Source organism: Acinetobacter sp. TG2027 (assembly GCF_000302435.1).
Classification (GTDB): domain Bacteria; phylum Pseudomonadota; class Gammaproteobacteria; order Pseudomonadales; family Moraxellaceae; genus Acinetobacter; species Acinetobacter pittii.
The window spans coordinates 230,687-278,383 of sequence record NZ_AMJN01000031.1 but is presented as its reverse complement, the minus strand read 5'-3'; the positions used below and the strand labels follow the sequence as shown (position 1 = coordinate 278,383).

The following is a 47,697-nucleotide window of genomic DNA, read 5'->3' as shown; positions in this document are numbered from 1 at the left end:
CGAGCTAGGCACAGACGGCACCTTCAATGCACAAGTGGCGTTGGGACCAGATGCGCTTGACGGCACAGTAGTGAATATCAACGGTACCAACTACACCGTGACAGCAGCTGACCTTGCAAACGGCTTCATCACTGCAGCGATTCCTGTAACAGGCGAAGGCCCTGTGACCATCCATGCAGAAGCAGTGGATGCACAAGGTAACCTTGATGTTGCTGATGCAGATATCACCGTGACTGTAGATACCTTGCCTGCAGACCTGATCGGTGCGATCACGATTCCTGAAGACTTAAATGGCGACGGTATCTTGAATGCAGACGAGCTAGGCACAGACGGCACCTTCAATGCACAAGTGGCGTTGGGACCTGATGCAATCGATGGCACGGTGGTGAATGTTAACGGTACTAACTACACCGTGACAGCAGCTGACCTTGCAAACGGCTTCATTACAGCGACTCTTGCCGCAACAGCAGCAGATCCTGTGACTGGTCAGATTGTGATTCATGCTGAGGCTGTAGATGCACAAGGTAACGTAGATGTTGCAGATGCAGATGTAACGGTAACTCTAGATGTTACTCCACCTGATATCACTACAGCTGTGTTAGCAATTGACCCAGTTACTGCTGATAACATCTTGGATGCGACAGAAGCTGGTGGAGCAGTGACCTTAACAGGTATATTGACCAACATCCCTACAGATGCAGTAACAACAGGTGTTGTGGTTACTGTAAATGGTGTTGACTATACAGCCACAGTTGATGCCGTAGCAGGTACTTGGACAGTTGATGTAGCTGGTAGTGGTCTTGCAGCAGATTCAGACTTAACTGTTGATGCTACTGCGACATTCACAGACCTCGCAGGAAACGCTAGTACACTTCAAGATACGCAAACTTATACTCTTGCAAGTTCTATCATTGCTTTCGATAACACTGATACAGCAGTACTTGCACCTCAACCATTGCTTGTACAAGATGATGCAGCACTAGGAAGCAACACTTATCTAGCACTTGTATCGCTTGCTGGACTTGATTTGCAGTTAGGGTCAGAGTCAATCGGCTTTACAGTGGGTGCTGGTCAAGAAGGCAATGCGACCTTTACTTACAGCGCTTTAATTGGAGTAGATGCATTATCTGATTACTCTCTAGTAGTTCAGAAACTTGACCCAGTAACAGGCCAATGGACTTCGGTCTATGGTGGTGGCCAAGCAGATATTCTTGATCTTACTTTACTAGGTTCAACTCCTGGTGTGGTTCTTGAAGGTCTAGAAGAAGGACAATACCGTGCATTCATGACTTACAACGGTCTTCTAGGTATCGGTTTACTGGGTACCTTAACAGGCACAATGGATGTTTATGACACAACACAAGTAGGTGGATACTATACCGAAGTTGCTGATGGGAATGTGATTACTGATATCAATACCAGTGGCGAAACAGACGTTGTAACCGCTACGACTGTAGTTACAGCAGTAAATGGTCAGCCTGTTACAGCGCTAGATACTGTGATCAACGGGTTGTACGGTACTTTGGTAATCGATCCAGACGGTACATACACTTATACCCCTACTGCAAGTGCAGCAGGTGTAGGTCAAACAGATGTATTTGTCTACACATTAACTGATCCTGTAACTGGTGATACGGCTCAAGCAAACCTCAATATTCAATTGAGCTCTGTGAAAGCAGTGGATAATGTTGTAACTGCAGAGATCAACCCAGAACCGTTGCTTGTTGCAGATGATGTTGCGTTAGGTAGTGCGAGCTATCTTGTAGCTGTATCGTTAGCTGGTCTGGATTTACAATTGCTTGGTAACGATGCAATTGAGTTTACTGTTGATCCAAACCGTGAAGGCACAGCAACGTTTACTTTCGATGCCTTAATCACAGCAGATTTACTCAGTAATTATGCGATTGTTGTTCAGAAATTTGATGAAGTAACAGGCCAATGGGTATCGATTGGTGGTACTAACCCAGAAGCATCACTCATCGATCTATCACTTATCGGTGGAACACCAACAGCTGTACTTGAAGGATTGGATGCTGGTCAGTACCGTGCATTCATTGGATATGAAGGTTTAGTCGGTGTAGGTTTAGGCGGAACATTAACTGGTACGATGGATGTCTACAATCCATACATCGTGGCTAGTTACTCTGTTGAACCGATCTCTGGCAATGTCATCAAAGATGCGAGCCTCACTGGTGAAGTTGATGCAGCAAGCAGCAGTGCTGTGATCTCTCAAGTGAATGGTGTTGCGGTTGATGCAGTTGCTGGTGCAACAATCACTGGTACATACGGTACATTGGTGATCGACCAAGATGGTAACTACACTTATACCCCAACTGTAGACGGAGCAAACCTAGGTCAGGTAGATCAATTTACCTACACCTTGCTTGATCCTGTAACAGGTAACACTTCTGAGGCAACACTTTACGTTCGTCTCGATAGTGACAGTGTAGATATGACTTGGAACGATGCAGATCCATCTCAACCAGCTGTAATTACTAGTCCGCTTCCAGTAGATGCGATGGATAACGTTGCTTCAGCTGAAATAGACATGGTTTATCCTGTAACCACTGAGGTACTTGATAACGCGATTAGCTATAACTGGTTACTCGGTGTGGGTGGTATTGTTATCGGAGCTAAAGAAGGTACAGCGACATTTACAGTTGATCCAGGTAATCTGACTGACGCCATTATTGCAGTGAACTTTGGTTCGGTTGCTACGGTTGTCGACGGTTTACATGTGGTATTAACACGATTAAATCCAGATGGCACTCGTACTGTAGTTGCGGATAGTTCTGATACTGGTGTGATTGACTTGTTAGGTATCTTTGGTTCTGAAGTTCAATTCAAGATTGATAACTTAAGTGCCGGTACTTATGAGTTATTCATGGAAAGCAACACACTTCTTACAGCTCTAGGTAGTGTTACTGCGGATATCACGTTGAATCATGGTGATATCACTCAACCACCTGTACTAGTTGTTGACCCTGTAACTGGTAATGTACTTGCTGATGATAACTCTGCGGTTTACGGTACAAACTATGTGCCGGACTACATTACAACAACTTCAGTAGTAACTGCTGTTACAGCTGAAAATGGTAATACAACTACAGTTGTAGCGGGTACTCCTGCAACGGTTGTAGGCGTATATGGAACTCTGACTATTAATGCAGATGGTACTTATAGCTATCAAGCAACTGCGGATATGGCGAATGTAGGTAAAGTTGATAGCTTCACTTACACAGTGACAGATCCAGTGACTGGCAGAACTGATACCGCTACATTACATGTTCAAGTTGGTTCGCCAGATGTTGATGTCACTTGGAATACAGCAGATCCTTCGGCAGATGCTACTCTTCCAACACCATCTGTAACAGCTGATACAGATGATGCAACAATCAGTATGGAACCAGTGGTAGATCCAGTTGTGGATGTTGCGAGCGGTAACGTGACTATCGGTAACCTAGCTGGCTTCCCACCACTACCTGTGTTAAGCAGTACAGTAACCTCTAGCCAGTTTACAATAGCTGCAAATACAGTAAGTGATGTACATGTACAGTTGAACTACACTGCATCGTTAAGCTTGTCGGCTCTTCCAACGACTGGATATACAATTCAGCAATTGGTTGGTGGAACATGGGTAAATACAGCATACTCTGGTTCTGCAACAGCATTGGCAGGTGTGTTGGGTGCTCCGGCATACTCAGCAGATGTACCTCATTTGTCAGAAGGGACTTACCGTGTAGTATTCAGCTTATCAAGTCTGATTTCTCTAGGTACTGTAACTCTAGACTCTGTAGTGACAACTACAGCGACTCATCTAGACCAATACACACCAGATGGTCAAACAGACTGGATTACTGGAAATGTCCTTACTAATGATGTCGTAGAAGGTACTCAGCTCTATGTAATGAACTCAACAACTGGCACTTATGAACTAGCTGCTGGTCAAGGAGTGAATACAGGTGAAGGTACATTGTATCTATACAATGATGGCTCTTACTTCTACAAACCATTAGACAGCGCTGCAAATGCGACAGTTGATGTGATTGATTACAAGTTAGTTTCAGTGATCGATGGTAGTGAATATGCCTCTACATTGACGATTAACTTGAGTCAAGAGTTGAATAGCCTTGCAGTAAGTACTGCAGCAAATGATACATTTGCTCTTGGTAATGGCTCTGATACCTTGATCTACAACACATTAACGGCTGCAAGCGTAACTAATGCAACTGGTGGTAACACAACAGCTGGTGGTGTAGATGTATGGACTGACTTCCATGTGGGTAATACTGCAACGGATGATCAGGCTGATAAGATTGACTTAAGTAACTTGTTAATTGGTTCTCAAACTAACTTAACAATCGGTCAATATGTGTCAGTAAGCTACGATGCTGGTACTCAAACTGCGACAATCAGCGTAGACCGTGATGGTGGATTACTTGTAGAAGGTACTTACACTGAAACACCATTGCTTCAATTGACTAACCTTACTGGTCCAGTCACATTGAATGACTTGATCAACAATGGTCAAATCATTTTCTAATCTGACAATCGAGTTATAGAAAAAAAGAGCCTTCGGGCTCTTTTTTTATGTTTAAACAATACGTTAACTTAGCTTTTTATATGTTCATGTTATGATGCATTGAAAACTTTATAGAACAACAAACAACGGATAGGGACTGATTTCGAGTGACGGCATTTTTAAACTTCCAAAGACAACTGAACCTTTGGTTAGAACATATCGCTCCCCATGTTTCAGATCTTCAAAAGAAGACGATTTTATTTATATCTTATGGGCCTAAAGACCAAAGATGTAATGTCTGGCATAGTGAAAAAACAAGCTTTTCACAAGCAAAAATACAATTATTAGCCTTCATTAATGACCAGTTTGCACATGAGTCACTTGTTGATTATATAAAAATTGATGTTGCATATAATTTAACGAAACAAGCTTGGAAAGTAGTAGAGCAGCAAGTCCATCATCAATTTCACAATAACCACTACCGTAAAGGTATTGGGTTTGATGAACAATGTTCAGTGGCTTTTCTGGAGCAAGAGATTTATGGAAAGGCAATTATTCGAGGTTTGAGCTATGACAAACCCAACTTTTTTGATGAAACAAACCTAAATTATGCAATTAAGCAAAAATATAACGCGACTAAACCACAGATTAAACTACAAGAGCTACAAGACATTTGGACTTTTGATACCTACGCAGCATTTTATGAAAATGGGCAATTCATTAATTTAGCGAGCGGTTATGATGCGAATGGTATTAGGGCGATTTCGAGCAATAAGAAACAGCATTTTCAGTCGTTAATTGAAAAAAATTCGGCATTTTTGCATGATCAAATTCAAGAAAATGGCAAATTTATCTATGGCTATTTTTCTGCCTATGATCGAGATATTCGTAACTACAATACGGTACGCCACTGTACCTCGGTGTATGCGTTGCTGGAAACATTTGAAGTGCAGAGCAAACCAGAATATTGGCCCAAGATACATGCTGCTATCCAATATTCACTGACCAACTTTTATAAAGAAAAAGACTCAGAAACTGCTTTCATGATTGATGGTAAAGAAGGGGAATTTGAAATTAAATTAGGTGCCAATGCGGCTGCTATTTTAATGTTAACTAAATATCAAGAAATTACTCAAAAAACTAATTATCAAAAATATGCAGAGAAACTTGCAAATGGTATTTTAAAATTAGTCGATTCAAATGGCTCAACAACTCATGTATTAAATTATCCAGATTATGATTTAAAAGAAAAATTCAGAATTATTTATTATGATGGTGAAGCTGCTTTAGCTTTATTAAGGTTATATCAAATCAACCAAGATTCTAGATTATTAGAAACTGTTAAATTAATGTTTGAATGTTTTATTGATAAGAGATATGAAAAATACCATGATCATTGGTTAAGTTATTGTACAAATGAGCTCACTAAAATATGCCCTGAAGATAAATATTTTATTTTTGGTTTAAATAATTATTTAAAACATTTTATTTTTATTCGTAATCGAAAAACGACTTATGCGACTTTACTAGAAATGTTAATGGCTGCTTATAAAATGGTAAGCCGCTTAAAAGAGCAGGGACGTACAGCACTTTTTGAGCAGGCGTATATGCCTGAGCTTCAAAAATTAATTGAATTTAGAGCTGATTTTCAAACGACAGGCTTTTTTTATCCGGAAATGGCGATGTATATGGCGCGACCAGATAAAATTTTACATGCATTTTATATTCGCCATGATCGTTTTCGAGTACGGATTGATGACCAAGAGCATAACTTATCAGGTTATATCGCTTACGTAAAAGATTACAAAGGTGATGAGTCATGAAGTATCAACCCGTTGAAATCAAATTATTAACTCATATCGATACTACAAATTTTGATGAAGCTATATGGCAATTCGAATTTGACGATGATATTTCAACATTACTGCTAATCGACTATGCACTAGAACAATTTCAACAAAAAAAAGTGCAGGCTCAAGATGTCTATGTTGTGCCACAAGATATGAGTAAGCACATTGGACAGCAAAATTTAGGTTTAAAAGCTTCTGAAAGCTATACATTTACCGAGTTATTGCAGTTCTTAATTTTTACTCAAGCAGTAGATGTAAAAGAAGCTTTAAGTAGTATGCTTTGCGGTACAAATGAGCAAGCTTATTTAATTTTCTCTAAAAGAGCCGCTACCTATAACTTAGCTTTAAAAAATGAAGCTACTCAAAATCAGCTAAAACATTTGTTTCTATTACTCAGAAAAATTTATAGCTATCCCAATGAAATAAAAAAACTATTCTTTATAAAAGAGCTGAATTTTCAAGGAAAGTCCTATCTTCCTCAGACCTCATTAATGGCACAGAATGTAGTAGAGGTCTTATATCTTACAAATTCTTTTAGAAAAATTTATCTGACGTTCTTTGAAGAAAACCAAACGATTGGTTTCTTTCTTTTCTTAGATGATATTCATCGTGCAGAGCACTTGATTCCTTATTATCATTGTTTTCAAGCACAAACTGTAAGACCTAAAGTTTGCTCAGCTCCAAGTGGCATTATTAACATTCTAGGCGATACCTACTTTGGGGAAATCTACACTGAAAAACGTAAGGCTAGAAGGCAAACAGATAGCCTGCAACAATATGGATATAACCATTCATTTGAAAAATTAAAAACTTTTTTAGGTGAACATGACTTAAATATTGCTAACTTTGAAGCGGTATTTTCTTTAGAAAACCAATCTCCTTTAGATCATAAAAAGCCTTTTATTCTTAAAGCTGATGCTGAACAAACATTAGCAGCATTCAAAAATATTCACCTTAATCATGTGGTGTTGGCAAACAACCATCTAAAAGATTATGGGGATCGCGGGCTGACCTATACATTACAACAATTGGATCAGGCTAACATTTCTTATATTGGTGCTGGTGTAAACCAAAAAGATGCTCATAACTACTTTGAGCTCTCTTTTGAAAATAAGCGCTATGCTATTTTTAACGGATACTGGCACAGAGATACTGCCTATCTCGATTATGATTTTTATGCTTTAGGTCATAAGAGTGGGGTCGCGTGTTTAAATGGTGTTTTGCTTGAACAAATAGGTCGCTATAGGCTGACTCATCCTGAACATAAAATTATTGTTATTTGCCATTGGGGTGTCGACTTTAAGCATATTACAAAAGAGCAGAATAAGCTTGCTACGATTCTAACCCAAGCTGGCGCTGACCTGATCATTGGTCATGGTGCTCATACTATTCAACCTGTCCAGATCATCAACCAAAAGCCAGTCGTGTTTGGTATTGGCAATGCTGTGTTTAATAGCAATGGCGAATATGAAAAACACAATGCTTTACCATTTGGTTGTATAGCAAGGTTAGATTTGTCAAAAGACTTACTTCGTCTTTATCCAATTTACACCAATAATTTGAAAACATTTTGGCAGCCGTATCCAGTCAATGTTGAAGATTTCTTAAAGGCTAGTACCTACATGACATCTTTACTAACCCCTGAAAATTACATAGCTACCCAAGATAATTTAGGAGCATATATTGAAATTAAATTTTAGGGATATTGTTTGTATGTCGATAAAATAGTTTGAAGTTGTACTGGCGTAAATCCTAAATTTCTTAAGCCACCACTTCCTAATTTACATTCGGCGCTTGCCATGATGTTGGTTGGGGTACGTTTTGTAGCTTTTGGTGCACAAACATGTTTTAGTCCAAACACATGTCCCATTTCATGTACGCTACCAGCCTGAATATTATAATTGAGTCGGTTCCAGTCTAATAAAATAAAGGGTTTGCCATTATTACGAAAAGCTCTACTTGTTACATCTTCAAATTTCCATTTCGTTGAGTAGGCATCATAAATAAAAACAATCACTTCTTTACTTGCAGTTCGTTTCGGAAAACACGTATTTACACTGGCAGGAATGGTTTCAATCGTAATTGGGTAGGGCTGATTAATCTGTTGTTTTAAATCACAATGTAATTTTGAAAACTCTTCATAAGGAATATAACGATGTAATTTAAATTTAAAAATTTTATGATTTTTATCATCTACATAGTATTTATTTAATATTTTAATTTCCTTACGCATCTGTTGATAATTATCAAACTTTGTAGCTTCTGGAGAGTTGGTTGTAAAAACAAAAGTGACTGGAATAATAGGGCGGCCATCTGTAGAGACTTTAGGTGTTTCTCCTAAAGGAAGAGGAGGGCGTGTAGTACAAGAAACGCATAGTAAAGTGCCAGTAATCACCAGTAATGTTTTTTTCATGCAGATTTCCCTCAAGCCCACCTTGGATTGCATTTAGTTTTGTTCAAAATTTTTTATATGATATGAATGATGTCAATTTTTATGGAGTCCACTTTGACAACTCAGTATGAACTACATCGGCAAATTTTAGAAGTCATTGCTTTGATTCCTTACGGAAAAGTTGCAACCTATGGACAAGTGGCTCGTATGGCAGGATTACCAAAACATGCAAGATTAGTGGGCTATGTTTTGAAACATCTTGAAGCTGATCATCAAGTTCCTTGGTATCGTGTGATTAATTCTCAAGGCAAAATTAGCCTAAGTAAGTTTAATGAAAGAGGTGAAAATATTCAGCAATTAAAATTGGAAGCTGAAGGTATTTATTTGTTAAATGGTAAAGTTGACTTAAAGCAGTTTGCTTGGCAGCCTTAATATTTATGTTAGAGAGTAAATACACATGCAAAAGAATAATAAATGGTGTAGCGGAGCAATATTACTTTTAAGTTTGATGGCGCAGGTGAGTTATGCTGAAAAGGATATTTCAACTCAACCTTTTGCAAATATAAAGGCTTCTCAGCAAGACATAGATTTGATATGCAAACAACTGAGACAGAAATGCAGTGGTGAAGCTATCCTGTGGAAGGGAAAAAATACGCAAGATTCGATTTATTACCTAATAGATGAAAGTCCACAAATTGTTCAGGTTAAGAAGCAAAATAATCAATATAAAGTAGTTGATCAATGGGACTTTAAAGATTATCAACATCATAATAAAGAGCCTCACACCGATGATTTGGCACCAGATGGATTACAAATCTTTCCAGCTTTATATCCATTAAATAAAAATGGGTATGCAATCGCAGTAGTTAATAGATGGTTTACGGGTTACTCAGGAGGAGGGCGTTTTGAAGAAAATGCTGACTTCATTAAGCTCAAACCTCATGGGGAGTATCAAGTTGCACTAAAAGATATTGCTTTTTCTTCACGAGAAATGATTCGAGCATGTTTTTCAGAACAAGATTATAAAAAATCGCCCCATTGTCATGATGAGGCATGGATGATACTAAACATTCAATTTAAAGATGTGGGACAACCATATTATTTATGGCAATTAAATTATAAAAATTATTCTTGGGAAGCTTTCAAAAGTAAAAAAACAATAACGGTTGAGCAATCGCGTGAAGAGGTTATGCCTTTTAAGAAATAGAAGCCTATCTAGCTCACTTTAGCCAGACAGGCGTCTCACTTTAGCGAACAATTAACACGGGAATATGGCTTTCCCCTAAAACTTTTTGTGCAACACTTCCCAACACGAGTTTTCGGACTCCCGTGCGGCCATGAGAACCCATGACAATCAGATCTGCATTTAAGTCTTGAGCAGCTTGAATGATTTCCTCATGTACAACAAACCCTTCTAACAGTTTGGCTTCAACAGTAATGCCTTCGTTGGCAAATTCTTGTTTTGCTTTTTCTAAAATGTCGAGCAAATAAGTTCTTGTACGTTCAATCAACTCATTAGTTTGGCCAGTTTTTACGTAGACATCAGCAATAAATGGGTCAAGTGCCATCACTTGTACAACTGTAATTTTACTATTTAACGCTTTTCCCAGCTTAATGGCCTCTTTCATGGCGACCATAGAAGTTTCAGAACCGTCAATTGGTACCAAAATATGTTGATATAACATGAGTATTTTCCTTATTGTAATGATGCTTATTTATTAATACTTTATACTTATTTTTTGACGATTTAAATTCAAGCACGTAATCATTTGTGATTTTATAACAACAAATTTTTTAGATAAATTTTTATAAATTGCGCAAATTTTCTATATGTGTAGATAAAGCATCAATATCATCAGTTTGAAGATATTCACGTATTTTCAAAATTTGCTTCTCATCTAAATCATAAAGTTTTAAAGCAAGTAGTTTGTCGATTTGTTCTTGAGGAAAGCGATATTTAATAATTTTCGCAGGCACTCCACCTATAATTGCATAGGGAGGAACATCTTTAGTTACTACGGCTCCAGTGGCGACCACTGCGCCTTCACCTAGTTTGACACCTTGCATAATCATTGCACGGCTACCAATCCAGCAGCCATCAGCAATAATAGTATCACCAGCCGCCAAAAAACTATGAGTATCAAAAGGAAAAGTTGAAATCCAGTCGGGTCTATGAAGCTGATTACCACCCATCATGATTACACACTCAGCGCCAAAACAAACAAAATTGCCAATATAAAGTTGGTCAATTGGCTTGTCTGGAGTAGAGGGCTTGTCATGTAAATAACGTACTACACAACGCTCAAAGCCTTGATCCCAATAGGCCGAATAGTAAGAATAATTTCCTTTAATATGGATATTTGGATTTCTCACAGTTTTGGAAATAAACTCAAATTCGCACCAATGACGAACAGGGGAGCCAATTAACTTTTCAGCCATAAGGGAAATATAAAAAAGAGAATACGCCATTATACCGAATTGCGATTCAAGCTGAACCCATAATCTCAGCCCAGCCAGTGAATCGAATGTTAAAGCGCGTGCTAATTTGAACTAATTATTATGAGGAATACGTGCAATAACTTTAATCTCAAAATCAAAGCCTGCTAACCAAGTTACGCCCACAGCGGTCCAATTAGGATAAGGCTTTTGTGTAAAGATCTGATTTTTAACTTTCATAATGCTTTCAAACTGCCGTTCTGGATCGGTATGAAAGGTGGTGACATCAATAATATCATCGAAAGTACAACCAGCTGCTTTCAGTGTCTCTGCTAAGTTCTTAAAAGCTTGGATCACCTGTTTTTCAAAATCAGGTACAGGTGAGCCATCTTCAAGGCTACCAACCTGTCCTGAAACAAAGAGTAAATCTTTCGATTGAATTGCGGCTGAATAACCATGCTGTTCATATAAGGCATGGCGGTCTTTAGGAAATATTGCAGTTCTCATCAGGTTTGTTCTCCTTCAGTATTTAAATACCAATCAGTAAATGTCGCTCAGGTTTCACATACGCCTCGTATGTAAACATAATTGACATACGAGGCGTATGTCAATTAAAATTTTTTGTGATGATTAGCTGGTGAAATACATGTCTGTTCGTGAACAAAAGATGGCGGAAACCCGCAAGAAACTGATTGAAGTAGCACGTCGTGCATTTGCTGAATATGGCTATACAGATACTTCAATGGATAAACTCACGGCAGAAGCAGGGTTGACCCGTGGGGCGCTGTACCATCATTTTGGTGACAAGCGTGGTTTATTTGCTGCAGTGGTCGATCAAATTGATTCACAGATGGCAGAATATGCCCAGCAGCATTTAGAGCAGCCTGATGATCTTTGGGAAGGATTGCTACTTGAAGGGCAGACCTATATTCAAAATGCTTTAAATCCTGAGTTTCAGCGTATTGTGTTACGTGACGGACCTGCAGTGCTGGGCGATCCAGCGCATTGGCCAAGTCAAAATAGATGTCTGCAGTCTACCCGTGAGTGTGTTGAACAGCTATTGACAGCAGAACAAATTAAAATTGTAGACCCAGAAGCGGCAGCAGTGCTTTTAAATGGGGCTACCATGAACGCTGCATTATGGGTGGCTTCTAGTGAATATCCTGAACAGGTACTTCCTGAAGCATTAAATGCTTTTAAAATCTTTGCATCAGGCTTTTTAAAAGATGCCTAGTGAATTTTTTTAATATTTGTCTGAAATATAAAAAACCCCTCAATTGAGGGGTTTTATAGTTTAAGTATATCTATTTATAAATTAAAGATATTCTACACTTACGATTTCATATTCCACTTCGCCTTGAGGAGTAACGATTTTTACTTCATCACCTTCACTCTTGCTCAAAAGGCCACGTGCGATTGGTGAGTTCACTGAGATTTTATTGATTTTAAAATCAGCTTCATCATCACCAACAATCTTATAAGTCTTGCGTTCTTCAGTATCAAGGTTTTCAATCGTTACCGTAACACCGAATACAACACGACCGTTTTGTTCTAAGTCCTTAACATCGATGACTTGTGAAGCACCCAATTTTCCTTCGATATCTTGGATGCGTCCTTCACAGAAACCTTGCTGTTCACGAGCAGCATGGTATTCTGCATTTTCTTTTAAGTCCCCATGTTCACGTGCTTCAGCAATTGCTTGAGTAATACGTGGACGTTCAACAGATTTCAGATGTTGTAATTCTTTCTCTAAGGCGATTTTACCTTCAGGGGTCATTGGATAACGTTGCATTTCGGTCCCTCTTAAGTTGAGAAAACACAGTTAAAAAAATGAAAAAATCCCGCCACCGATAAGGTGACGGGACTTATCGGTAAAAAAATTAACCTACAGTTAAATCTTGCAAGCGGTATACATCCATTGGCAATTTCACAGCAAAGGCTTGGCAAACAGCTTCTGCGCCATTGATAGTCGTTGTGTAATACACTTTGCCTTGTAGGGCAGCACGACGAATCATTGCAGAGTCATATTGAGCCTGTTTACCTTCAGTGGTATTGACAATAAGGTGTATTTCACCATTTTTCAAGCGGTCAACAATATGTGGACGACCTTCAGTAACTTTATTTACAGATTCGCATTCTAAACCTGCTTCTTTAAGCACTTGGTAAGTACCACCTGTTGCAACAAGCTTGAAACCATATTCAACTAATTTCTTAGCGATATCAGCGATGTATTTCTTGTCAGATTCACGTACTGATAAGAAAGCATGTTTTACTTCGCCTTCAGTTGGTAAACCAGGTAAGCGTTCATTTGAGCCTAAAACAGCTTTATAGAATGCTTCACCAAATGTTTTACCTACGCCCATCACTTCACCTGTAGATTTCATCTCAGGTCCAAGCATAGGGTCTACGCCTTGGAATTTAGCGAATGGGAAAACGGCTTCCTTCACAGCAAAGTGAGTTGGAATGATTTCTTTAGTAAATCCTTGAGACTCAAGAGATTGACCTGCCATACAACGCGCAGCAACTTTCGCTAAAGAATCACCAATACACTTAGATACGAATGGAACTGTACGTGAAGCACGTGGGTTAACTTCAAGAACGTAAATATCGTCACCTTTTACAGCGAACTGAACGTTCATCAAGCCAACAACGCCAAGTTCTTTTGCCATCGCAATCGTTTGACGACGCATTTCATCCTGAATTTCTTTTGATAAAGAATAAGGAGGAATCGAACATGCAGAGTCACCTGAGTGAATACCAGCTTGTTCAATATGCTGCATGATGCCGCCGATCACAACGTCTTTACCGTCAGATACACAGTCAACATCAACTTCAGTTGCGTCATCTAGGAAACGGTCAAGAAGAACAGGGGCTTCGTTAGACGCCTGAACTGCTTCACGAAGGTAACGTTTAAGTTCTTCTTCGTTATATACGATTTCCATTGCACGACCACCTAATACATAAGATGGGCGAACAACAAGCGGATAACCTACTTTTGCAGCTTCAGAGATACCTTCTTCAGCAGATTTTACAATGCTGTTGTTTGGTTGACGAAGCTGTAAACGTTGAATCATTTGTTGGAAACGTTCACGGTCTTCAGCACGGTCAATCGCATCTGGTGATGTACCGATAATAGGAGTACCTGCTTCTTCTAAAGCACGTGCCAATTTAAGCGGAGTTTGACCACCGTACTGTACGATTACGCCTTTAGGCTTCTCTGTACGTACGATTTCAAGTACATCTTCAAGTGTTACAGGCTCGAAGTATAGACGGTCAGATGTGTCATAGTCGGTAGAAACAGTTTCAGGGTTACAGTTTACCATGATTGTTTCGTAACCGTCTTCACGCATAGCTAATGCAGCGTGTACACAGCAGTAGTCAAATTCGATACCTTGACCAATACGGTTTGGACCACCACCAATGACCATGATTTTGTCGCGGTTTGATGGATTTGCTTCACATTCTTCATCGTAAGTTGAATACATGTATGCAGTACCAGATTCAAACTCTGCTGCACATGTATCAACGCGTTTGTAAACTGGATAAACACCCAAGTTCCAACGTTGTTTACGGAATTGCTTTTGCGAAATGCCCATGAGGTGAGCAATACGAAGGTCAGATAAACCTTTACGCTTGAACGAACGGATGTTGTCAGCGTTTAAGTCACCAAAACCTAAAGTTTTCACTTGAGCTTCAGTTTTAATGATGTCTTGAATTTGGATAAGGAACCAGCGGTCAATCTTAGTCGCTTCAAAAACTTCATCTAAAGAGAAACCATGACGGAAAGCGTCCGCTACATACCAGATACGCTCAGGACCCGGAACTTTAAGTTCTTTTAGAATAATTTCTTTTGCATTTGTTGCACCAGCTTCGATTTTTTCATCAAAACCGCTTACACCAACTTCAAGACCACGTAATGCTTTTTGTACAGATTCTTGGAAGTTACGGCCAATTGCCATGACTTCACCAACAGATTTCATCTGAGTGGTAAGAACTGGTTCAGCTTGCGGGAATTTCTCGAAGTTAAAACGAGGAATCTTCGTTACAACGTAGTCAATTGATGGTTCGAAGCTTGCAGGAGTTATGCCACCAGTGATGTCATTTTTCAATTCATCAAGGGTATAACCAACAGCAAGTTTTGCTGCGATTTTAGCAATCGGGAAACCTGTTGCTTTAGAAGCAAGCGCAGATGAACGAGATACACGTGGGTTCATCTCGATCACAACCATACGTCCGTCTTTCGGGTTAATACCGAACTGGACGTTAGAACCACCTGTTTCAACACCAATTTCACGAAGAACTGCAACTGAAGCATTACGCATCAATTGGTATTCTTTGTCAGTTAATGTTTGAGCTGGTGCTACAGTAATTGAGTCACCAGTGTGTACGCCCATTGGGTCGAAGTTTTCGATGGCACATACGATAATACAGTTGTCGTTTTTGTCACGAACAACTTCCATTTCGTATTCTTTCCAACCAATTAAAGATTCATCGATCAATAACTGGTGAGTAGGAGAGAGGTCAAAACCACGTTCACAAATCTCAAGGAATTCTTCACGGTTATATGCAATACCGCCACCCGAACCACCCATTGTGAATGATGGACGGATAATTACTGGGAAACCAAAGCGTGACTGGATTTCTAAAGCTTCTTCCATTGTTTCAGCAATGGCAGCTTTTGGACATTCCAAGCCAATTTTACGCATAGCGATATCGAAGAGTTTACGATCTTCGGCTTTCTCAATTGCGTCTTTAGTTGCACCAATTAATTCAACATTATATTTCTCAAGAACGCCGTGCTCATCAAGTGCAAGAGCACAGTTCAAAGCAGTTTGGCCACCCATAGTTGGCAATACTGCATCTGGACGTTCTTTTTCAATAATCTGTGCAACTGTTTGCCAAGTAATTGGCTCAATATAAGTTGCATCAGCCATTGAAGGGTCTGTCATAATGGTTGCTGGGTTAGAGTTAACCAAAATAACACGGTAGCCTTCTTCACGAAGTGCTTTACACGCTTGAGCACCTGAGTAGTCAAACTCACATGCCTGACCAATCACAATCGGGCCAGCACCAATAATTAAGATGCTTTTAATATCCGTACGTTTAGGCATTATTCGCTCCTTAATTACTGTTTAGATGCTTCGATAAGTTCGATAAAATGATCGAACAATGGGGCACAATCATGTGGACCTGGGCTTGCTTCAGGGTGACCCTGGAAGCTGAAAGCTGGTTTGTCTGTACGGTGAATCCCTTGTAAGGTGCCATCGAACAATGATTTATGCGTTGCTTTTAAGTTAGCCGGTAAAGTTTCAGCATCTACAGCGAAACCATGGTTTTGTGAAGTAATCATCACTGTACCATCTTCAAGATTTTGTACAGGGTGGTTAGCACCGTGGTGACCATGATTCATTTTTACAGTTTTTGCACCAGAAGCGAGTGCCAAGATTTGGTGGCCTAAGCAAATACCAAATACAGGTAATGTTGTGGTTTCAACAATAGTTTTTACAGCTTCGATTGCATAATCACAAGCAGCTGGATCGCCAGGGCCATTTGAAAGGAATACGCCATCCGGATTAAGTGCCAATACTTTTTCAGCCGGAGTTTCTGCAGGTACAACGGTTAATTTGCAACCGCGGTCTGCAAGCATACGCAAGATGTTGGTTTTGACACCGTAATCGTATGCAACTACATGATATTTGAATTCAGGTTGAGAGAAGCCTTGGCCTAGAGTCCATGAACCTTCAGACCATTCAAAACCAGTTGGATCGCAACATTCTTTTGCAAGGTCTAAACCGTTTAAGCCACCAAAAGCACGAGCTTTGGCAATTGCTTCTTCTTCAGTAATATTTTCGCCAGCAAGGATGCAACCATTTTGTGCACCTTTGTCACGCAAAATACGTGTTAATTTACGTGTATCAATATCCGCGATTGCAACAACATTGTGTTCTTGCAAATATTCACTCAAAGACTGCTCAGCACGGAAGTTACTGTGTAGTAGAGGAAGGTCACGAATAATTAAACCATTCGCCCATACTTTATGGATACGACCAGATTCAACGTCTTCTGCGTTGCAGCCAGTGTTTCCGATATGAGGGTAAGTTAATGTCACAATTTGTTGTGCATAACTTGGGTCAGTCAAAATTTCTTGATAGCCTGTCATGGCTGTGTTAAAAACGACTTCTCCAGTCGTACTTCCCGTTGCGCCGATTGACGTTCCTTTAAAGATCGTTCCATCTGCGAGGGCTAAAATGGCGGGGGTGCTCAAACCAAAGCTCCTGAATTTCGGCTGTAAAAAAGCGAGTAGACCCAAAAAAGATAGGCGATGTTGTGATAAAACATGCCCCTCCCTATCGGTCTGCTCGCTTGTAACTTAACAGCGCATTATACGCATGGAACCTCAAAAAGTCTATTTATTTTCTGCTAAAAAACATAAATCATTGCTTGATTTTTACAAAAAAATTATCCACTCATCCGAATCAGTTACTTTTGATAAATTGTCTAACAATTTGCTGGCTGAATTTTTAGAACTGGATTTATTGTATTGCTAGTTAAAAAATAAACAATATGAGGAAATAGCATGAGTAATGATCAAGTTTCAAAAGATGTGAGCGAGAAAGCTCAAGCAGTAGTTGATTCGGTAAAAGCTGAGGTGAATGAAGTGAAAGAAACCGTAGCTGCTACTACAACTAAAGCGAAAAGAACAGTAACTGCTAAAACTGCGCAAGTAAAAGAAAGTGTTGCCGAGAAAACTGAGCAGATTAAAGAAGGTGCTACAGAAGCGAAAACTCAGGTGAAAGAAGCTATCACTGAAACTCAAGAGCAGGTCAAAGAAGTTTTAAGTGAAACTCAAGAAAAAGTTGAAGCTGAAACTCATGAGTTAAACAAGAATATTCAAAATCAATTTATTCAAATTAAACAAGATATTCTACAACGTCTTGATGTGATTAAAGCTCAGTTTAGCACCTCACAAGAAGGATTATCTGAACTTAAAAATGCTTTGAAAGCAGAAATTAATGCGCTTATCGAAGATTTGACTAAAGTCAGTAAAGAACTTAAAGGGGATATTAGCCAGATTTCTTTGAAGCACAAAGATTCTTTAAGTGAAAGTATTAAGCGTACTAAAAATAATGCAGTTGAAGCCTGGAATAAAGCAAGAGATAACTAATGATCTTAGCTTTTAGCTAGCTATAAAAAAGCGAGAATTAATTTCTCGCTTTTTTACTTTTAAAACTGATGTAACCAGTCACGCTTATTATGGAAATCTGCACTTTTTCCACTATGCTGCATTGCATAGTACTGAATACCTTCTTTGGTTTTTAAAACTGCAGTTAAACCTAAATAAAGGTTTGCCCATTTCAAGCGATGCTGTTGCATAAATTGTCCCAAATCAAGACTAACATTTAAGCCATAATGAGTACGCTTGAGATGGTTCAGTTCGATATCATAAGCAGCAAGGGGAGGCATACTTTCTGGATAGCGATATTCTTCAAACTGATAAGACTGCCATGCTTGAGAAGGGGAAAGGTTAATTTCCCGATAATAATCTTCATCATGCACGCCAACAAAAATTTCGAAACAAGTTTCTTCCCACAAAAAATCCTGACGCGGATGAGCCGCGACTTCTTGGGGCCAGACAATGAGTTGATTTGGATCACGAATCCAAAAACCGACATTTAAGGTGTGCGGTGCTTGCTGTTCAATTGCGCCAACAACAGAAACAGCATGAAAACGATCAAAAGCTGAAAGTTCGTAACTTGCCATAGTTTGTCAAATCAACTTAGTTTGCTAAATGAGCGTGGCGAACAAGATTAGACAAATGCTGGTTTTGCTTAGCTGCTTTTTTGTAAAGTAAAACAATTTTACCAATCTTTTGCACAGCTTCTGCGCCAGTCGCTTCTACAATTGCATCAATTACAGCAGTACGTGCTTCACGGTCTTCACCAGCAACTTTAACTTTGATAAGTTCGTGGTCGTTTAAAGCACGAAGAGTTTCTTCGATAACAGCATCTGTTAAGCCTTGTCCACCAATCATGACAACCGGATTAAGCACATGACCAATTTGACGTAAACGTTTACGTTCATGGATAGATAAAGCGGCCATTAAAAATACCTGATTTTAAAAACGACTTAGTATAGCAAAAAACTTAAATTCAGATGTACGAAAAACTGTATAAATAATCGATCAACATTATTGGAAAAAAACTGTAAAACTTGGTGAGATTACGCTACATCCGTACTGTAATGAGAGTAATTTTCACGTACAATGAACGATCAGAAGTTTTTTTGATATTTAGTGAGTTATGGCAACACGCATTACAAACCAGAAATTGTCGAAAAGTAGTCGTGCGTGGATGAGGGAACATCTAGACGATCCTTTTGTAAAAAAAGCACAAAAGGAAGGGTATCGTGCGCGAGCAGCATATAAACTTCTTGAAATCCAAGAAAAATATAAGTTGATCAAGCCAGGCATGACGGTAGTCGATTTGGGTGCAGCTCCTGGTAGCTGGTCTCAAATTGCTGGAAAACTTGTGGGTAGCAAAGGTTTAGTGATTGCTTCCGATATTTTGCCGATGGATGCTTTGCCTGATGTCACTTTCTTACAAGGCGACTTTAGAGAAGAAGCTGTATTTGAAAAATTGTTAAATATTTTAAATGGGCGACAAGTAGACATTGTAATTTCTGATATGGCCCCCAATACATCAGGTAATAGGGCTGTTGATCAACCTAGACAGATTTACTTATGTGAACTGGCTTTAGATTTTGCTCAAAAGGTTCTTGGACCTAATGGACAGTTTGTGGTTAAAGTGTTCCAAGGCGCAGGATTCGATGAGTTTCGTAAACAAGTGGTTGATAGTTTTGATGTGTTAAAGACAGCAAAACCAGCAGCTTCTCGGGCGCGCTCTAAAGAAGTTTTTTTGGTTGGACAAGGGCGTAAGAAAGCATTGCAATAAAGTTTACTTGCCAAGCTCCTAAAAATTGTGCATTTTGTACTTTTAGGTTATCCGCAAGCAATACAGTTGCTGTTTTTATGACGATCAGCCAAGATTGGGCATGATCAAATTAGATCGATATGGGAATAAAGCTTTGAGCGATTACTTCAAGAATGCCGTATTGTGGCTAATAATACTGGGTGTTCTGATTTTAATTTTCAGTAATATCAGTGACCGCAATAAGCCTACTGCGATGAAATATTCAGATTTCGTTGCAGCGGTGAATGCTGGCCAAATTAAGCAAGTCACAATTGACGGTTTAAATATTAATGGTGAAAAAACTAACGGATCACAGTTTGAAACTGTTCGTCCGCAAGTTGAAGACACTGAGCTTATGCCGAGCTTAAATAAGCAAAATGTTGTTGTAGAGGGAACAGCTCCTCAACGTCAAGGCATTTTGATGCAACTTCTCATTGCTAGTTTCCCTGTACTGTTAATCATTCTGTTATTCATGTTCTTTATGCGTAACATGGGTGGTGGTGCAGGCGGAAAAAATGGACCGATGAGTTTTGGTAAGTCGAAAGCAAAAATGCTTTCTGAAGACCAAATCAAAGTTAATTTTTCTGACGTTGCCGGCTGTGATGAAGCAAAACAAGAAGTTGTTGAAATTGTAGATTTCTTAAAAGACCCTGCAAAATTCAAACGTTTGGGCGCTACCATTCCTCGTGGCGTACTTATGGTTGGTCCTCCGGGTACTGGTAAAACGTTATTAGCCAAAGCAATTGCTGGTGAAGCTAAAGTTCCTTTCTTCAGCATTTCAGGTTCTGACTTTGTCGAAATGTTCGTGGGTGTGGGTGCGTCCCGTGTCCGTGATATGTTCGAGCAAGCGAAGCGTCATGCGCCTTGTATTATCTTTATTGACGAGATTGATGCAGTAGGTCGTCACCGTGGTTCAGGTACAGGTGGTGGTCATGATGAACGTGAACAAACCTTGAACCAAATGCTTGTAGAAATGGATGGTTTTGAAGGTAACGAAGGTGTAATCGTAATTGCTGCGACTAACCGTGTTGATGTCTTGGATAAAGCATTATTACGTCCAGGTCGTTTTGACCGTCAAGTAATGGTAGGTTTGCCTGACATTCGTGGTCGTGAGCAGATTCTGAATGTACATTTGAAAAAATTACCTTCAGTTACGGGTGTGGATGTTAAAGTTCTATCTCGTGGTACTCCAGGTTTCTCTGGTGCACAGTTGGCAAACCTTGTTAACGAAGCTGCATTATTTGCTGCACGCCGTAATAAGAACACTGTTGACATGCATGACTTTGAAGATGCAAAAGACAAAATCTACATGGGACCAGAGCGTAAATCGATGGTTCTACGTGAAGAAGAGCGTCGTGCAACTGCTTATCATGAAGCGGGTCATGCGATTGTTGCTGAAATTTTACCGGGTACAGATCCTGTTCATAAAGTAACAATTATGCCGCGTGGTTGGGCTTTAGGTGTAACTTGGCAGTTACCTGAACAAGACCAAATTAGCCACTATAAAGACAAGATGCTAAACGAAATTGCAATTTTGTTTGGTGGTCGTATTGCTGAAGAAGTATTTATCCAACAGCAATCTACTGGTGCTTCAAATGACTTTGAGCGAGCTACTAAAATGGCACGTGCAATGGTTACGAAGTACGGTATGTCTGACAAAATGGGTGTAATGGTTTACGAAGATGAAAACCAAAATGGTTTCTTTGGTAATGTAGGAAGCCGTACGATTTCTGAAGCAACTCAACAGTTAGTTGATGAAGAAGTACGTCGTATTCTTGATGAGCAGTATAAAGTTGCACGTAATATCTTAGAAGGTAATAAAGATATTGCACATGCGATGGTAAAAGCTTTGATGGAATGGGAAACTATTGATCGTGATCAAATCCGTGACATTATGGAAGGTCGTGAGCCACAACCGCCTAAAGTATATGTTGCTGAAAACCCAGTGGCTGCATTTGAACCACCAAAAGATGGTCCATCGACACCGCCACCATTACCAGCAATGAACTAATTAGTGAATTAAAAAAGCCACAGTCATGTGGCTTTTTTTATGGGTTTGAGTTTGTTAAAAGCTGAAAACAAATCAACACTATATATAGATGATAATTGCTAAAATACAGCCTGATTTTAAACTGGAGCTTTTTATGCAACTAATGCCTTTGCCTCAACAAATTTTACAGTGTGGACAGCTTCAGTTAGATCTATCACAGCCTCATGTTATGGGTATATTAAATGTCACACCAGATTCTTTTAGCGATGGTGGAAAGCATAATCAAGTAGATCAAGCGATTGTTCATGCACTAGCCATGATAGAGCAAGGTGCCACCATTATTGATATTGGTGGGGAGTCTACCCGTCCAGGGGCATCTGAAGTAAGCATAGAAGAAGAAATACGAAGAGTTGTGCCCGTAGTTGAAGCTTTAGCTAAACATAATATTGTTCTATCAATTGATACAAGTCAGCCTGATGTTATTCGTGCAGCGAAAGAAGCTGGAGCACATATTTGGAATGATGTACGTGCGCTTACTCGTCCCAATGCTTTAAAAACGGCGGCAGCTCTGGATATACCCGTAGTGATCATGCATATGCGTGGTGAGCCGACTACAATGAATCAGTTAGACCAATATACGGACGTAACCTTAGATGTTATAGCGGAGCTCCAGCAGCGCGTGAATGAAGCTTTAAATGCGGGTGTGAAAAAACATAATATTATTATTGATCCTGGGTTTGGTTTTGCAAAAAATGCGCAGCAAAACTTAAGACTATTAAAAGAATTTTGGAAGCTTGGTGAAATGGGTTATCCGATTTTATCTGGCCTTTCTCGTAAACGTTTTATTGGTGAAGCATTAAAGGGTGCAACTGCAGATCAGCGTGCGGTAGGAAGCGTTACGGGGCATTTGCTTAGTATTCAGCAAGGAGCATCGATTGTTAGAGCGCATGATGTCAAAGCAATGACTGATGCAATTCTAGTTTGGAAGGCGATGATACAAGCTTAATAAAGTAGGCTTTATAAAAATCAGGTAGTAGCTCATTAATTTAATGAGCTAGATGATTGAGTCAGGGAAAAATATCGTTATTCTTTTGAAAATATGTTATAAGCGGCAAGTTTTTGCTGTTGTGTAAACTTTTGTATGTTCGAAGACTTACTTCTCCCGATGTTTGATGATGAATATTATCCAGATATTTTGGTCGCTGAACTCAAGCAGCTCATTGAACAATTTGCTAAAAAAGTTCAGAAGCCTGCCTTAGCTGAGCAGGATATCTATCGATATGCTCATCAGACTGTGATTGAAATTAATGAAATGAAACCTCAGTTCGAAGATCTAGATTCTTCGTTAGATGATAGTGCTGCTGACTATATTGCTGAAGCAATGATGATGGTAGCACAGGAAGCTGGATATTTAGATCTAGAAATGGAAGAGCTGGTGATGAATCGAGAGTGGTGATTACTCTCGATTTTCAATATCTTCAAATACATCTAACAAGTGGCAAGATGCCTTTAAATGTATTTCGTCTATTTCTTTAACTTTTAAAACTAAAACACCATTCTCTTGATAATCTGCGTCCGCTAACAAACTGACCCAATAAGTTTCTCGTTTTTGTTCCAGCGTTTTAAATTTATCTATTATCTGTTCGGGTGCTTTAACTAAATAATCATCTTTAGTAATAGAGCAACGTGAAAAATACCAATGGTTGTCTTTGAAAGAAAGGGTACCAGAGAAAAGATCTGTGGCGTAAACCTTTGTTATAAAAAGGGTAGTGTAAACGAGTAATAATATTCTTATCATAAAATTCATTTTGTTTAGGCATAAAAAAACCAGCATACGCTGGATTCTTTGTAGCACCAAATTCAATATTTGAAAATGGTGCCCGGGGCCGGACTCGAACCGGCACGCTTTGTGGGCGGGGGATTTTAAATCCCCTGTGTCTACCTATTTCACCACCCGGGCATGTGCGCAATAATAGAGGACAAGTGCGCGATTGGCAAGAGAAAATCAGAGAGTTTGCTTTATTTTCAATCAGTTCTTGTTGGTATTTATATAAATTAACCAATTTGTGTCATGATTTGTTCATTAAACTGAGATCAGTTGTTCATCTTATCTACCTAAATTTAAGACACTCATTGCTTAAAACTTAGGTAATTTTATGTCAGAGAAAATTTCACGCCGAGAATTAATTCAAAAAAGTCTGTTCGGTTTTGGGGCGCTATCTTTGCCTGTAGCTTTTACGGGGTGTAATGATGGTTCCGATGAGGAGGGTTCAGAAACACAAGCAGATTTTTTACATGGAGTTGCGAGCGGCGACCCTTTGCAAGATAAAGTAATTTTATGGACGCGGTTAACACCAGTAGACTTTAGTGCACCTCTTAAGGTGACTTGGGAAATTGCTACCGATGATCAGTTCAAGCAAAATTTAAAGACTGGTACGGTTCAAACGACTAAAACTGACGATTTTACCGTGAAGGTGGATGCAACAGGTCTACAAGCGGGTTCGACTTATTATTATCGCTTTCGATTTGGTACCAAAGTCTCGCCAGTAGGGCAAACAAAAACATTACCTGTAACTACTAATAAGGTCAGCTTCGCAGTATGTTCTTGTTCTAATTATCCTGCGGGTTATTTTTACGGTTATCGTGAAATGGTAAAACAGAATGTGGATGTAGTCATTCATTTGGGTGATTATATTTATGAATATGGGGCTGATGGCTATGCGACAGAAGATGCTGCAAAGCTGGGCCGTACTTTACCGTCCAATAATAATAAAGAAATTATTAAATTAGATGATTATCGCAAACGTTATGCGGTGTATCGTCAAGATAAAGACTTACAGGCGGTTCATCAGCGTCACCCATTTATTGTAATTTGGGATGACCATGAGTTAGCGAATGATACTTGGCGCGAAGGTGCAGAGAATCATCAAAGTAATGAAGGCCCTTTCTTGGAGCGTAAATTAGCTGCTCTACAAGCTTATTTTGAATGGATGCCGATTCGCCCAGTTTCTAGTACCGATCATTTGAATATTTATCGTCAATTTAATTTTGGCTCACTAGTTGAGCTGACGATGTTGGATACACGTATTATTGCGCGAGATAAACAGCTTGAATATAAAGATTACATTACAGCTTCAGGTTTAGATGCTCAAAAGTTTCAGGCTGATTTAACAGATCCAAAGCGTACTTTAATGGGATATACGCAAAGGGATTGGCTGGTCGATAAATTAAAGCAATCTACAGCAACATGGAATGTGATTGGTCAGCAAGTCTTAATGAGTAAAATGTGGATTCCAGCTGAGTTGTTGGCATCGCTGGGGCAAATTACTTCAGGCGGAACTTCGCCTGATACGTTAGCTAAAATGACTGCTCAAATTACAGAATTAGTCACATTAAAATTACGATTAGAGCAGGGTGATCCAACTTTAACTGTTCAAGAAAAAGCGCGAGTCACAACATTAGTTCCATATAACCTTGATGCTTGGGATGGTTATTATACTGAGCGGGAGTTTTTGTACGCTAAATTGGCTGAGTTGAATAAGAAAATTATTGTTTTGGCGGGTGATACTCATAATGCGTGGACATCTTACTTATATAGCCAAAAGGGTGAATATGTCGGGGTTGAACTGGCGACAAGTTCGGTTTCTTCACCGGGTCTTGAAAAATATTTAAGTATTCCGCTAGCTCAGTTGCAGCAATTTGAATTTGCCTTTACTACGCTTATCGATGAATTGGCATATTGTAATTTAAATCAGCGGGGTTATTTAATGGTTACACTAGATGATAAGCAGGTGCTGTCGGATTGGATTTTTGTAGATTCAATTAAAAATGCAGAATATAAAGTAGATTCTAGTAGAAGCTATCAATTGGTGTTGGATGCGAATTTAACACCTGAAAAAGATAAGCAAAAAACTGCTTAAATATATGGGGCGAGAAAGGGATGCTAATAAGTATCCTTTTTTTAGACATAAAAAAACCAGCTTTCGCTGGATTCTTTATGACACCAATTTCTGTACTAGAAAATGGTGCCCGGGGCCGGACTCGAACCGGCACGCTTTGTGGGCGGGGGATTTTAAATCCCCTGTGTCTACCTATTTCACCACCCGGGCTTTACCAAATTTGGAGGCGGAGGTCGGAATCGAACCGGCGTCCACGGAGTTGCAGTCCGCTGCATGACCACTCTGCCACCCCGCCTACATTTGGTGATGCACATATTAGCAACCTTTACAAAAAAAACAATACTGTTTTGAGATAAGATGAACATAAAAGCAACATCTAGAATAAATTTGTCCAAATAATCATGTATTATTGGCACATTAAATTCATGTCTACCTTGGAGATGTGCTGTGGCATTGGTTTTAGACGGTCGCGCATTAGCAAAGCAAATTGAAGAAAATTTGTCAGTACGTGTTGAAGCTTTAAAAGCTAAAACAGGTCGTACCCCAATTTTGGCGACTATTTTAGTTGGGGATGATGGTGCATCTGCAACTTATGTACGCATGAAAGGAAATGCTTGCCGTCGAGTAGGCATGGACTCTTTAAAAATTGAATTGCCACAAGAAACGACAACAGAACAATTATTAGCTGAAATTGAAAAACTTAATGCTAACCCAGATGTACACGGCATTCTTTTACAACATCCAGTTCCAGAGCAAATTGATGAGCGTGCATGTTTCGATGCAATCTCATTAGCTAAAGATGTTGATGGTGTAACCTGTCTTGGTTTTGGCCGTATGGCTATGGGTGAAGCTGCATATGGTTCAGCGACTCCTGCGGGCATCATGACCATTTTAAAAGAAAACAATATCGAAATTGCTGGTAAACATGCGGTTGTAGTCGGTCGTTCAGCAATTTTAGGTAAACCAATGGCAATGATGCTTTTGCAAGCCAATGCAACAGTAACGATTTGCCATTCACGCACACAAAACTTACCTGAGCTTGTGAAACAAGCCGATATTATTGTCGGTGCAGTTGGTAAAGCTGAACTTATCCAAAAAGATTGGATTAAACAAGGTGCAGTGGTTGTAGATGCTGGTTTCCATCCTCGTGATGGCGGTGGTGTAGGTGATATTCAACTTCAAGGTATTGAAGAAATTGCTTCTGCTTATACACCAGTACCAGGTGGTGTTGGTCCAATGACCATTACAACTTTGATTCGTCAAACTGTAGAAGCTGCTGAAAAAGCTTTAGGTTAATTTAATTAACGTTAGGCTGTTATTTGATACGCGTAACCGTCATCCGCAATTGTTTGAGGCAGAAATACGTTAAAAATTTAATGTTTCTGCGATGCTTTCGATTCTAGAGAGTATCTGCCGAGTTTTGCGGATGACAATGGTTTTGCCTACTTTTCCCGAAAGAAAAGTAGGTCCAACCGAAGGTTATTCTAAAAATTCAAATCATAATGGAATGACTCTGTTATGCTTGTTATAAAAATGAATTAAAAGAAATCTGATGAGCTGCACCTTTCAACTGTCTAAAGCCCCTGAACATTTACTTCAAGCCTTACATGAAGTTATTCCCAATTGTGAGTTGATGGCACAACAATTACCAGAAACGCCTATTTCTTTATGGTTGATTCCACCAGTTTTTCCAACTGATCGCTTAGATGATGAAGTTATTCGTCGTATTTGGAATGATACGCCGTATTGGATTTTCTGTTGGGCATCTGGTTTAGCAATGGCACAGTGGTTACTTGCAGAGCCGCACCATGTTAAAGATAAAGTGGTGTTAGATTTCGGAGCCGGTTCAGGTGTTGTTGCAATTGCTGCAAAAATAGCAGGAGCGAAACGAGTCATCTGCTGTGATATTGATCAAGTTAGTTTGAATGCTTGCCGCGAAAACGCTTTACTTAATAATGTTGAACTAGAATATTTAGATGATTTATATAAGGCTGAGCAAGTTGATGTTTTGCTAGCAGCTGATGTTTTATATGATCAATGTAACCGCTTTTTCTTAGATGAATTTTTAAAGTTTGCACCAGAAGTCTGGGTGGCTGATAGTCGTGTTAAGAATTTTAGTCATCCCAAATATCAAAAGATTGGTGAAAGAAGTGCTTCTACATGGCCTGATCTAGATGAAGCTAAAGAGTTTAGAAATGTAAGTTTTTATAAGACGCTGTAAAAGAACAGCGTCTTTTTTTATTTTATAAACAAGTATAACGAACAACTTTTAGTGTGCTTGGACGTGCTTCAAGCGCTTGGCGAGTCGCATAGTCTTCACCATTATTTAAGCTAGGTGTATTTGATAAGCCAAAAGAAGCACGAGTTTCGCCGAGTTGAATTCCATAATGCTCATCTTTCGCTGGATTAGGAATTTCGGTGATACTCAAAATTGATAATTTATAAACCTTCTGAGCACCTAGCACATTTTGACAAGCACGTTGCAATTTACGCTCGTCGAGTTGCTGGTTATTACGACCCGCTAAAGTGTAAGCTAAAGTCGCCGAAGTTTTTGTTTGGTTTTCAATCTGGTATCCAGTTGAACCATTATATTGTCGAGGGGTAGTCTGACAAGCAGTTAAAACAAACATACTACTTAATGCCAAGCATAAAATACTTTTATTCATCAGTATCGTCCTTATTTTCTTATAGCTAGTATCTCATAAAATACAAAGGTTGTTGGGGCTTAATCTCATGATTTGAGCTAACATCGGCGTACGATATTAGCCCTTATTAGTAAAGTATTAATGTTCTTTAATTTTTGAGTGATGCTTGGTGTCTTTCATAAAAATATAAATAATCAGAGAAATGAAGATCATGATACTTACATAAATAAAGTACCAAGATTCATGCCCAGCTTCTTTAAAACTTAAAGCAAAGAACTCTGCTGTTCCGCCAAATAATGTATTGGCAATTGCGTAAGGTAATGCAACACCTAAAGCGCGAATGTGTGCAGGGAAAAGCTCAGCTTTAACTACGGCATTAATTGAAGTATAACCAGTCACCATTACAAGACCGCCAAAACATAACCAAAAAGCTGTCCAGTAGTTATGTGTATTTGCGAGTGCATCAAATAAAACGTAAGTGAATAAAACACCTGTTATTCCGAAGAAAATCATAAGGGGTTTTCGACCAATGCGATCCGATAAAGCACCCGCTACCGGCTGTAGACACATAAAAATAAATAGCGCTAAAGTTGTAATTTGGGTAGCTTCCGGTTTAGTAAATCCAGAAGTATTTACTAAATATTTTTGCAGATAAGTCGTGTAAGTATAGAAAGCTAAAGTCCCGCCAGCTGTTAAAAACAATACTGTGAACGCTTCTTTCGGATAATGTTTAAATAAAGCAAACATGCCTGATTTAGGCTGGTCTGTTTCACTTTGAGCATTTTTAAAAGATTGAGTTTCTAATAGGCCACGTCGAATACGGAAAACTACAATAGCAAGTAAAGCCCCGATAAAGAATGGGATACGCCATCCCCAATCATGTAGTTGTTCTTCAGTTAATACCATTTGTAATATTAATAGAACACATAGGGCTGTGAGCTGGCCAGCAATCAATGTTACATATTGGAAGCTAGAGAAAAAACCACGTCGATTTCTTTCAGCCATTTCACTTAAATAGGTAGCACTAGCACCATATTCACCGCCTACACTTAAGCCTTGAATTAAACGAGCGACAACTAAAAGAAGAGGGGCAAATACACCAATAGTTTCATAACTTGGCGTCACGGCAATAAGCAGCGAACCTATACACATTAAAGTGACGGAAAGCGTAAGACCCGCCTTGCGTCCTTTACGGTCGGAATAGATTCCCATAATCCATGCACCGATCGGGCGCATTAAAAAGCCTACAGCAAAAATTGCGGCCGCTTGAAGGAGTTGAGCCGTCTGGCTACCTTTTGGGAAAAAAGCATGAGCAAAATAGAGCGTAAATGCGGCATATACATACCAGTCGTACCATTCGACAAGGTTACCGGCAGAACCGCCCAAAATTGATTTTAGACGAGTTTTTGTATCTAAATTAGAATGTGGAGTTGTTGCGGTAGAAGGTTGATCAACCATGAGTCGCTCCATGTTTCGCTTGGGTTGAATGCTAAAAAAAGAGAAGATTTATTCCGTTTTACATATTTTCTAAAGGAGTATTTCACTTTATTTTTTTTATGTCTGTAAAACAATGTTTATTATTTAAGCAAAGGAATAAGTTGAATATTTATGTGATTTCAAATTAGCCGATCAGCTCACTTTTATAATATTGTGGGGATCTTTAGCATATTATTTTTTTCCAAGTAGTAAAAATTGATAAAGAATGAGTAGAGTTTGGGCGAAGAAAACCTATACCCCTTAAAAATAATGATATATTCCAAAGAAAATTTTAAGTAAATATAGTTAGGCATGATGTCTTGGCATTGTGGACTAGATGTGTGTGAATAATGAAAGGGACATTCAGATGTCAAATTGCCCGAAAAAATATATTGTTGCTTTTGATCAGGGAACAACAAGCTCAAGAGCAATTGTTTTAGACCATGATGCTAACGTTGTCAGTATTGCTCAAAAAGAATTTACTCAGATTTATCCTCAGCCTGGCTGGGTTGAGCATGACCCTATGGAAATTTGGGCTACGCAAAGTGCTGTTTGGGTAGAAGTTTTAGCTCAAGCAGGCATTAAGAGTGAACAAGTTGCAGCAATTGGGATTACAAACCAGCGGGAAACTACAGTTGTTTGGGATAAAAAAACGGGCAAGCCTATTTACAATGCGATTGTTTGGCAAAGCCGACAGACGACTGAAATATGCAATCAATTGCATAAAGAAGGATGGCAAGAATACATTCGTAAAACAACGGGGTTAGTGATTGATCCGTATTTTTCGGCTACAAAAATTAAATGGATATTAGACCATGTTGAAGGAAGTCGTGAACGTGCTGAGCGAGGAGAATTGTTGTTCGGTACGGTGGACACTTGGTTAATCTGGAAACTAACCAATGGTGCTGTTCATGTGACTGATTTTACCAATGCTTCAAGAACTATGCTTTTTGATATCGAAAAACTTGAATGGGATGAAAAACTTTTACAAGTTTTAGATATTCCTCGAGTAATGCTACCCGAAGTGCGTAGCTCATCTGAGGTTTATGGATATACACATACCATAAGTGGGCAAGAAGTTGGTATCCCCATTGCAGGAATCGCAGGTGATCAACAAGCCGCACTGTTTGGTCAAATGTGTGTTGAGTCTGGTCAGGCAAAAAATACCTACGGCACAGGCTGTTTTCTATTAATGAACACAGGTAAGAAGATTGTCCGGTCAGAACATGGATTACTAACTACTATTGCATGTGGTGCGAGTGGTGAGGTGAACTATGCCTTAGAGGGCGCCGTGTTTAATGGTGGTTCTTGCGTGCAGTGGTTACGCGATGAATTAAAAGTCATTAAGAATGCTAAAGACTCTGAGCTTTATGCAACACGTGTGAAAGACAGTAATGGTGTATATGTTGTACCTGCTTTTACAGGGTTAGGCGCACCATATTGGGACCCAACAGCGCGTGGAGCTATTTTTGGACTTACTCGTGGGGCTAGTATTGAACATATTATTCGCGCAACTTTAGAGTCTATTGCTTTTCAAACCCGAGATGTTTTAGATGCAATGCAGCAAGATGCAGAAGAAGAGCTCCGTACACTCCGTGTTGATGGGGGAGTAACGGAAAATAATTTCTTAATGCAATTTCAGGCTGATATTTTAGCGACACCAGTAGAACGTCCAATAATGAAAGAAACTACTGCTTTGGGTGCAGCTTTCCTTGCTGGGCTGGCGACGGGTTTCTGGCAAGATCTACATGAGTTAAGAAATAAATCTGCCATAGAAAAGGTATTTGAGCCAAAAATGTCTTCTGAGCAATCTGAGATGATTTATAAGGGTTGGCTCAAGGCAGTTAAGCGTAGTCAAAGTTGGGCTGAGGATTAATTCGTTCTTTAACTGGTTGAATTCAATAGTAGGGTAATCAATTAACGGTTAAATACTTGGTTATTTAAAATTGATTATTCTACTTTTTTGATTGTTGTTTCATCAATTTGGTGTTTTAATTTTTATAAGATCAACAATAAAAAGAAAATGAGAAATGACAGTACAGCCTAATGATTATTCAAAAATATATGATATTGCCGTAATTGGTGGCGGTATTAATGGCGTCGGTATTGCTAATGATGCAGCAGGCCGTGGACTGTCCGTATTTTTATGTGAAAAAGATGATTTAGCTAGCCACACCTCATCTGCTAGTAGCAAATTAATCCATGGCGGTCTGCGCTATTTAGAACATAAAGAATTTCGACTGGTTAGAGAAGCCTTAGCAGAGCGAGAAGTGTTGTTGGCTAAAGCTCCACATATTATTAAACCAATGCGCTTTATTATGCCTCATCGACCACATTTACGTCCTGCATGGTTAATTCGTGCTGGACTGTTTTTTTATGATCATTTGGGAAAACGAGAAAAACTATTAGGATCAAATCTGATTTACTTCAAAGAAGATAGTCCTTTAAAACCAGCTATCACACGTGGCTTTGAATATTCTGACTGTACTGTAGATGATGCACGTCTTGTGGTGTTAAATGCATTACAGGCCAAAGAGAAAGGTGCCAAAGTCGTAACGCGTACGCGTTGTATTAAAGCTTATCGGGAACAAGAGTTGTGGCATCTGGAGTTACAAAGCGGAGCAGAGTTTTATCAGGTACGTGCACGAGCTTTAGTGAATGCGGCAGGCCCTTGGGTTGAAGAAATTATTAGTGAAAATCTGAAGCTAAAATCACCCTATCGAATTCGGCTGATCCAAGGAAGTCATATTGTTGTACCAAAATTATATGACTGCCATAAAGCCTTCATTATGCAAAACGAAGATCGACGCATCGTGTTTGCAATTCCGTATTTAGAAAAATATACACTGATTGGTACGACCGATCAGGAATATACAGGTGATCCACAAAAGGTAGAGATCACAGAGGTAGAAATTGATTACCTCTTAACAGTGACCAATTCACATTTTAAAAAGCAGTTAACTCGAGCTGATATTGTAAGCCAGTACTCGGGTGTACGTGCTTTATGTGATGATGAATCTGATAATCCTTCAGCGATTACACGTGACTATACTTTGGCATTACAGGCTGAACATAAAAAAGCACCTTTGTTATCTATATTTGGCGGCAAGATCACGACTTATCGGAAACTGGCAGAGGCTGCTTTAGAAGATCTATCCCCGTTTTTTAGTAATATGGCAGAGGAGTGGACTGCAGATGAGCCATTACCTGGCGCTGAAAACTGGACAACACTAGATGATTTAACGCATCAGATTCATTCACGTGTAAGTGGAGTTTCTGACTCACTTATCAACCGTTGGGCGCATGCATACGGCACAAAAGTCTGGAATATGGTTCGAGAGAGAAATGCAATAGAGCAATTAGGCCAGAATTTTGGACATGATTTATTTGAATGCGAAGTCAAATACTTATGTGAATATGAATGGGCAACTACTGCTGAGGATATATTGTGGCGTAGAACAAAACTAGGTCTGGCATTTGATGAAAAACAAATAAAAGTATTAGAAGTTTATTTATCTGAGCGTCGACAAAAAGATGATGCCGCATAATAAAAAAGGTCGCATATAGCGACCTTTTTTATATATAGCAATTAGAAGCCAGTTTTTACAGCTTCAAGTAAAGCTGCTTGACGTTCTTTTAATGCTTTCGGTAAGCGATCACCGAGTTTATTAAATAAATCAGTGTGGCTTTCAATTTCAGTAATCCACTGATCTTTATCTTGAGCTGTGATTAGGTCAAATTCTTCTTTAGAGAATTCAGTACCTTCCCAGTTCAAGTCGTCATATGTTGGAACAAGGCCAATTGGTGTTTCAACAGCGTTTGCACGACCTTCACAACGATCAATGATCCACTCAAGAACACGCATGTTTTGACCGAAACCAGGCCATACGAAGTTGCCTTCAGCATCACGACGGAACCAGTTTACATTGAAGATTTTTGGTAATTTATTACCAGCTGCTTCAGCTTTTGTGCTTACTTGTTGACCAAGGCTTAACCAGTGATCAAAGTAGTCAGCCATGTTATAGCCAGCAAATGGAAGCATCGCGAATGGGTCACGACGAACGATACCTTGTTGACCAACAGCAGCAGCAGTAGTTTCAGAACCCATAGTTGCTGCTTTATATACACCGTCAACCCAGTCGAAAGCTTCAGAAACTAAAGGAACTGTATCTGCGCGGCGACCGCCGAAGATAAATGCAGAAATTGGAACGCCTGCTGGATTTTCCCAGTCAGCATCAATAGAAGGGCATTGACCAGCTGCAACAGTGAAGCGAGCATTTGGATGCGCTGCTTTTTCACCATTTACATGAGGTTGACCTTTCCAGTTAGTTAAGTTTGTTGGAACTTCTTTAGAAAGACCTTCCCACCATACTTGACCATCTTCAGTTACCGCTACGTTTGTATAGATAACATCTTTATGAAGAGTTGCCATACAGTTCGGGTTAGTCTTGGTGTTTGTACCAGGAGCTACACCGAAGAAACCAGCTTCAGGGTTAATCGCATATAAACGACCATCTTCACCTGGTTTGATCCAAGCAATATCGTCACCTACAGTTTCGATTTTCCAACCTTCATAACCTGCTGGTGGAATTAACATTGCAAAGTTTGTTTTACCACATGCAGACGGGAATGCTGCAGCGATGTAGTGTTTTTCACCTTGAGGGTTAGTTACACCAAGAATAAGCATGTGTTCAGCTAACCAACCTTGTTCGCGTCCCATGACAGAAGCGATACGAAGAGCTAAACATTTTTTGCCAAGTAATGCGTTACCGCCGTAACCAGAACCGAAAGACCAGATTTCACGAGTTTCTGGGTAATGAACGATATATTTTTCAGGGTTACATGGCCAAGCAACATCTTGTTGACCTTCAGCAAGTGGAGCACCTACTGTATGTACACAAGGAACAAACTCGCCGTCTGTACCTAATACGTCATAAACTGCTTTACCCATACGTGCCATTTTACGCATGCTAACAGCAACGTAAGGAGAGTCAGTTAACTCAATACCGATATGAGCAATATGGCTACCTAAAGGACCCATTGAGAAAGGAACAACGTACATTGTACGGCCTTCCATTGAGCCTTCAAATAAACCATTTAATTTTTCACGCATAACAGCTGGGTTTTCCCAGTTGTTTGTCGCACCAGCATCTTCTTTATTTTGAGAGCAGATGTAAGTACGGTCTTCAACACGTGCAACGTCAGATGGGTCAGAATTTGCAAGATAAGAACCAGGATGTTTTTCTTGGTTTAATTTCTGCATGGTGCCGTTAGCGATCATCAAGTCGATTAGACGTTGATACTCTTCTTCGCTTCCGTCACACCATTCGATTTTTGCTGGTTTGGTTAAGTTTGCAATTTCTTCAACCCATGCGATAAGCTTAGGATGACGAACGAATTCTGGTGCGTTCACTGTGGTCATGGTGAGGCCTATTCAAAATATGTACAACGTACAAGTCATTCATTGAGAGGTACAATGAAAGATCAAATAAAAAAGTGGCTGTATTAAAGCACAAAATCATAAAAAAAATAAGACTAAAGACTAAGAAATAGATATTTTACTTTTTTATATTTTTCTCATTTAAATCATTAACTTGTAGTTTTTTACAATATCTTATTATCAATATTTTTATGTTGTATGTATGTTATTTATATTATTTATTTCCTTAAAAATCAATATCTTGATTCTTATTTTTTTCTTGAGAATTATTATTGATTAAACAAATGATCTTCATTCAAAATTTACATAAAGAGACTTTTATTAGGCGTTTTTATATACAATATTCAGGATGAATCCCTCTAAGATAATAAAAATGCGGACTTTAAAACCTCTCTCTATCATTTATAACCAAAAGTCGGGTTTTCATGCGTCAAAACATGAAGATATATATGAACAGTTAATGACCGTGTTCACCGAATTTGGTTTTGAAATACAAGTTTTTGAATTAGCGGAAGATGTTTCTTTTGATGATTTGATGAGTCAAGTAATTCATCGGCATAGCCAAAATACAAACTTAGGTGTTGTTGTTGCAGCGGGTGGGGATGGAACATTAAATGCGGTAGCATCAAAACTTAGACATACTCATATCCCTATGGGAATTTTACCTTTGGGAACTTTTAATTATGTCGCTAAAGTTTTAGATATTCCCTTAGATTTGTTAGAAGCTGCTGAAGTCATCGCTACAGGTACACCACGCTCTGTACATATTGCGACAATTAATGACCATGTTTATTTAAATAATGCGAGTCTAGGACTTTATCCATTATTTATAAAGAAACGTGAGCTTTATAATAAATATTTAGGACGCTTACCTTTACATGCCTATACCTCAGCGCTGGATGTTTTATTAAGAGAAAATAAATCCATGAAACTTTCCGTCACAGTTGATGGGAAGAAATATCCAGTCAAAACCCCTTTAATTTTCTTTGGTAATAACCAGTTGCAGTTGTGTGATATGAAATTAAGAATTGCCGAATGTGCAGCACAAGGTCGAGTCGCTGGAGTGGTCATTACGAAAAGTGATAGGCTTAGTTTATTAAACATGTTGTGGCAGTGGATTCAAGGTAAAGTAGAAGAGACACAAGATGTTTATAGTTTTTGTGCAGATCATGTGGTCGTAGATTGTGCAAAAAGGTCAAAACTTACAGTAGCTTTAGATGGTGAAATATTAGAGATGAAAGCACCTTTAAATTTCTCTGTAGAAAAGAATGCTTTAAATATTATGGTGCCAAATGTTGTTACATCTGTCTGATCTGCATTTTGGAACAGAAGTTGAGGCATGTTTAGATGCAATCCGACTTTTTTGCACTCAACATAAACCTGAAGTCATTGTGGTGAGTGGTGATATTACTCAACGTGCCCGATATCAACAGTTTTATAAATGCCGTCAGTTTTTAGATAGCCTTAATATTCCTTATCTTGTTGTTCCTGGTAACCACGATATTCCGTTGTACCATGTCTGGAACCGTTTTTTTTCACCATTTACTCGCTACCAATATTTTTTTGGCCAGCTTGAACCGACTTTAGAAACTGAACATTTTTATATTGTTGGGGTGAATAGTATTCGCCGTCGTTATCATACTCGTGGACATATTTCGATTGAGCAAATTCAAACTACATATGAGCGATTACAGCAAGCGCCAGCGGATAAAATCAAATTAGTTGTTTTCCATCAACCTTTTTATACTCCACCTGATGATGAGCATGGTATTAAAGATTGTCCTGTATTAGGAAAAATGGCACTCGAAAAATGGAGTACAACGGGACTATTTGGAATGTTACACGGGCATTTACATAAAACCGCTGTATATGATTTAACGCAAATTTATCAGTTAAAGATAAATCATCCTATTTATGATATTCATGCAGGAACAGCGACTTCTAGTCGTTTGCATTATCATGTTCCAAATAGTTTTAATGTCATTTCAAATGAAGGAGAAATTAATCATTATTGGTTTAATTACGATTTAAAGATTTTTCAATTAATTTAATTTATAAAAATTCTATAAGACATTTAACTTAAGAGTAGATTGATAAAATTTTATCCATTACAATGCCTAAGCTTTAAATTCTATATATGGGGAATAGGAAAACATTCTAAATGTTTTATCATTTTAAAAATAATATTAATGGATACATAAAAAATTTTTAACTATATAAAAAGCCGCGATTTAAAGTAGCTACAATAAGGGTTTAGTGTTTTATGATAGTTAATAATATTTAATTAAAATGAGTATCTATTTATCTTAATATTTTAGAATAACTTAATAATATTTAAAATTTCATGGTGGAAAAATGGTACAAGTATCATTAATGGCAAATAATGCTTCAAAAAATAATACAGTTGATATTAATGTAGGCCAGACAAAAAATATTGTAGTAAATCCTAAAGAAGTCGCAAAAATCGATATAAATCCAGAAAAAATTTCTTCAATAACAAGAGAAGGAAACAGTGCAATTGTTCATCTAAAAGATGGAACTGAAATTGTTTTAGAAAACTATTTTATTAGCGAAAACCCGCAAATTCTTTTAAATGAAGGGCAGAGTTATTGGGCTGCTAATCTGGGAGAAGATGCTAGCGGACAGACCACTGTTAATTATTTAGAATTAAAAGATACGCCAAAGCTTATTGATAGTTCATCTTCTGTACCCCTCTGGTCGTGGGTAGTCAGCGCTTTAGCAGGAGCCGGAACAATTGCTTTATTGTCTCGGAACGATTCTAAAGATACGACGCCTCCTGAGCCAGGTACTTTGAATTTCAATAATTTTTTAGATTATGGGGGGGCGACAACCGACCAGATTACTCAAGATAAAAACTTTAATTTAAAGCTTGAAGGACAGGAAAGTGGAAGCCGAGTAACATATTTGGTCTCTACCGATGAAGGAAAAACTTGGCAAGAGACAACGGTCGCTCAAAAAGATTTAACCGATGGCGTTTATCTCTACAAAGCTGTAGTAATGGACCGAGCGGGAAATGCATCGGAAACTGCTATACAAAAAGTCGTTGTAGATACTACCGCACCGCAAGCAGGCGAACTGACTTTATCTGCTTTGGCTGATACGGGTATTTCGGCAACCGACCAGATTACGCAAGATAAAAACTTCAATTTAAAGCTTGAAGGACAGGAAAGTGGCAGCCGAGTAACGTATTTAGTTTCTATCGATGATGGAAAAACTTGGCAGGAAACAACAGTTGCTCAAAAAGATTTGGCTGATGGTATTTATCAATTTAAAGCTGTAATAACCGACGTTGCGGGAAATACATCAGAAACCGCTATACAAAAAGTTGTTGTCGATACAACAGCACCGCAAGCAGGCGAACTGACTTTATCTGCTTTGGCTGATACGGGCATTTCGGCAACCGATCAGATTACGCAAGATAAAACTTTTGATTTAAAGATTAGCGGACAAGAAGTGAATAGCGAAATCACTTACTGGATATCTAAAGATGAAGGAAAGACTTGGCAGGAAACAACAGTAGCTCAAAAAGATTTGGCTGATGGTGTTTATCAATATAAAGCAGTGGTAACCGACGTTGCGGGAAATACATCAGAAACCGCTATACAAAAAGTGGTTGTGGATACCACAGCACCGCAAGCAGGTGAACTGAGTTTATCTGATTTAAGTGATACAGGTGTTTCGGCAACCGATCAGATTACGCAAGATAAAATTTTTGATTTAAAGATTAGCGGACAAGAAGTAAATAGCCAAATCACTTACTGGATATCGAAAGATGATGGAAAGACGTGGCAGGAAACAACATTAGCTCAAAAAGATTTAACCGATGGTGTTTACCAATATAAAGCTATAGTTACAGATGTTGCAGGCAATACATCAGAAACCGCTATACAAAAAGTCGTTGTGGATACAACAGCGCCGCAAGCAGGTGAATTAACTTTATCTGATTTAAGCGATACGGGTGTTTTAGCAACGGATCGGATTACGCAAGATAATAATTTTACTTTGAAGCTAGCTCAACCGATTGTAATCGGAGAGCAAGCTGCTTTATTAGACCACTATGAAGTCTCTACCGATGAAGGAAAAACTTGGCAGGAGACAACAGCTGATCAAAAAGATTTAGCTGATGGAAGTTACCTCTATAAAGCTGTAGTGACAGACCTCGCAGGCAACACATCAGAAACTAGTGTGGAAAAGGTAATTATAGATAATTCTTTAAATATTGAATCAACTACAGTAACTGTAAAGTCGATTACTGAAGACAATATAATAAGTCTAGTTGAAAAAGATCAAGTTATTTCTATAAGACTAGACGTAGATAATCTACCAACAGACTTAAATAGCTCACTGACCTCAGTAAATACGACTTTAAACGATGTTGTTTATAACTTTCATTTTGATGAAGTCACCCAAGAATGGGTTAGCGAAATTCCAGCAGAGTTTCTGTGGTCAGAAGAATCGCAAACCAATATATCAATTGATATTAGTCTTACTGATCAAGCTGGCAATACAGCCATTATTAAACAGACCCAAAATTATAATGTAGATCATACTCCAAATTCGCCAACTCTAGATTCACTAACTTTCAATAATATAGATGGAGCTATCATTTCAGGTAGCGCATATAAAGGAAGTAAAGTTGATATCTACAATAAAAATGGTGATTGGCTTGCAACTACAATAGCTAATGAGGAGGGTAAATTTACTTTACAAGACCTTTCTATTAGTACTAATCAAGAAATTTATGCGGTCGCTACTTATAATGGATACAGCAGTGAAAATTCGTCAATTAGCCTAGTTACTGAAGTTCCTGCTATTAGTATTACAAGAATTAGTCCAGAAGGTGTGATCACTGGTTATGCGACCGAAGGCAGTCATTTTATTGTAAAAGATCAGAATGGAAATATTCTACAAGAGTTTAACTCCATTGCATTTGAGGGTTCAGGTATTACGCCTTTTAGTGTAATGGCATTAGGTGAGGTCAGACCATTTACTTTGACCCTCAACCAACCTTTAGAGGAAGGTACTCAAATTATTATCTCTACAGATAAAGATAATATTTCAGGCCATCCACAATATATTACCGCAGACTATACTCCAGCAGTATTTTTAGAAACTCCACAATTTGATATTAGTGGTGAAACTTTATCAGTACATGTTAATGAGCCGAACAGCTTTATTCGTGCATTTTCTGGAGAGGGCAATTTAATTGCTACAGGTTTTACCGATGAACAAGGCTTTGCAAGTTTACAGGTATTCCAATTTTTAAAAGAAGGTGAGTCGGTTACCGTACAAGTAGTAGATAAAAATCAAAATACGAGTGAAGCCCTAATCGAAGTTCCAAACTTTGCTTATATTCCATATGTTGAACGTATTACACAAGAAGGCTTAATTTCTGGGTTTGCTGAAGATAATAGTACAGTAATCGTGCGTGATGCTGACGGTAATGAATTAGGAAAGGTTATATTAGGTGATGACAATAGTTGGAATGAATTTAGTCATTTTAGCTTGAGTGTAAACCGACCTTTAATTGATGGAGAGCAAATTTCCGTTCAAATTATTGATAATAAAGGGTTGATGAGTCCTGAGCAGAATATCATTGTAGATCTGACTCCTCCACCTGTTCCAACAGATTTAAATTTCAATGATGCTGGTGATTTAGTTTATGGCCATGCAGAACCTTTCTCTGAAATTTTAGTTAAAGATGGGCAAGGAAACATTCTTAATAAATGGTTCTGGAATAACTGGACTGATGAGAGTGGAAGTTTTTCGATAGAACTAGGTATGTTTTTAACTAATGCTGAGACGGTTTATGTCACGGCTACCGATGTGAATGGAAATGTAAGTTTAGCAGCGCAGATACAGGCGCCTAATTATGCTTTTGCCCCCCATGTAGATAGCTTTACTTCGGACGGAGTGATAAGTGGACAAGCTGAAAATAATAGTACTCTTATTGTTAAAGATGCCAAAGGTGAAGTCGTAGCTGAAATTAAAGTCGGTGAAGATAACGGTTGGAATGGATCAAGTTATTTTAAACTCCAGCTTGACCGCCCTCTTGTTGATGGTGAGCAGTTTTTCTTATCAATTAAGGATGCTCGTGGGCAAGTAAGCACCGATACTGTAATTACCGCTGATACGGTTGCTCCTACACCAGCCAGCAATTTAGTTTTCTCAGAAGATGGTTCATATCTTACAGGCGTAGCAGAACTGAATACTACGATTCAGGTTTTTGATCATAATGGTCAGCTCGTGAATATATGGAATAACACCATAAACTCGGATGGTACATTTACTATTTTCTTAGGTAGCAATAATTTACATGGTGAGGCATTCACGGTCACAGTTAAAGACCAAGCTGGAAATGTGAGTGAAGCTGTTTCAATAAATGCTCCACTTGATGATATTGCACCGGATCCAATTAAAAATATTTTACTTGATGCAAACGGTCAAAACTTTACAGCACAAGCAGAAGCAAATAGTCAGATTGAAGTTTTTGATTCATTAGGTAATCAGACGGGTTGGGGCTCTACAGATAGTGCTGGTAATGTCTCAGGCTTTTTCAATCAAATCTATTTACATAGTGAAGAGCTTACTTTTGTTGTCATAGATCGAGTTGGTAACCGTAGTATCGAATTTAAGCAAAATGCTTTAATTGATACCATTGCACCAAATCCGATTGCAAATATCATCTTCAACGAAGATGGCCAAAGCTTTACAGCTCAGGCAGAAGCTGGAAGCTCTATTGAAATAGTAGATCAGGCTGGAAATAAGATTACTACTAGTTATACCGATAGCTTAGGTAATGTATTTGGTTATTTCCCGCAAGTTTACTTACATGGTGAGGAACTTACTTTTGTTGTAGTTGACCGAGCGGGTAACCGTAGTGCAGAGGTCAAGCAGAGTGCTTTAACTGATGATATCGCACCAAATCCGATTGAAAATATTGCATTAGATATCAATGGACAGAGCTTTACAGCTCAGGCTGAAGCAAATAGTCAGATTGAAATTAAAAATACCAATGGTGACATTATTGGTTATGGATCAGCAGATAGCACAGGCAATGTTTCTGGTTACTTGTATCAGGTCTATTTACATGGCGAAGAGCTTACTTTTGTTGTCGTTGACCGAGCGGGTAACCGTAGTACAGAAGTTAAGCAGAATGCTTTGATTGATGAGATTGCACCAAATCCAATTGAAAATATTGTATTCGACTCAAACGGACAGAACTTTACGGCGCAAGCAGAAGCAAACACTCAAATTGAAGTCAAAAATGCAGCGGGTGAGGTCATAGGTTCAGGTTATGTAGATGGCGCTGGTAATGTGTCAGGTTATTTATATCAAGTCTATTTACATGGAGAAGAACTTACTTTTGTTGTCGTTGACCGAGCGGGTAACCGTAGTGCAGAGATCAAGCAAAACGCTTTAACTGATGATATTACACCAAATTCAATTGAAAATATTGTACTTGATGCGAACGGACAGAACTTTACAGCTCAGGCAGAAGCAAACACTCAAATTGAAGTCAAAAATGCTGCTGGTGAGGTCATAGGATCTGGTTCAACCGATAGCATGGGGAATGTTTCAGGTTACTTATATCAAGTCTATTTACATGGAGAGGAACTCACTTTTGTTGTAGTTGACAAAGCGGGGAACCGCAGTACAGAGGTCAAGCAGAATGCCTTGATTGATGATATTGCTCCGAACGCGATTGAAAACATCATTTTCAATGAAAATGGTCAAAACTTTACAGCGCAAGCAGAAGCAAATAGCAAAGTTGAAGTTAAAAATGCTGTGGGTGAGCTTGTAGGTACTGGTTATGTAGATAGTGCTGGTAATGTCTCGGGTTACTTGAATCAAGTTTATTTAAAAGGTGAGGAACTCACTTTTGTTGTAATTGATCAAGCCGGTAATCGTAGCGTCGAAGTAAAACAAACAGCCTTTCTTGATAATACGGCACCAGAAAATGCGACTAATTTAGTATTTAGTGAAGATGGTTCATATCTAACTGGTATGGCAGAACCCAATGCTACGATTCAAATATTTGATCAGAATGGTCAATTGGTAAATCAGTGGAATAATAATGTTAATTGGGATGGAACATTTAACATCTCTTTATACAGTAACTACTTGCATGGCGAAGAGTTTAAGGTAGTTGTAGTAGATCGGGCTGGTAATTTGAGTAGCGCGGTTACTGTAAAAGCGCCACTTGATGATACTGCTCCCGCGGCTGCGAGTAATCTCACGTTCAGTGAAGATGGTTCATCCCTTTCGGGTGTAGCAGAGCCAAATACTTTCATTCAGATTTTAGATCAAAATGGTCAGCAAGTGAATATCTGGAACTACAGCGTAAACGCTGATGGTACATTTACTATTTCTTTCGGTACCTACAATTTACATGGTGAAGAGTTCACAGTCACTGTTAAAGATCGAGCTGGAAATGTGAGTGAAGCTGTTTCGGTAAAGGCTCCACTTGATGATATTGCGCCAAATCCGATTAAAAATATTGTACTTGATGCGAACGGTCAAAACTTTACAGCACAGGCGGAAGTAAACAGTCAGATTGAAGTTTTTGACTCATTTGGTAATCAGATAGGTTGGGGCTCTACCGATAGCACTGGTAATGTGACAGGTTACTTCTATCAAGTCTATTTACATGGAGAAGAATTAACTTTCGTTGTCATAGATAGAGTGGGTAATCGCAGTGTCGAACTTAAGTTAAATGCTTTGGTGGATACCATTACGCCAGATCCAATTGAAAACATCATCTTTGACGAAAATGGGCAAAATTTTACGGCACAAGCAGAAGCCAATAGTTTTATTGGTGTTAAAAATGCTGCGGGTGAGTTTGTCGGTTATGGTTATGTCGATAGCACTGGTAATGTGACAGGCTATTTCAATCAGGTTTATTTAAAAGGTGAGGAACTCACTTTTATCGTTATAGATAAAGCAGGTAATCAAAGTGTCGAGTTTAAGCAAAATGCTTTAATTGATGATATTGCACCAAATCCGATTGAAAACATCGTCTTGCATGAAAATGGTCAAAACTTTACAGCGCAAGCGGAAGCAGATAGTCGAATCGAAGTTAAAAATGCTGTTGGTGAGGTTGTAGGATCTGGTTCAACCGATAGCATGGGTAATGTTTCTGGTTACTTGTATCAGGTCTATTTACATGGCGAAGAGCTCACTTTTGTTGTCGTTGATCGAGCGGGTAACCGCAGTACAGAGATCAAGCAGAATACTTTGATTGATGATATCGCACCAAATCCGATTGAGAATATTGTGCTCGACTCACACGGTCAAAACTTTACGGCGCAAGCAGAAGTAAATACTCGGATTGAAGTCAAAAATGCTGCGGGTGAGGTGATAGGTTCTGGTTATGTAGATGGTGCTGGTAATGTGTCAGGTTATTTTAATCAAGTCTATTTACATGGAGAGGAATTAACTTTCATCGTTGTAGATATAGCAGGTAACCGAAGTGTTGAGGTTAAACAAAATGCTTTAATTGATGATGTGGCACCGCCAGCTGCTGCAAATATTACATTAGCCTCAGACGGATTGCTTTTTGGTGAGGCTGAACCAAATACAACTGTTGAAATTATTGATCAATATGGTGCAATTATCACAACGATGTATGTTGGATATGATGGAAAATTCTATCAATGGATCAATCTGAGTCAATACCAGACACAAAATTTAAGTATTGTTGTCAAAGATCAAGCAGGTAACCGCAGTGAAGTTGTACATGAATTAGTACCACTATTTACCAACTCGCCAATTACTGCAACAGAGCTAAAACTGGATATAGATGGTCATATTCTGACAGGGAAGGCGACAGCAGGAATGTCGGTTGTAGTTACATCTACCGATGGTCAGACCATTAACGGAGGGTGGAATAATGCTGTGAATGAAGATGGTAGTTTTGCTATTGAGTTAAATGACTATTATGTACAAGGACAGACATTACAAGTTCGAGTTTATGACCAGAATACGAATCAATATAGCCTAATCACTGAAATTATTGCGCCTTTAGACAATATTGCTCCAGTAATTAATGAAGTGGTAATTAACAATGATGGTTATGGTATTACTGGGCAAACTGATTCAAAAGCAATCATTCAGGTAATGGATGCGGATGGAGATTTACGAGCAGAATTTCAAGCGGATGAGACTGGATATTTTAACGCTAGTATTTATCCACCTATATTACGTGGAGAGCAGTTATTCATCACTGCGATAGATTTAGCCAAAAATATAAGTAAGCCATTTAATATTACTTTTAATGCAGATACTAATGCACCGCCATCAGCAGAGCATATTGTGGTATCTGAAAATGGTTTTTTTATTGAGGGAACCGCTGTAGCAATTAGTACTGTGCATATTTTTGATGTGCATAGTAACCATGTTGCCACTAATGTTGCAGATGAAGCTGGAAACTTTAATATTCAGTTGTATCCACCTCTAGCGAGTGGACAAATTTTACGCATTGTTGTGGAATACAATGGGTATCAAAGTGCTTACACCGAAATTACGGCACCTATAGACACTGTCGCACCAAATGCAGCAACTCAGCTTCTCTTAGAAGATGGAAATGTACTTTCAGGACAAGCGGAAGCATATTCAATTGTTAATATTTTTGATGCTAATAATAATTTGGTTGGTCAGACTAATGTTGGAAGTGATGGTGCTTTCTTAACACACCTATGGTATGAGTATTGGCATGGCGAAACATTAACGGTAAAAGTAGTTGATGCCAATCAAAATGTGAGTGTGGGGACAACGATTGTTGCTATAAATGATACGGTAGTTCCAGATGTAGTTACGCAGCTTGCTATAGATGAATGGGGTTCGCTCACAGGGAGGGTAGAAAGTTATGCTACTGTTGAGCTTACCTATCATTTTACTGACCAACCGCTTTCTGTAACGAGCACTACAGCATTGGCAAATGGAATGTTCTTTATCTATCTGGATAGAAATGCAACTTCACTTGACCTTACTGTTATTGATCGTGCTGGAAACCGTAGTGAAACCATTAGCCAAATAATTAGTGATTTACCGACTGTTATTATTGATCACTTTAAAGGTGATGCTACAGATAATACTTATAACATTGATACTATAGATGATTTTGTTCAAGAATATATTGTTGAGCCGTATGCAATATATAAAGACGTCTGGATTGATAATAGCTATATGTATTCAGATTGGGTCATTGAAGGCCATTATGAACAGATATGGTTTGTTGATGGATATTATGAATCGCAATGGGCCACAAGTGGTTATTCAACTGTACAAAATATTTATCAAAATCAAAATGGTATAACTTATATTGATAATGGCACGGCAGATAGCGATTATAGTCGATATGAACAACAATATTATGATTTCGTGAATGGCCAATGGCAAGAAGGCTATGAATTAACTTATATACGTTCAGAAGAAGGATGGGTTGATACAAGTCATTATGAAGATGTTTATATTGATACAAGTCATTATGAAGAGGTTTGGGTAGATACTAGCCACTATCAAGATATTTGGGTAGAAAATAGTTATTGGGAGAGTCAACTTGTTGAATCTGGCCGTAGAGATGTGGATTTAGGCGGGCATGATAAAATTATCAGTTCTGTTAATTATAGTTTGGTTGGTTTATATCAAACAGTAAATGATCCAACGACTGTAGATTCGTTTTTGGAAAGCGGTCGTTATGTAGAAGACTTGGAGCTGGTTGGTTCTGCTCATCTAAATGCAACAGGCAATACTTTAGATAATCTTTTAACAGGTAACTCTGGTAATAACGTTTTGAATGGGCGTGAAGGTAATGATACCTATATGACTCATGAAGGTGCTGATACCATTCTGTTCCAATTGCTAAATAGCCAAGATGCGACTGGCGGAAATGGACATGACACGGTGTTAGATTTTACTTTAGGTGAAGTAGGAATCGATGCTCAAGCTGACAAAATTGATTTAAGTGAACTATTAATTGACTATTCTAAAGATGTGAGCACATTAGCGAAATTTATTACTGTAGAGCAAGGTGCTGGAAACACGACTATTAGTCTT

At 38.7% G+C, this 47,697-nt stretch carries 33 protein-coding genes and 3 tRNA genes (1 of these 36 running past the window's edge); 20 read left to right on the top strand and 16 right to left on the bottom strand.

What is annotated here, in order from left to right:
- From B806_RS0107530 to B806_RS0107520, 3 genes are all read left to right on the top strand, one after another.
- Window positions 1-4,543, top strand: a 4,543-nt coding sequence (locus B806_RS0107530; RefSeq protein ID WP_017402809.1) for a BapA/Bap/LapF family large adhesin, incomplete at its 5' end; no start/stop codon positions are given.
- A gap of 146 nt (window positions 4,544-4,689) precedes the next feature.
- On the top strand, window positions 4,690-6,345 hold the full coding sequence (locus B806_RS0107525; protein WP_017402808.1) for a poly alpha-glucosyltransferase: 1,656 nt from the start codon (window positions 4,690-4,692) through the stop codon (window positions 6,343-6,345).
- Window positions 6,342-8,072: a CapA family protein gene (locus tag B806_RS0107520; RefSeq protein ID WP_017385763.1), complete on the top strand. Its 1,731-nt coding sequence runs from the start codon at window positions 6,342-6,344 to the stop codon at window positions 8,070-8,072. The genes B806_RS0107525 and B806_RS0107520 overlap by 4 nt, the downstream gene beginning before the upstream one ends.
- Here the strand turns inward: B806_RS0107520 and B806_RS0107515 are convergent.
- Window positions 8,069-8,785: a metalloprotease gene (locus B806_RS0107515; protein WP_017385764.1), complete on the bottom strand. Its 717-nt coding sequence runs from the start codon at window positions 8,783-8,785 to the stop codon at window positions 8,069-8,071. The two genes, B806_RS0107520 and B806_RS0107515, sit on opposite strands and share 4 nt — an antisense overlap.
- 81 nt (window positions 8,786-8,866) lie before the next feature.
- On the opposite strand from B806_RS0107515, the gene B806_RS0107510 reads away from it, so the two are divergent.
- Window positions 8,867-9,196 carry an MGMT family protein gene (locus tag B806_RS0107510; protein WP_079381158.1) on the top strand — a complete coding sequence of 110 codons (330 nt, stop codon included), beginning with the start codon at window positions 8,867-8,869 and terminating at the stop codon, window positions 9,194-9,196.
- A 25-nt stretch (window positions 9,197-9,221) separates the two neighbouring features.
- Complete coding sequence (locus B806_RS0107505; RefSeq protein WP_017385766.1) at window positions 9,222-9,971, top strand: hypothetical protein; 750 nt, start codon at window positions 9,222-9,224, stop codon at window positions 9,969-9,971.
- A 40-nt stretch (window positions 9,972-10,011) separates the two neighbouring features.
- On the opposite strand, the gene B806_RS0107500 is transcribed toward B806_RS0107505, so the two are convergent.
- From B806_RS0107500 to B806_RS0107490, 3 genes are all read right to left on the bottom strand, one after another.
- Entirely contained in the window at window positions 10,012-10,449 is a 438-nt protein-coding gene (locus B806_RS0107500; protein ID WP_017385767.1) for a universal stress protein, read from the bottom strand.
- Window positions 10,450-10,570: 121 nt separating this feature from the next.
- The gene (locus tag B806_RS0107495; protein ID WP_017385768.1) at window positions 10,571-11,203 is read right to left on the bottom strand and encodes a CatB-related O-acetyltransferase; all 633 of its coding nucleotides are present in this window, start codon (window positions 11,201-11,203) and stop codon (window positions 10,571-10,573) included.
- 111 nt (window positions 11,204-11,314) lie between these two features.
- Window positions 11,315-11,707 carry a RidA family protein gene (locus tag B806_RS0107490; RefSeq protein WP_005067589.1) on the bottom strand — a complete coding sequence of 131 codons (393 nt, stop codon included), beginning with the start codon at window positions 11,705-11,707 and terminating at the stop codon, window positions 11,315-11,317.
- A gap of 139 nt (window positions 11,708-11,846) precedes the next feature.
- Between B806_RS0107490 and B806_RS0107485 the strand changes: the two genes are divergently transcribed.
- Complete coding sequence (locus tag B806_RS0107485; protein WP_017385769.1) at window positions 11,847-12,434, top strand: TetR/AcrR family transcriptional regulator; 588 nt, start codon at window positions 11,847-11,849, stop codon at window positions 12,432-12,434.
- Window positions 12,435-12,515: 81 nt separating this feature from the next.
- On the opposite strand, the gene greA is transcribed toward B806_RS0107485, so the two are convergent.
- The 3 genes from greA to carA form a co-directional block, all read right to left on the bottom strand.
- Window positions 12,516-12,992, bottom strand: coding sequence for a transcription elongation factor GreA (greA, locus tag B806_RS0107480; protein WP_002115570.1), 477 nt, complete (start codon window positions 12,990-12,992; stop codon window positions 12,516-12,518).
- Window positions 12,993-13,080: 88 nt separating this feature from the next.
- A complete protein-coding gene (gene carB / locus B806_RS0107475; protein ID WP_002115574.1) occupies window positions 13,081-16,311 on the bottom strand; it encodes a carbamoyl-phosphate synthase large subunit in 3,231 nt (1,076 codons plus the stop codon).
- 14 nt (window positions 16,312-16,325) lie between these two features.
- Window positions 16,326-17,465, bottom strand: a complete 1,140-nt coding sequence (gene carA, locus B806_RS0107470) for a glutamine-hydrolyzing carbamoyl-phosphate synthase small subunit (protein ID WP_017402807.1) — start codon at window positions 17,463-17,465, stop codon at window positions 16,326-16,328.
- A gap of 124 nt (window positions 17,466-17,589) precedes the next feature.
- On the opposite strand from carA, the gene B806_RS19350 reads away from it, so the two are divergent.
- Both B806_RS19350 and B806_RS0107465 read left to right on the top strand, forming a co-directional pair.
- Window positions 17,590-17,748 carry a hypothetical protein gene (locus B806_RS19350; protein ID WP_079381157.1) on the top strand — a complete coding sequence of 53 codons (159 nt, stop codon included), beginning with the start codon at window positions 17,590-17,592 and terminating at the stop codon, window positions 17,746-17,748.
- A gap of 29 nt (window positions 17,749-17,777) precedes the next feature.
- Window positions 17,778-18,365 carry a hypothetical protein gene (locus B806_RS0107465; protein ID WP_017402806.1) on the top strand — a complete coding sequence of 196 codons (588 nt, stop codon included), beginning with the start codon at window positions 17,778-17,780 and terminating at the stop codon, window positions 18,363-18,365.
- A gap of 59 nt (window positions 18,366-18,424) precedes the next feature.
- On the opposite strand, the gene B806_RS0107460 is transcribed toward B806_RS0107465, so the two are convergent.
- Entirely contained in the window at window positions 18,425-18,961 is a 537-nt protein-coding gene (locus tag B806_RS0107460; protein WP_017385771.1) for a DOMON-like domain-containing protein, read from the bottom strand.
- Between the two features lie 16 nt (window positions 18,962-18,977).
- On the bottom strand, window positions 18,978-19,301 hold the full coding sequence (yhbY, locus tag B806_RS0107455) for a ribosome assembly RNA-binding protein YhbY (protein WP_002115576.1): 324 nt from the start codon (window positions 19,299-19,301) through the stop codon (window positions 18,978-18,980).
- Between the two features lie 199 nt (window positions 19,302-19,500).
- On the opposite strand from yhbY, the gene rlmE reads away from it, so the two are divergent.
- From rlmE to B806_RS0107435, 4 genes are all read left to right on the top strand, one after another.
- Window positions 19,501-20,151: a 23S rRNA (uridine(2552)-2'-O)-methyltransferase RlmE gene (gene rlmE / locus B806_RS0107450; RefSeq protein ID WP_000235573.1), complete on the top strand. Its 651-nt coding sequence runs from the start codon at window positions 19,501-19,503 to the stop codon at window positions 20,149-20,151.
- A gap of 133 nt (window positions 20,152-20,284) precedes the next feature.
- A complete protein-coding gene (gene ftsH / locus B806_RS0107445; protein WP_005803954.1) occupies window positions 20,285-22,180 on the top strand; it encodes an ATP-dependent zinc metalloprotease FtsH in 1,896 nt (631 codons plus the stop codon).
- Between the two features lie 133 nt (window positions 22,181-22,313).
- Window positions 22,314-23,165 (top strand): dihydropteroate synthase, encoded by an 852-nt coding sequence (gene folP / locus B806_RS0107440; RefSeq protein ID WP_025465962.1) that lies wholly within the window; start codon window positions 22,314-22,316, stop codon window positions 23,163-23,165.
- A gap of 135 nt (window positions 23,166-23,300) precedes the next feature.
- Window positions 23,301-23,615, top strand: coding sequence for a DUF5713 family protein (locus B806_RS0107435; protein ID WP_005067609.1), 315 nt, complete (start codon window positions 23,301-23,303; stop codon window positions 23,613-23,615).
- Here the strand turns inward: B806_RS0107435 and B806_RS19750 are convergent, their stop codons facing one another.
- Window positions 23,616-23,957: a hypothetical protein gene (locus B806_RS19750; protein ID WP_199982841.1), complete on the bottom strand. Its 342-nt coding sequence runs from the start codon at window positions 23,955-23,957 to the stop codon at window positions 23,616-23,618.
- 76 nt (window positions 23,958-24,033) lie between these two features.
- Window positions 24,034-24,119: transfer RNA gene (locus tag B806_RS0107425), tRNA-Leu, on the bottom strand.
- 196 nt (window positions 24,120-24,315) lie between these two features.
- Here B806_RS0107425 and B806_RS0107420 point away from each other — a divergent pair.
- On the top strand, window positions 24,316-26,079 hold the full coding sequence (locus tag B806_RS0107420) for an alkaline phosphatase D family protein (protein WP_017402805.1): 1,764 nt from the start codon (window positions 24,316-24,318) through the stop codon (window positions 26,077-26,079).
- A 103-nt stretch (window positions 26,080-26,182) separates the two neighbouring features.
- Here B806_RS0107420 and B806_RS0107415 read toward each other — a convergent pair.
- Both B806_RS0107415 and B806_RS0107410 read right to left on the bottom strand, forming a co-directional pair.
- A tRNA-Leu gene (locus B806_RS0107415) sits at window positions 26,183-26,268 on the bottom strand.
- Window positions 26,269-26,279: 11 nt separating this feature from the next.
- Window positions 26,280-26,353: transfer RNA gene (locus B806_RS0107410), tRNA-Cys, on the bottom strand.
- A 152-nt stretch (window positions 26,354-26,505) separates the two neighbouring features.
- Here B806_RS0107410 and folD point away from each other — a divergent pair.
- Together folD and B806_RS0107400 are read left to right on the top strand one after the other, a co-directional pair.
- Window positions 26,506-27,354, top strand: coding sequence for a bifunctional methylenetetrahydrofolate dehydrogenase/methenyltetrahydrofolate cyclohydrolase FolD (gene folD / locus B806_RS0107405; protein WP_002115552.1), 849 nt, complete (start codon window positions 26,506-26,508; stop codon window positions 27,352-27,354).
- Window positions 27,355-27,610: 256 nt separating this feature from the next.
- A complete protein-coding gene (locus B806_RS0107400) occupies window positions 27,611-28,279 on the top strand; it encodes a 50S ribosomal protein L11 methyltransferase (RefSeq protein ID WP_017385775.1) in 669 nt (222 codons plus the stop codon).
- Window positions 28,280-28,301: 22 nt separating this feature from the next.
- Here B806_RS0107400 and B806_RS0107395 read toward each other — a convergent pair whose 3' ends face one another.
- Together B806_RS0107395 and B806_RS0107390 are read right to left on the bottom strand one after the other, a co-directional pair.
- A complete protein-coding gene (locus tag B806_RS0107395; protein ID WP_017385776.1) occupies window positions 28,302-28,724 on the bottom strand; it encodes a hypothetical protein in 423 nt (140 codons plus the stop codon).
- 117 nt (window positions 28,725-28,841) lie between these two features.
- Window positions 28,842-30,173, bottom strand: coding sequence for an MFS transporter (locus B806_RS0107390; protein ID WP_079381129.1), 1,332 nt, complete (start codon window positions 30,171-30,173; stop codon window positions 28,842-28,844).
- 373 nt (window positions 30,174-30,546) lie between these two features.
- On the opposite strand from B806_RS0107390, the gene glpK reads away from it, so the two are divergent.
- Both glpK and glpD read left to right on the top strand, forming a co-directional pair.
- Window positions 30,547-32,055, top strand: a complete 1,509-nt coding sequence (gene glpK / locus B806_RS0107385; protein ID WP_017385778.1) for a glycerol kinase GlpK — start codon at window positions 30,547-30,549, stop codon at window positions 32,053-32,055.
- A 154-nt stretch (window positions 32,056-32,209) separates the two neighbouring features.
- A complete protein-coding gene (glpD, locus tag B806_RS0107380; RefSeq protein WP_017385779.1) occupies window positions 32,210-33,727 on the top strand; it encodes a glycerol-3-phosphate dehydrogenase in 1,518 nt (505 codons plus the stop codon).
- 41 nt (window positions 33,728-33,768) lie between these two features.
- Here glpD and B806_RS0107375 read toward each other — a convergent pair whose 3' ends face one another.
- Window positions 33,769-35,601: a phosphoenolpyruvate carboxykinase (GTP) gene (locus B806_RS0107375; protein WP_002115528.1), complete on the bottom strand. Its 1,833-nt coding sequence runs from the start codon at window positions 35,599-35,601 to the stop codon at window positions 33,769-33,771.
- 391 nt (window positions 35,602-35,992) lie between these two features.
- On the opposite strand from B806_RS0107375, the gene B806_RS0107370 reads away from it, so the two are divergent.
- The 3 genes from B806_RS0107370 to blp1 form a co-directional block, all read left to right on the top strand.
- Window positions 35,993-36,931, top strand: coding sequence for a diacylglycerol kinase family protein (locus tag B806_RS0107370; RefSeq protein ID WP_017385780.1), 939 nt, complete (start codon window positions 35,993-35,995; stop codon window positions 36,929-36,931).
- Window positions 36,912-37,670, top strand: a complete 759-nt coding sequence (locus B806_RS0107365) for a metallophosphoesterase family protein (RefSeq protein ID WP_017385781.1) — start codon at window positions 36,912-36,914, stop codon at window positions 37,668-37,670. Before B806_RS0107370 ends, B806_RS0107365 begins: the two co-directional genes overlap by 20 nt.
- Window positions 37,671-37,974: 304 nt before the next feature.
- Window positions 37,975-47,697, top strand: partial view of a biofilm-associated Ig-like repeat protein Blp1 gene (gene blp1, locus B806_RS0107360; protein WP_017385782.1) — the 5' portion only. It continues 108 nt past the right edge of the window; 9,723 of the gene's 9,831 nt are visible here — the first part of the coding sequence; it begins with the start codon at window positions 37,975-37,977; its stop codon lies off the right edge, out of view.

Coding starts and splice junctions, on each gene's coding strand:
- B806_RS0107370 (WP_017385780.1), top strand. CDS start 35,993: ATGCGGACTTTAAAACCTCTCTCTATCATTTATAACCAAAAGTCGGGT.
- B806_RS0107465 (WP_017402806.1), top strand. CDS start 17,778: ATGAGTAATGATCAAGTTTCAAAAGATGTGAGCGAGAAAGCTCAAGCA.
- glpK (WP_017385778.1), top strand. CDS start 30,547: ATGTCAAATTGCCCGAAAAAATATATTGTTGCTTTTGATCAGGGAACA.
- yhbY (WP_002115576.1), bottom strand. CDS start 19,301: ATGGCCGCTTTATCTATCCATGAACGTAAACGTTTACGTCAAATTGGT.
- rlmE (WP_000235573.1), top strand. CDS start 19,501: ATGGCAACACGCATTACAAACCAGAAATTGTCGAAAAGTAGTCGTGCG.
- B806_RS0107515 (WP_017385764.1), bottom strand. CDS start 8,785: ATGAAAAAAACATTACTGGTGATTACTGGCACTTTACTATGCGTTTCT.
- folP (WP_025465962.1), top strand. CDS start 22,314: ATGCAACTAATGCCTTTGCCTCAACAAATTTTACAGTGTGGACAGCTT.
- B806_RS0107435 (WP_005067609.1), top strand. CDS start 23,301: ATGTTCGAAGACTTACTTCTCCCGATGTTTGATGATGAATATTATCCA.
- B806_RS0107505 (WP_017385766.1), top strand. CDS start 9,222: ATGCAAAAGAATAATAAATGGTGTAGCGGAGCAATATTACTTTTAAGT.
- greA (WP_002115570.1), bottom strand. CDS start 12,992: ATGCAACGTTATCCAATGACCCCTGAAGGTAAAATCGCCTTAGAGAAA.
- B806_RS0107495 (WP_017385768.1), bottom strand. CDS start 11,203: ATGGCTGAAAAGTTAATTGGCTCCCCTGTTCGTCATTGGTGCGAATTT.
- B806_RS0107490 (WP_005067589.1), bottom strand. CDS start 11,707: ATGAGAACTGCAATATTTCCTAAAGACCGCCATGCCTTATATGAACAG.
- B806_RS0107395 (WP_017385776.1), bottom strand. CDS start 28,724: ATGAATAAAAGTATTTTATGCTTGGCATTAAGTAGTATGTTTGTTTTA.
- B806_RS0107510 (WP_079381158.1), top strand. CDS start 8,867: ATGGAGTCCACTTTGACAACTCAGTATGAACTACATCGGCAAATTTTA.
- B806_RS0107390 (WP_079381129.1), bottom strand. CDS start 30,173: ATGGAGCGACTCATGGTTGATCAACCTTCTACCGCAACAACTCCACAT.
- B806_RS19750 (WP_199982841.1), bottom strand. CDS start 23,957: ATGATAAGAATATTATTACTCGTTTACACTACCCTTTTTATAACAAAG.
- carB (WP_002115574.1), bottom strand. CDS start 16,311: ATGCCTAAACGTACGGATATTAAAAGCATCTTAATTATTGGTGCTGGC.
- B806_RS19350 (WP_079381157.1), top strand. CDS start 17,590: ATGGAACCTCAAAAAGTCTATTTATTTTCTGCTAAAAAACATAAATCA.
- B806_RS0107500 (WP_017385767.1), bottom strand. CDS start 10,449: ATGTTATATCAACATATTTTGGTACCAATTGACGGTTCTGAAACTTCT.
- B806_RS0107485 (WP_017385769.1), top strand. CDS start 11,847: ATGTCTGTTCGTGAACAAAAGATGGCGGAAACCCGCAAGAAACTGATT.
- B806_RS0107365 (WP_017385781.1), top strand. CDS start 36,912: ATGTTGTTACATCTGTCTGATCTGCATTTTGGAACAGAAGTTGAGGCA.
- B806_RS0107420 (WP_017402805.1), top strand. CDS start 24,316: ATGTCAGAGAAAATTTCACGCCGAGAATTAATTCAAAAAAGTCTGTTC.
- B806_RS0107460 (WP_017385771.1), bottom strand. CDS start 18,961: ATGGCAAGTTACGAACTTTCAGCTTTTGATCGTTTTCATGCTGTTTCT.
- B806_RS0107520 (WP_017385763.1), top strand. CDS start 6,342: ATGAAGTATCAACCCGTTGAAATCAAATTATTAACTCATATCGATACT.
- B806_RS0107375 (WP_002115528.1), bottom strand. CDS start 35,601: ATGACCACAGTGAACGCACCAGAATTCGTTCGTCATCCTAAGCTTATC.
- B806_RS0107400 (WP_017385775.1), top strand. CDS start 27,611: ATGAGCTGCACCTTTCAACTGTCTAAAGCCCCTGAACATTTACTTCAA.
- glpD (WP_017385779.1), top strand. CDS start 32,210: ATGACAGTACAGCCTAATGATTATTCAAAAATATATGATATTGCCGTA.